The following is a 57,671-nucleotide window of genomic DNA, read 5'->3' on the forward strand; positions in this document are numbered from 1 at the left end:
TGAACATCTGCAAAAACTCCACTGTTCATCGGTTTTCCTGTTTCAGGATCTGTCCACCATGAAAACCGTTTCTCTACTAACAAAGAACCAATGAGACCGTTGATATTAGAAGCTTCTTCTCCGCTTGCTGGATTGCCTAAGTCCGAAAAGATATACGTACCTTCAATAACGGCATGTATTCGATACAAAATAGTATCGCCTGGAGCAACCGTACTATCTTTATTGAATCCCACGTTTGCACCATCTGTTTGGCATACATCGTATTCAGCTTCCTGAAAATGCATGCTCGTATGAAAGTGTATTTTATTTTCAAATAGAATCTCAATTATTTCTCCTTCAGTCGCTCTGATGACGAGAGGTCGTACGAGCTCGACGGGAGAGAAAGGATTTTTTTGCGCTAAATCTTTTACTTTCTGTTCATTTTCTTTCAATACGTACATCATGCCATTTGGGTTGTGGTCACCAAATGTATTCACAACGATTCGGATTGGAATGGCTACAACATGGTACCTTCTAATCATGTGGACGCTTCTTCTTGCGAATTATTTTTTAAATGTGGAATTTTTGCACCGATACCTGTTTCTACATAGAACAAATCAATCGAATCGATATGCACATTCCATACTTTGCCTTCTAGAGCAGGTACGGAAGTTGTTTCCACATCCAAAACAACCATATCTCCGTGTACATCTTTGATTTTACCTATAAACATAAAGGGAAAAGACTCCGTTAGAATAAACACTCTTCGTCCGATATTTTTCCGAAAGTAAGTGACGAGAGCTTCCTCTCTCATCGTATTTATTGATTTTGATTCACTCTGATTGGTCATTCTTGCATCACTCCTTATTAGGCTAATGGAAAGACTTCGTCACTAGGCACTTCAGTTGAGTAAGATACGAGTTGCTCAAACGGAATACTTAGCGGAAAAGGGAAATTATAAAAGGGTGCATTAATCATTTTGATAATGACAGGTGACAAGGTCACATGTCCTTCATGCACTTCGGATATCGTTCCAGTAAAAATGGGCCTGAAAACTTGCCCCAATAAATTAAGTTGAACTGGTTTTGTAATGACCAGTATTTCTTCTCCTAAGAGCTTCTTAAATACCAAAAATAAATCATTTTCTGTGTGATCCACTATGAAAGTCTCCTGTCATTAAGTTTTTTGTAAAGAGCTTTCGAAAGCTGTTTCCATAAAGCAAAAAAACCAATTGTTGAAATCGTGTGAATGTCGTGTAGTGGGATACTTTTTGTTGTTTTGAACAGTTGAAGGAATAGCTCTTTCGTCGTCGTTTTGTCTAGTTTGCCAAGAACTATTTTTTCAGCTGTTTTCACTTCAACCCATAGGCCGCGCCAAGAAAGAAGATTGGTTTGTAGAGATTCCTCAAAAAACTGCCGAATGAGAGCTTCCTTTTTCACTACTGTTTCGCCAAATTGAAGGACGAGCTTTTGCTGCAAATGATTATCATATATAAAATGCTGATGGGTGTTGGAGTAAGTAGGAAATCCAAAGGGGATTGTGGCAGAGTCTATAAATTTGTAAGGAATCCAAATACGTTTTTGTACATCCGTTACCATGACAAAATCTCTTCCAATGGTTGCGACTTTTCCTTCAGTTATTTTACTGCCATCATTGTGGATTGCAGACGTTATCACAACTTGCTGATTTCGTTTCATTTTAAAAAACTGTTTTAACGTAAGGGACTTGCGTCGTGTTTCGTCTTGGCTTGTAATCTTAAATAGGTTTTTTTGGCTGATGTATTCTGTAAGAATTCTGGTTTCTTCCGAGGAAACTGCACTTGTTGGAGATGAAAATGATGTAGCTGCAGCTTCCTCGTATTTGTCATGCAAAATGGACCACCTCCTCAACCTAAATTCATCCTACTCCTCGATTAACTGTATTAAATGGTTTGCTACTTCCTCAATATTTACTCGTTTTTCTCCAATTGCCATATTATGAAGGGCTCTTATTTGATTGGTGGAATCCATTACATACATGGAGGTGGTGTGAGTAAGAAACCCATCTTGATTTTGTTTATAGGTGAAATTGAAATCTTGAGTAAATTGTTTCGTTTCTTTTTCAGTGCCTCTAAAAAATAAAAAGTTGGTACTAGAAATACCAAACGCATCCTTATATTGGTTGATTTTCTCTTTCTTATCGTGGAGCGGATCTAATGTTACCGCTACTATTACGTATTGCTCTTCAGATATGCCTTTGTTACTCAATAACTGCTGCACATCTTTTAAGTCCAACATTGTAGTCGGACAAATATCTGGGCAGTTTGTATAAAAGAAGGCAATGATTTTTGGTTTATTGCGAATCTCCGTGTCATTTCCATTCACTTCAGTGAGCGGCCATTCCTCAACGGCACCGATTTTAGGCAAATCTATTGTAGTCGGCCAAAGAAGTTGGAAAACCAAAAATCCAATAGCTACTAACACAAGTGATATAAATGCTTTCGACATAATCACCGCCTTATGCCTCTTAGAATAGAGGGTTTTACACCTTAAACGAATAGCGGATAAATTGACTGACAAGTGCATGAGAACAAGCTGTGAAAATAGCTAAACTCACGATATTTGATTCAATCATTGCTGCGGAGTCAAGCGGGATATTGCACAAAGCTGGATTTTGAAGAACCGCACCGAACATCATGCCCATCATTCCGCCCATGATGCCGTTGTAAAGACCATTTAGTAAAGCCGGTGATTGGATAAATGAGCCAAATAATAGACCGATACATACCCCAGCTATGATCGGAACAAGATAAAAACCTGGTTGAGTCACAGGAATCAGTAACTTGAGGTAGAGAGCGAAGGCAAAAGCGGAAGTCATGGTGATTGCCATACCCATCGTTGTCGTAAAACGATCATCAAATAATCGGTGTTTCTTTTTGAAAAGCCAGTAAACAGAACTTAAATCAATTAGATTCCAAATGAATAAAAAGATGATAAGTAGCATGGTTACGTCACGACCGTTTAATGGAATGAAAAATAGTGAGTAAACTAAAAATAAAAAAGCCATGAAGGAAAATGATGAACATGGTTGGCCTTTCTATAACTGTTCCGATCATCGGTGACATTAATCCAATGATGATGCCGTTTGTTAAACCAGTTACAAACGTTTGGTAATCGAATAACAATCCAAAAACTGCTCCAACCGTTAACCCTGCTACTGTCGAGATCATGGTTATGACCGTGAAATGAAATGGAAACTGTGTGATGAGTAATACACCGGATAGTAAAGCGGCCATTCCTCCCATCACGATGCTAATATTCATTCCTAATTGAAAGCCGATTCGTTTCTTGATTTTAAGCAAATATCCGTAAAAACAAAGGACGATCCATACATCTACATACATTAAGATTGCACTAGTAGTCATAGCCCCACCTCTACATACAATATGTGGGAAAAGAGAGGGGCGAAACTTGTCCATTGAATAACGAAAAAACTGTACAAGATGAATACAATTACAGTCGTGTGATCTTGTCTTTTGCCTATCTTTCTCCAATCCATATTCATATACTGCTATCAGGTTAACGATAAATTGGTAAACTACAGGTTTTTTTAACTAACACACTGTTCTATGAATCTAAAGTAGCTTACTTAGCTTTAGAGAACCAGCTTAAGCGAATAATTAAAAGGAGGTATTACATGAAAGTCGGACCAATTAATGCGTTTGATGGATTTCCTGTCTGGTACAAGGATGAAAATGGGGTACGATTACAATTAAACGTTGACCCAAATGATCCATTCTCTGGTATAACATCTGCTGATTTACCTGATCCATCACAACCAGTGTCTTTCCCAACGAACTATCCTGGGGAAGCTTTTTATTTGCAGGTCGAAGATGAAATGACCACCGGTACGGGAGAAAGAGCTAGACTCGTGTTGGCTTTAGAAGCAGCTTTTGCAAATGAAGTTCCCGCTGCAGGGGATCAAATTGTCTTTGGGAGAGTTCGAATTCGAATTTTTGGATTACAACCGAATGTAGAGTATACAGTGTCACATCCATATGGAATAGACACGTTTTTTGCTGAGCCAGATGGAGAAGGGGCAGGAGAAATTAATTTTACAGAAGATATCGGAGGATTAAACGGGGGAGAATTTGACCTTGCAGAGAATAGTCGAGTACATCCTTTCCTACAATGGGATCCCACTGTGGAACCATTTGCACCACCAGGATATATGGGCAACCCCGCAGTGTTACATCCAATTGTAGGAAGTCTATTTATTGATGCTTTTGGGGAGCCTCAGAACTTTTTCAGAGTTGAAGGACCAGGAATCGGAATTGGATCTCCAGATCGTACCACCACCACAGGACTAGATCCGGATAACTGTATAGAAACAAGAAACTTTACCGTATTAGGTAAAATTTCAACGATTGCAGGTGTTGATGTAACAAGAGTTACCTACACTCAAAGCGTAAGTTCAAATGGTTTGTTAGATGTATTTGCTACGTCAGACGATACAGCTCAAACGATTAATGTGACAGGTGCAGGAATCGATTCTACGTTACTCGAAGGGACCGAGGGACAATATTTTGCCCGTGTCCGTTATACAGGTGCACGCCCACCTAGTGCGATTACCGTTTCAAATGTCAGCGATAATCCGAACAGTATAAAAGAAGTCGTACCAGTCGATTTTATTACCGCAACTGCCAACTACAACACCGACACTCAAGAACTTACAATTGTCGCATCGTCTAGCGATTCGCTTGGTGCACCCGTTTTATCAATCTCAGACTTTGGTTTAGGTGACATCGCTATTCCTGTGACCGGGATTAGTACAACGAACCTAACGTTTGCACCAGCCCAAGTAACGATTACGTCAGCTGCAGGAGGGGAAAGAACGATTCCAGTGACGGTGACAGGAAATCCTGACGGTCCAATCCCTGCCACAGCCAATGCTGGTGTTGATCAAACTGTCCTCATCAATTCACCCGTTTCACTGAATGGCACTAATTCTACTGGTGCAATCACATCATTTAGTTGGCTCCAACTTGCGGGTACTCCGGTTACATTAGTAGAAGCTAATACAGCCACCCCCTCATTTGGCTCCCCAAGTTCGCCTACTAGTCTTTCATTTGAATTAACAGTTGATGGTGAAGGGGGACCATCTACTGATACGGTGAATGTAGAGGTAATAGAGTCCGCGCCGATACCAATCGCAAATGCTGGGGCTAATCAAAGCGTTCAACAAGGAACAACTGTAATGTTGGTAGGCAGTGCAACTGGTAATGTGACTAGCTATCAATGGGCACAAACTGCAGGAGTTCCTGTCCAATTAACCACTGCCAGTACGGCAAGTGCATCGTTTATCTTTCCTACACAACAAGCCACACTTACTTTTGAATTAACGGTTCAAGGACCAGGGGGCACTTCTTCAGATTCCGTACAAATTTCTTCTATTCCAGAAAACTTAACGATTACACGTGTAGAATTCCGAACTGGCGATGCGGAATGGAGAATTAGCGGAACATCAGATGTGAGTAGCGCTGGAGTCACCATTTCAATCTTTAATGGGAGTTCTCTAGCAGATCCACTTCTTGCACAAGTGCCAGTCGATGCACTTGGAGATTGGGCGTATCGCGTCGAAGACTCTACTACGCAGCCTGGTGAAACCCGAGCTATCTCCATTCAATCCAGCTCGGGTGGAACACTTATTAATGTACCTATTAATCTTCGTGGATAAAAAAATGATTTTGAGAGAGCATCAAGCTTTATTTTAAAGGAGGTGAAGGTATGGATTATTGTCCAAAGTGCAACCAAAAACAATGTAAATGTGAGCGGGGTCCAAGAGGGCCAAGAGGATACCAAGGACCCAAAGGTGAACAAGGACCAACTGGACCAAGCGGAATTCAAGGCGTTCAAGGAACCAGAGGAAAACAAGGACCCGTTGGACGAACAGGACTAACAGGTGAAACAGGACCCCAAGGATTAAGGGGTGAGCAGGGACCCATTGGATTAAGAGGCGAACCTGGAGTTGCAGGTCCACAAGGTGAACAAGGAGTTGTAGGTCCACAAGGTGAACAAGGATCACCAGGAACATTCAATTCAGCTTATGGATTTGCCTACTCACAATCGGAAAATTCCACATCAGGTGATGTGAAATTTATCATCGCTGGTCCTTGCCAGGATATTGAATTAATACGAGAAGGATTAAAGGTTTTAAAAGCGGGAGTCTATCAAATTAGCTATAAAGTGGTAATAGAAACAACAGCCCTCACTTGCATTCCATCCACATTTCAATTGAAAATCAATGATGCAATCAAGATTGTATCATCAGTAACGGAATCCACAACTGCCACCACTCTTACTTCCACGGTATTGAGTTCCTTACTTGAAGGTGATGTTGTAACACTAGTTGGCGAATTACAAGAACGTTTTAGCTACAAGCTAGCTACCTTACAAATCATTCAAGTTGGATAATACGACGAAAGAGACACATCTATTCTGTTTATATCAGATTAGATGTGTCTCTATTTACATGTTATCCACTTATGACATTCGAATTGCTAGATGGTTACTTTCATGATTTCCCCAGTTTCAAGGTAACTCTTTAAATTGCTTAAAATGAAAGGCCATCCGTTATTTAATCCTCTAAAGGTATTGGGTTCATCTACATAATCTGCGTCCATTAAATTCTCATGAATCAATGTAAGTTTCACGATGTCTTCGCTTATTTCTTGTAAATGAAAGGTGACGACAGTCGGCTCTAACCGAATCGTTTCATCGGACACACTCTCCCATGTGTAAGACATTTCCTGGTGAGGTTCGTAGCTCAAAATTTCTCCGAAATCCGTCACTTCACCTCGAGAATATTCTACTCGCGAGCCCACTTGCCAATCAGATTGAATGGCAGTTCCAAAAAAGTATTGTTCCGTATGATTTGTATTTGTCAAAGCATCCCAAACTTTCTCTGCTGTTGACGAAATATAGGTTACATATTGATAAGTAGATGGTTTCATAAAGATCCTCCTAGTAATTTGGATTATTTGTGTTTAGTTCTCGTTCAAACGAAGAAATCCTTTATTTTCAGAGTGAAATCACGAAAAGAGGAGTGTCCCCAACAAAAAAGGCTTTTGGATTTAACCAAAAGCACTAAAAGAGTTTCAGAATCCAGCTAACGTTTTTGCATAGAGAAATGGTGCGGGAAGAATAGTTGGAAGAACAAGTTGTTCAGCATCGGATCTGCTTAGCTTTTTTTCTGCTGCAAAATTGAGTTGAGCCTCAAGAAGCCATATTCTTAATTCTTCATCTATTATTAAATCTATAGCTGTTTCTCCAATTTTGTATCCAGATTTTTCGATCTCGGCTATGGCCTTTTTGCATAGGTCGAAGATGATTGTTTTTAACTGCTCAATTTTTTCAGAATCTAGTTGAAAATATTGATGCAGGGTTTTTTCACCAGGCATCATATTCTCTCTATTGATGAAATTTGAAATGATGCTACCATCTTTAGCTATTTTGGATTCCATACCAGATAAAAACCATTCTTTATTTTGATCTTTGTGTAAATAAATCCTGAAATCGATTTTTTTCCCTGCTATTATACTGGGAATTTCCTGTTGAATTAAATAGGAACCTTTAAGCTTTTTTTTCAGAACCCTATTTAATTGTTTTTTATTTTTAATAAGGATTGTATTGAATGAACCATCCGTTAACTGATAACCTGCTGCATTCTTTTTTAAGTGGAAGATGCCTTTACCTTGAGATTTATTAGATGGCTTTAAATAAATAGAGGTATAGTTTTCTACCATATTCAGCACGGTTTTACTATTTACATATTTAATGGTTTTAGGTATGTGAGATTCTAAATCAGGTTGGTTTATCAGTAATGACCAGAATTTTAGTTTATTAATGGTATTGGGATAATTAAAAATGGGATTAAAGAGTTTAGCTGTTTTTTTTGATAATGAAATTCTATTGTATACAACGTTTGGAAATGGGAAGAGACCTTTGATGAATTCTTTATTTTTTGGCTCGAAATAATACCCTTCGATCGTGTTAGTTATTCTATTGATATTTTTTGGTCTAAACAAAAAAATAAGACCTCTAATTTCTTCATACTTTGCAAAACGTATGAGCATTTGTTGTGGATCATCATAGAACTTTTCCTGAGGAATAAAACCTATAACAGGCCCCATATATAGATTGTTTTCTTGAAAATAACAATCATAAGGCAAGTCAGGAATAATAATAGGGCTAAATGTATTTTGAGGAATCAATAATTGATAGTCTGGTAATTGATTATCAATTATTAAAAAGAGTTCTTTTGACACCTGCCCAAAGTGCAACACGATTCTGTTGGACTTCGTATTGATTTCTTGAAGGGTGAATTGATTTATATGAAGAAAATTCGGATTTGATTGATTTGCTATCTTGATTAAAAACAGTATAAACATCTCCTTTTGAATAGTTAAAAAATAAGTATTTGTAACGTTCTATAGGCATTAGAGACCTTTAGATACAGCAAGCTGTGCCAACATTAGCGTTGGGTCTAATTTGTCAATTTTTTCATTGAGAAAGGGAAATAAAAGAGGTAATTCACTGCAGCCACCTAAAATGTGCATGACACCTTGATTTGCATAGTCATCTAACATTTTATTGAATGCCTTTAGATACGGATTGGTCTTAAGTAATCCTCCTTTTACACTGCTTATGGCTTCATTCACCATAATTTGTTCTGTATGGCTAGGAATGATTAAAGTAACAGCGGTTTCTTGAAATGCCTTTTGATATAACCTTGTATGAATAGTCGTGTGAGTAGCAAGTAGTAGAACCGTCGAATTACTTCCATTGATTTGGTTTAATGTGTGGTCAACCGCATTAGTAATCATGTTATAAAAAGGAATAGTAATGGAGTCACTAATTTCCTGATACCAGATATGCGCCGTATTACACGGCATGATAATAAAGTCCGCTCCTGCTTTTTGAAGAATTTGTGCACCTTTAATAAGCTCTGGTAAAGGAGATTCGCTCCCTGGATTTAAAGCGTTCATGCGAGGTGGGATTTTGGGGTTATTATTAATAATAATGTGGAGATGATCCTGATCCGAAATCGCTGGTGTGTTGGAAATAATTTTATTAAATAAATCAACTGTGGCTGATGGTCCCATCCCTCCGAGAATTCCAATTGTTTTAGACAGATTAATCTCCCTCCTAGTTTTGATTTGTCCTACTCTACTGATTTTGAATACCTTTATAGTCTATTCACGAGAAAACAATAAATATAGACGTAATACATAGACGGTTAACTAGAAAACAACAAGGGAAAATCGTTTAGTTGTAAATTTTCCTTACTTAGTTGTAAAAATAGAGCATTTAGTTGTAATTTTGACCACTTTAGTTGTAAAATTCACGACTTTAGTTGTAATAGTAAAATAACGGAACTTTTAAAGAGGAGTATTACCTACAGAAATGGCTTTTGGCTATAGCCAAAAGCAGTAATAACGCTTCTAAACGATATAGATAGGTTCATGTGGCTAGAAATTGCATTTCGAAGGTGGCAATGTATAGAATATTTCCCAAAACTGACAAAAAGGTTTCTCGATGAGCGGTCGATTTGAGAGCGACAATCCTTTACAATAGGAAGATATGGTTTGGACGGGTTAGGAGTGTGTAACGCAGTGAATGTAGTGAAAAGTTCGGATATAACGCGATGTAATTTGTCCGTGAGTAGCCGGTTTAGGAAGAGTAAACCGAAAATGGCTGAAGAGATGACTAGCTTGTTAAATGCGTCTCCGATCCTCAATGTTCATATGGAACGTCTTTCAGATGGCCAAGTGAATCAAAAACGAGTGTCATTATATATAGAATCAGAAACAGTATCAGGTACCCCAGTAATGGAGTGCGAATGGATTGGTAATGGGCTTGAGGTTGCTCATTTCTATGTCACTAAAAAGCGCTTGCAATTAGGCAATAACAGACATATGCAAGCGAAGATGGCGTTTGATCGAAAAGGTCTTGTATCAACAGAAATGACGCTTTCTCTATACAGAATCATTCAGGCTCTACCCATAGCTTCAGAACAATCGGAGTACGTAAAGAAACGAATTTCTAGCTGGGAATCTTATTTGCGTGTAATGGAACGAAATGCAGATGTAGAGAGACTTGAAATCGGGATTCGTGGCGCTCGCATAAGTTTGGATTTTCGAAAAGTAACATTTGAGCTACAGAAGCTGCCAAATGGTTTTGATAAGTATTACAAAAAATCGGCCGTTAAATTAGTCGAGACAAACCAAAGCCTCGGGAGTGTTGTGCAAGTCCAAATGGGCAAACGAACAATCGATGTGGAACTCGGTAAAGATCTTCAAGAAAAGGCGAGAGAAGGTAAATGGAGAGTTCCAGTTAGCGGAAAGCTCGCTTTCGATAATGTAGCGGAAATGGCACAAATCAATCGTCTGAAGGATGGTTTCAAACGGCTAGAAAACGGTTGGGCTGTCAATCCAAACCTAGAGAAACTGCTTTTTGAGAAACGTCCAACGGTGCGAAAAGGGAAAGTTCCTGAAGATTTAACCTTCAAGCAAAATCTCAACGATTTTCAAAGACAAGCGGTAGAAGGTGCAATTGCCGCACAGGATTTGTATGTCATACAAGGGCCGCCTGGAACAGGGAAGACCACAGTCATCTCTGAAATTTGCTACCAACATTCGAAGATGGGGTTAAAAACGCTTGTTGCGTCACAATCAAATTTGGCGGTAGATAATGCACTTGGAAAACTGATGACGGATCAAGACATTCGAATTTTACGAATCGGCCGTAGCGAAAGTATCGAAGAAGAAGGGCAGCGTTTTGTAGAAGAAAAAGTTGCTCTTTACTGGAAGGAGCAGACGCTATCTTCTATTCAAACACATGTCAATCAATTCGAAATAGAAGGACAGGCCTTACTTTCTTCTATTAAAGAAACAGAAACGACGATTCGAAATTTGAAGTATGAAATAGCGGATTTGGAATCGAAGAAAATCGAAAAGAATCAAGCGAAAGAGAAGCTAATTAAGCTTAAGCTCGATTTAACTACTAGTCACACTTACGTTCAAGAATTGAATCGTAAAAAAGCCCAAGTCGATTTTCATTTTGACATGAGCAAGGATTTATTAGAGGATGCACAAAGTCGTCATGAGAGATTACAAGGTCAAGTAACTCTTTTCTCAGGAACCGGTGAATTCGCAAAGCATCAAACTCGACTTCAAGATGAAATTCAAAAACTTCAGAAACAGTTGAAGTATTTGCAAATTGAAACAGCTCTTCAACAAAGAAGAATTGAGCGACAGGAGTTAGCGGATAAGCTGAAGACCTATTCAGCTATACAAGTGACTTTGGAGAACATAGCTAAGCAAATTCAAAGTGTTAAAAAAATCACCGACCTACAATCGTTGATTGGCAATGAACCATGGACTCGCGCTTCAGAAATCCGTTCAATTATTCATCATATGGACCGATTACGTCTGAACTATCAATCTTCTATCCAAGCTGGAGGCAACCAATCCGAAATAGATGTGACCCTAAATAAAGCCATTGTCTATGCGGAACAGCAGCTGAATGCGCATCAATATAACATGAAGATGCTGGCTAAGAAGATATCGATGCTACCAACTTTAGAAGGATCTAAATTAGAGGCACCTTACGTAAACAAAGTGGTGGATGCTTTTCGAGAATATGCAAAAAAAATGAAAGGGTTCCGTGAGCCTTTAAATCAAAACGATAGACAAAAACTATCTTCCATTTATGAACATATGATGGTTTTAAAAGTGTCTAAATCCAAGACTTTGAAAAATCTCGGTGCACAAGAAAAAGGCAATGAGCAAATAAAGAACGAAATTATCACTACCTTTGAAAAGCTGAAAGAGGTCGTGGGACAAGTACTGGGGAAGCATCAGCAAGAAATTGATACGGAGTTATCTTTAATGAGCCCACAACTTAATGAACTAGACGATTTGATTGTTTCTATTGAAAAGACCCTTGCCGAACTGGGAGTCAATAAAGAGGTATTCGCACCAATCGTCGAAGTGGAAAAGGTTCTGGCAGAAAAAGAACTAGAACTTAAGCAAATGGGAACAGAAGAAAGTTATATAGAAGGTTTAGTCGAAACAACTTCCGCTCAACAAGCGGTGGTACAAAAACGCAAGCAAGAAATGACTCAATTCAACCATACGATGAATGAAATCGATCAAAAGATGGATGATGAACAGATGAAACAAACGGCTTTCGGTAAAGAAGTGACTGATTTAGAAGCAATCGTTCTAATCGACGTAGAAACTGTATTGCTCGAAGTTAAATCGACTCATGAAAAAATTTCTTTGCAATTAAATGAGTTAAAGAGAAAAGAAACCTTCTTGAATGTATCGAATGACATTCGTCTGGAATGGCAAGAGATGCTTGGTGAATCAACAGCTTACGATTTAGATGAAATCAAGAAGTTGTATATCCAGTATGCGAATGTCATTGGCGTTACTTGCTCGATTTCTGCGAGTAAAGATTTTGTAAACCAATACCCCGATTTTGACGTAGTCATTATTGATGAAGTGTCGAAAGCGACGCCACCGGAATTACTATTGCCCATGTTAAAAGGGAAGAAAATCATTTTAGTAGGCGACCATCATCAATTACCTCCTTTAGTCGGGCAGGACACGATGGATGAAGTGTTGGAAGATATAAAAGATCCATCAGAAAAAGCTGAATTAAAATCAATTTTGAAAGAATCCATTTTTGAGCGTTTATTTAAGGATTTGCCTGAAGACAGCAAAACGACTCTTCGTATTCAATATCGAATGCATGAGCACATTATGGAAACCATCAATCCTTTTTACCTCGAAAAGAATTATGGATTGGAGTGTGGGCTGGTCAATTCCAATAAAGAGCGAGATCACTTGCTTGATGGCAAGTTGTTTAAACGGGGACAGCATATTCTTTGGTACGATATGCCGAATGAGAGAGGTTTCTTAGAGGAACGGGAACAACATAGCCGCAGCTTTTTCAATGCAGCGGAGCTGAAGCAAACCCGTGAATTGTTGCTCGATTTGAACCAGGCAACTGCATCAGCGAAAAGAGAAGGTCGTTTAGATGCGCATGTGAAGAAAAAGGTGGGTATCATCAGTTTCTACGGGGAACAAGTGAAGAAAGTGAACCGTTTGCTCAGTCAGGAACTTGACCTTCCACATCTGCATTGCAGAACAGGTACTGTCGATAAGTTCCAAGGGATGGAAATGGACGTTATCATCTTGAGCTTCGTAAGGAATCATCTTCAGCCAGATGGAAACATTGGGTTCCTGAAAGATTACCGACGATTGAACGTTGCGCTTTCGAGAGCACGTGAGCTTCTAATGATTGTCGGCAGCGTGGAGATGTTTACACAAAAAGCACATGGAGAATCACAAAAAGCCATGTTCCAACATGTTTTAAAGGTAGTGGAGCAACACAAAGGGCTGAAAGAATTGGAAACTAGCGTAGGCAGGAAGTGATCGTTTGACTAAAAATCTGCAAGTAGAGGCAGAAATATCAAAAATATCGGCCATGTTGCTAGAGCAATCCCATTTGCGCTTACTGGGTAGTGACAACTGGGCTTTTCCTCTGCAACTAGCAGATATACAGATGAAAACGGTTGTTCGGAGTCAAATGGACGTATTGATGAAAATGATTCTGAAAATCTTAGAGAGATTGGAAGTAAAACAGCCGAACGAAATCAGTGAATTGCTGGCGGTTGAAACCATTTTTATCGATCATATGCTAGAGTTGATGATTCAAAGCAATATGGTTGAGAAAACAGACACCATCTATCGACTAACCCCTAGTGGCTCCATGCATTTAACCAAAGGTACGTTTGCACATGATCCGATGGACGAAGATGTGGAAATCGCCTATAGCCCTTATCATAATGAATCCTTGGAGCGAGATATTGGTCGCAACATATTAGATGAGGACGAAAAGATGCCGGATTTCCGGTTTGAAAATGAAACCGACTTGGTTGATGTAAAGAACCTGAATGAATTACACATCAGACAAATGATAGAGAATTCGGGTTATGAATTTTTAGTTGAAAATGGCCAAAAAGTAATTGAAGAAATATGTTCGATTGACCTGAAGGAGAGCTTGCGAGCAGTATGCCTCGAATTCCATTTACACGACCGCACGGAAGATACAGTTTTTATAAGGGTTTGGAATACATGGACGGGTAAATTTGACCCGCTATTTGAAAATGAACTCAATCAAAAAGAAGCCACTAGATTGCGCAAATTGTATATTGGTTAGATGATATAGTTGCTTAAAAATAAGTAAAAAAATACCCCCAGCAATCGGTGGTAAACCTGATTGCTAGGGGTATTTGCGTATTGGGTTATGTTAATTTTTGTTTTTCAAGTATCGGTCTTAATCTAAAGCCGAACAAACCTGCAAGTATTGCGAGTATGAGATCTTTAGGCAAGGGAACGGCCATCCATGCCCAAGCCATTTTGTATGAAAAGCCTTCTGGTGCTGAAAACCAAAGCTTATAAGCTGCGTACATCCAGTTAGTACCGAACAGATAGTTAAATGCAGTTCCTGCTAATGCGGCTACTACAAAGCCAACTTTTGTCGGGAACTTTTCAACAATGAGACCAGCAATGTATGCGATGCCTATAAAGGAAAGAATAAAGCCGAAAGTCGGACTGATGATTGTGTCGAGGCCACCAGAAAAGCCAGCGAAGACAGGTAATCCAGCTAAACCGATTAATGCATATACAAGCATCGCGATTGCACCAGTTCGTTTTCCTAGTAAAAGACCGGCAAGTATGGCGAAGAATGTTTGAAGTGTAATTGGAACACCGCCGATGATTAAAAATGCAGAAATATTGGCACCAATCATCATTAACGCCGCAAACATCGCCGTTTGTACCAATAGTAACGTGCGTGAATGGTTGGTTGTTCTTGTTGTTGTGGAACTAGTCATATGAACCCTCCAGAAACTTAATATAGCAACAGTATAAAAGAAAATGAGTTTATATGTCAACGTGTTTTTGTTTTTGGTTAACGTAAAATTAGATAATCTTCCATATGGAGGATAGTGACCTAAGAAACTAACTCTTTATAGAATGGAAGCAAAATAATATCCAAGCTATGTTCATTTTTTGCTGTTATTTCGTGTACTCGTAGGTAATTGTCCCATTCCCATTTAACTCATAGGCAATATTCTCAGCTTGGAATATCATAATCATTTTTAGTTGTCTTTGTGATGAATTTTGGTTGAAATGTGAGCTTAATAGAGTAAGTTCATCATGTGTAGTTTGTGATTTTTGTCTCTTAAGAGTATCTGTCATTTTATGAACCAGTTTAAATTGGTCGTCGTAATAAGATTTCAATGGTTGGAGACGGCTATCGAGTGTAGCTGTTTGTGCTTGCAGAAGATATAAGTGTTGAACAATTTCATCGACTTTAGTGATGGTTAATACGTTTTGATTATAGTGATTCATAAGTGTGTTTATGTCATCATTCAGTTTCGTATCGATTTCACTAGTTCGTAAAATATAGTCGTGTATGGCATCGCCTGACTGAGCTGAAGCAGCGGTGTTTCTAGGAAGCGATAGTGATATTGGGGGTTGTGGATTAACCCAAGTAGATAAGGCATAGACGTTCCATAGCAAAACTAACAAACCAACTATTCCCCCGATTTGCAGAAATGGCTTTTTGTACGTAGTTATTCTTCTAGGTTTTTCACTTTCATATCGATCTTCACGATAGCTGTATACATCGCGTCTGCGACTTTTAGATTGCTGTTTTTCTTTTTCGGCCATAGCCTTTCTGAATTCGCGTTGCTGCTTATTTAACATTAGTTCCTCCGTGAGTGAATCGTTTTACCTATTGTATCAAGAAGTGTCGAATTTTGGTATATGTTGGGCAATTATTCCGAAAAATGTTTCATTAAATCTTGTGTGAAGCAGAATAAAGAAAGTGAATGAATTCGTTTCTACATTTCTCATAATTCTTAAAGCAGGTAGAATAAAAAACGAGCCGCGATAAGTCGCAGCTCATTTCTTTCATTATTAAAGTAATATTCACATTAGCCCTTTTTAACAAATTCGGATTTTAATTGCATGGCGCCAAAGCCTTCAATCTTACAATCAATATCATGATCCCCATCAACTAAACGGATACTTTTTACTTTAGTCCCTATTTTTAAGGTAGACGAACTTCCTTTTACTTTGAGATCTTTGATGATCGTTACAGAATCACCATCGTTTAAGACATTGCCATTTGCATCTCTAACAACTTTTATCTCTTCAGTCGCTTCAGTTTCCCCTACTAACGTCCACTCATGGGCACATTCTGGGCAAATTAACAGAGTTCCATCTTCGTACGTGTATGCTGAATTACATTTTGGGCAATGTGGTAAATCAACCATAATTTCATTTCCTCCATTCGATATTGCTAATTCTGTTTTAAAAGAATGAACTTTATTTCCTTTTTACAACCCCTCAATAACAACCATTTAGAAGTCGATAGTAAAAAGTGAAATAGTTTCTTCTATTATATATGTAAACTTGTTAGGGTTCTTGGTTATTTAAAAAGATGTCCTAATAATCGAGAAGGAATTATAGGGAGTTCACTTGAAAAGAAATTATTATCTCTATATCGTCTAAAGTGAACTGACTTTAGGATGTTGATTAATGCTGAGAGGAGAAACCCTTCATCATAAGAAAGAATTATTTAGAACGGAGCTGTCCAAAAAGTCCTTTTCTGTAATTGATTTCGTTGCAACTATTCAATAATCATCTAAAATATCAGTCTCATTGCAAAAAAAGGTTTCTATATCTCCGTATAGTCGAGATATGGAGTAAAACAGCGTAGACTCCAGCGGGAAAAGCGCAGTGTCGAAATCCACTCGAACGATCAGTTCGAGTTAGTTCGGCGCAAGCCCGCAGAAAGCGTAGCAGTTTTGCGGAATATCAACCTCATATTGTTTTGAATATAGATTAACAACAATTTCTAATGAGTATCTATAATTTAACCACCCAAAAGTAATCACCTAGATTCTCTTTATTGAGAGCAGTGGTTACTTTTTTATTTTATGAATATACGATACTACCAACGGTATGAGATTCACCATGAATAAAACATACGAGATGCGCATAGTTTAGAGAATTGAGAGTTGCTGTTGATTTAGCAATCTTAAAAAAGTAGTCGAGAGTGATTTTTCAGTCCCCGTAACAAGCCATTCGTTTCAGATGGACAAACATATGATAGATGCTAATCATGATTAATTCTATTCCTCGAAACGCACGCTTTCGTAATTCAATATAAATTGGATTTGCGAAATAGGGATGCAGAAGAAACGAATATAGATTTAAAAATAAAAGGGGGAATTGAAATGAAGAAGAAAGTAGTTTTTATTATCATCAGTTTTTTTCTAATTAGTTTGATTGCAGGTTGTAACTTTGGAGGGAAAGAAAAAAGTAGTGAAGGAAAAGAAAATGATAAGAGTGTATTGAATCGCATGGAAAAATCCAACGTACTGAATGTTGCTTTTGAAGGCACATATCCTCCATTTAATTTCCTAGATGATAATGATGAATTCCAAGGTTTTGATGTAGATATTTCCAATGAAATTGCAGAAAGATTAGGTGTTAAAGCCAACTTTATTGCGACAAAATGGGATGGATTAATTGGCGGATTAAAGGCTGATAAATTCGATATCATCATTGGACAAATGACTGTTACGGAAGAACGGAAAAAAAGTGTCGATTTCACTGATCCCTATGTTATTACTGGTTCTGTTTTAGTTACTCGAGAGGATACGAACGACATTACGAAACTCGAAGACATTAAAGGCAAGAAAGTTGGCGTAGGTGGCGGTACCACTTTTGAAGAAGTTGCCAATAGTGTGGAAGGTGCAGATGTTAAGTTGTATAAAGCAGTCAGTGATTACATTCAAGACCTTACGAATGAACGATTAGATGTCATTATTAACGACCAGCTATTAATAAGCTACAACATTAAAGAAAATAAGCTTCCTATTAAAATTGCCAGCGGTATTGTTAATAAAGACGAAATTGGAATGGCGGTAAATAAGGGCAATGAAGATTTTATTAAAAAGGTAAATACAGCATTAAAAGAAATGAAAGATGATGGGACCTATAACGAAATTTATAAAAAATGGTTCGGGACGGATCCAATACAAAACTAGTAATAGGTTTATTTTTTAAGCATAGAGAATTCAAATGGTATTTCTCTATGCTTGATTTTTTTACCCCATATGTTCATTGATAGGGAGGCTAGTTCATTTGCATATTGTTATTTTAGGGACAGGGATGATTGGGACAACCGTTGTTTGTGAAATTGCGAAATTTGATGGGATTGATTCAGTCACTGCTGTGGACGTGAGACAAGAAAGTATTGATAAGTGTCTGGAGATCGCAAATAATCCAAAAGTGGTAGGCAAAGTAGCCACACTTGAAAGTGAAGAAGATATTGCGAAAGTGTTAATAGATGCTGATGTAGCGGTGGCATGCCTTCCGCATTCATTAAGTCTTCTCGCCATCAAAGCAGCAATCGCATCAAAATGCCATTTAGTAGACTTAGTCGGATCTAGGTTTAATGAAAAAAGGGCATTGCATAAAGAAGCACAAGCGGCAGGTGTAATTATTGTACCTGGGTGTGGGGTGGCTCCTGGAATCACGAACTTTCTAGCTGCGCAAGGGATTGAGATGCTTGATGAAGCTGATGAAGCAGTGATGATTTGCGGTGGTATTCCTAGACATCCGATTCCACCATTATGGTATCAAGTTGTATTTCGCCTTGAAAGTGTGTTGGGACTGTATACAAAACCTGCTCTGGCAGTTGAAAACGGGGAACTTGTACAATTACTTCCTCTTACAGGACTAGAAAAAATTACGTTTCCAGAGCCTGTGGGGGTCTGTGAAAGTGTTATAACAGATGCCCATAGTACAGCCTATGTTCTTAAGGATAAAGTGAAAAATCTATATGAACGAACAGTTCGTTATCCAGGACATTGGGGAAAAATGAATGTCTTGAGTGAATTGGGATTCTTCGATAATGATGCTATTTCAGTCGGTGGATTATCGATAACGCCACGAGCATTTTCAGAAAAAATTCTTGCGCCAAAAATGGTAGGAAACACAAATGAAGATATTACGGTATTGCGCGTTGAAGTACGTGGCATAAAAGACGGGAAATCAACAAAGTATACGTGGCAAATGGTGGACTTTTATGATCATGGACGGAGAATCACTTCTATGGCTAAAACGACTGCTATTCCTGCTGCGTTAGTGGCTAAATGGATTGCTCTGAAAAAAATTACCGAAACTGGAGTTATTCCTATAGAGACCATCATAGTTAGAGAGAGATTCGAGCCTTTTATAAATGAAATGAGTCGTTTAGGAATCAACATTGACTTCAATGAGGAAGTATATATATATGGTCAATCTAACTGGTAGCTAGTCTGAGAGGAGGAGGATTTATGGACCCCACAATCATTATTGATTCATTGCCATCCTTACTTAAAGCTACGTTAATGACAATTTTTTTGGCAGGAATTTCTATCGTAATTGCACTTGTGATTGGATTTTTCACCGCAATCATAAGAATAGTAAAAGTAAGAATCCTAAATGGAATTGCGAATGTCTATGTTTCCATTATTCGCGGAACTCCACTTCTGGTTCAAATTTTTGTTATTTACTATGGATTGCCCCAAATAGGAATTGCTCTTGATCCAATATCTTCAGGGATTTTAGCGTTAAGTTTAAATGCAGGTGCGTATCTCTCTGAATCGTTTCGTTCATCTATATTAGCAGTGGATAATGGACAGATGGAAGCTTCAATGGCAATGGGGATGACTTATTCGCAAGCATTAAGGAGAATTATTCTTCCACAAAGTCTACGAATAGCGATTCCTACATTGTCCAATTCGTTTATCGTGTTGATCAAAGATACATCGCTCGTTTCGGTAATTACTGTAACCGAATTATTGCAAATGTCGAGTTTGATTATCGCAAAAACCTTTGAACCTCTTACCATTTATTTAGTGGCTGCTGCGATTTATTGGGTATTAATATCATTCTTCACTACCTTACTAGATAAACTTGAAATTAAATCATCCAGATACTTGGTACGATAAGCACCTGATTTGAACATACGAATGTTAGGAGATTGCCATGAGTATTATTCAAATTCACCAATTAAAAAAGAGCTTTGGAGCGAATGAAGTTTTGCAGGGAATTGACTTAACGGTAAATAAAAGCGAAGTGGTCGTTATTATGGGTCCAAGTGGTTCAGGAAAATCTACTTTGTTGCGTTGTTTAAACTTTTTAGAAGAACCATCGGAAGGAATTATTCAAATTGGCGACTTTCAAGTAACTACAGGTGGAAAAATAGACAGCAAAAGAAAAAAAGCGATAAGAGAGCTGAGAAAAAGAACAGGTTTTGTTTTTCAATCGTTCAATCTATTTCCCCACAAAACAGCGATTCAAAATGTCATGGAAGGTCCAATCGTTATTCACGGAGCTAAGAAAGAAGAAGCAAGAAAGTTAGGGGAAGCTCTTCTTATCAAAGTAGGACTTGGTGATCGATGTGATTACTATCCTGCTCAATTGTCCGGTGGTCAACAGCAACGAGTAGCTATAGCTAGGTCACTAGCCTTGAATCCGATGGTGATGCTCTATGATGAACCGACTTCTGCTTTGGATCCTGAACTTGTAAGAGAAGTGCTACAAGTTATTAAAGATTTGGCTCAAGAAGGAATGACGATGATCATTGTTACACACGAAATGAGCTTTGCGAAAGATGTAGCCGACAGGGTCGTTTTTATGGATAACGGAGTAATAGTGGAACAAGGAACATCAGAAGAAATCTTCGGAAATCCTAAAGAAGAAAGAACAAAACAATTTTTGTCATCAGTAGAATAGTAAGTTAACAAGCGGCTGAGATTGAATATTTAGCTGCTTTTTTGTGCGCAAAAATGGTGATTCTTTCTTTTAAAGAAATCTTCGACAATACATTGAGCGTGGACCTCCTCGAATTGACCAAAGAGGAGATTTTTTGTGGAAAAATATGGGCGAAACGGAATAAATCATGGTTGAAGCCGATTAAATGATTCGTGAAGCCGAATAAATGGTGATTGAATCCGAATAAAACACCATTGAAGCCGAATATCAGCTAGTTGAAGCGGAATAAATATCATATAGGCGAGCTGAGAACATCAATTTAACAAGATGTTGTTGTTCAAGAGATATAAAATACCGGAATCTGGGTTATTTTGGTGTAATTGCAGGATTTGTTGGGGTCTTAGCGAAATAATTAAGTAATGAGGGTCTTTTGAGAGGATGAAGGAATAGTGGAATTTGTATCTAGGCATTTGAAGAGGGATCAGGAGTTACCTATTTTTCGTGAACAACTTTTGAATCGTGCATTAGAGGATTTGACGAGCGACCACAATGTGTTAGCAATTTATCTTGGAGGGTCTTTAGGACGCGGGAATTATGATGGCTTTTCAGACATTGATATACATACGATTGTAACGCCAGAAAGCAAATCCGCTTTCATTAAGAATAAGCAAGCACGTTCAGCGAAGTGGGGAAAGGTGTTATTTCACGAGCAGTCTTCAGCTAGCTCACCAGTCGTGGTGACTCACTACGATTGCTTTATTAAAATAGATAGTTGGTATGAAACGCTGGATGAGGTTGTTCCTTCGATATGGATAAAAGGGTTGAAACCTAAATATGACCCATCGAACCTACTTGCGCCGTTATTGGAAGAAGCGTCTGAGCATTCATTCCAAGTGGAAGTGGAGGATATTGCTTTTTGGAAGAACAAAGTCCAGGCCTTTCTCCATGAAACGTACCGAGCGGCTATGAGAAATGAACTGTATTATGCACTTGCCAATATGGATCGGGTTCGCTGGCTGATTACGGATGGTTGGTATATGGAAATGGATAAACACTTGGATAGTTCCTACGGTGTATGGTCAAAAGTAGAAGGGAATCGCAGCCTGTTACATGCGTGGCAGCTGTCACTTTTGGCATCTTGGTCGTGCGGTCGTGATTCGAGTGAAATCTTAAAAACGATGGCTAGTATGTATCCAGAGTTACTGAGATTGAATAAGTCCTTATGCCAGAAAATAGATATCGATGATGAAGAAGAGAAGTTCAAGGGGATTCTGAATTTAGTTTTGTAGATACAGATTGCACATTGTTGGTAAGGGGAGAATGGCATGTCGAAAATACCAATACTTGTGCAGAACGTTCTAGAAGAGGACATTACTTCAGTGAATGACCGCCCTTACCAAATATAATTAAAAGGATGAATTAAATGGATTTTCAGCTATCATTAGAATCAATTAATTATTTGGCAGTAATTGTAGCAGCATTATCAGCATTTATCATTGGAGGTTTGTGGTACTCAGTGTTATTTGCAAAGCCATGGATGGTGGAAAACGGGTTTGATGATGAACAATTGAAGAAAGGTAATATGGGGCTGATTTTTGGCGGTTCTTTTATTTTTTCCTTAATCATTTCCTTTGTACTAGTCCTGTTTCTAGGTCCTGAAAGGGACGCACTGTTTGGTGCAATGGCAGGATTTTTGGTAGGACTATTTTGGGTTGCCACAGCAATGGGGATTATCTATTTATTTGAACGAAAGTCACTCAAGTTATATTTGATTAATGCGAGTTATCACGTACTAACATTTACTGTCATGGGGTTCATTTTGGGTGTTTGGAAATAATTTTGTGAATGATGAACTTAAATATATTATTGGACGTGAAATGATTGAAAAAATTTTTATTGAGGTATTATCATTGGATATTCGTTGTTTTTATAGCAATAAGTTTGATAATAAATTTGATTAGTTCAAAGTATTCCATGCAAGACGGATTATCAATCATTTTTGGAGTAATTGGATTAGTAGGAGTCACCTTTTTAGCTTTTTATATTGAAGTTCAGCAGGATTTAAAATAAATAATTGGTTGCTATAATTGCATCAATAATGGCAAACGACGACTGAAAGTTCATCTTCAGCAGCTAATTTACTGAGAAAAGGGGATGGTCAGATGTTGGTGATTCAATGCACGAAGAAACTAGGAGATTATTTGAAGAAAAATCTTACGAGCAAGCCAAACGAAACGCAGGATTTGTTTTACTCTTGGCATGCCCATCTATTCTTAATTAAACGTAAGAAGTACGTGATGGTCATGAATAGTCAAACTCGCTATGTTTTTGTACTAGGTCCGGTAGTGGCAAAAGATATAAAAAATGTAGATGAGATGATCTATTCAGGAATTCAAGAGAATCTAGAGGCTGATGGGATCAAAATCAAATTTTATAGAACAATATATACAACAGTTGGATGGGATTGAATATATGAAAACAAGTGAACGCACCATTATAGGTCAAATGAATGACTCCATCTATTATATTGAATGCATGCAACAAGGTGATGGGATGCTTAATGTCCCTATAATAAATCGGTCATTGAATAAGGTTCCAATGTTAAAACTTCCATTGTTTTATTCGACTAGGATGATGATTCAAGAGATGGAGAATCGATTTTCGAAAAGTTAAAGGATCTATGCTTAACATTCCTAGTGCGTATATGTATACCTCATTCTTTTTTTTCGCATACTGTTGAGCGGAAGGAGTGAGTATCGTGAATTTTGATAAAGGGACAAAACTTCATATTTCTTTACTTGTCGTTGTTATCTTTGTTTTGATATGGTCTGTTATTAAGCCTGCAGTATTTTGGACTTGGGCGGCTGAGGCTGGCCCGTCAGTGGTGGCTTTAATTATTATCATATTAACTTATAAAAAATTCCGACTCACTTCTCTTTCATATTGGGTAATCGCCATATTATCCATTCTTACGTTTATAGGTGGCCACTACACGTATGCTGAAGTTCCACTATTTAATTGGATCAAAGATGAATTTAATTTGCAGCGAAATCATTATGATCGCTTTGGGCATTTTCTAAAAGGCTTGTCTGTCATTGTGGTGAGAGAAATCTTAATTAGGAATACCCCACTAACAAAAGGCACTTGGTTGTTTGCGATTTCCACAAGTATCGTTTTGGCCATTGCGGCTTTGTATGAAATCGTCGAATGGTTGAGTACAAAATTACCTTACGCTAAAAAAGCGACAGAAGATTTTTTGGGTATGCAAGGTGACGAATGGGACGCTCAATGGGATATGTCATTTGCCTTAATTGGTTCAGTTCTGACATTAATCATTTTTTCAAAACTACATAATCTGCAGTTAAAAAAGCTAAAAGACCGGCAGTTAACTAGTAAACAGTAAAAAATATTCGAACCATATGAAAAACACCTCCATTTGCCGTTGGTAACTAGATACAACGAGGAGGTGTTTTCATTTTGTTTGATTTTACGTCAAGTACATTGAACAGGTGTAAGGCTTTTTCAGGCGTTTTCAAATAAACTTACTTAAACCGTCTGTGAGCTAATTTATTCGTGTACAAAATCGCGCCTACATAGCCAACCAAATAAGCAACTAGCAATACAAGTAGTGCATAACCGCTAATAGTACTATTGCCAACATACAATTGACTTAGAACGATGAAGAGAGCTGCGGAAATCCCACCAATATGCGGCCAGTTCTTGATGTAAAAGTGACTGGCGACTATCCCTCCAACAAGCGCAACAATGAAGAAAATAATTTTAATAATTAACGCCACTGACATGGAGTGATCGATTGAAGCTTCAACAAATAGCAACAATTGTTGGGTGATGTATTGAGCAATTAATGAAAACAAGATGACAGGCAGCCAATCAAATTTTCTATTTATGATAATAACCTCCTCTTATTACTATTATTATTGTATGCATAGCAAGTAGTAGATAATTAGTGTCAGTACCCGTGGATGAAAAAAATACTATTAATTTGCTACAATTATTATAGAAAGACGTTGTTTTTAAGTTATTTAAAGAAGGAGTGAGCTAGCATGATACATAAATTAGAACTCGAAACGAAAAACTTACATGGATCTTTTAATAACGAGTATGAACCAATCTTAACCATTGATTCTGGCGATACGATTCAGTTAAAAACACTTGATATTCAATGGGGATATTCTGGCTCTAAACAAGAGGAAAGAACTACCTTTGTATCAAGGGAGAAGGAAGAAAAGCCAGGACATCCGATGATAGGACCTGTCTCCATTCGTAATGCAAAACCGGGAATGGTGTTAGAAGTGAGAGTAAATGAACTTATACCTGGTTGGTATGGACGTAATTGGGCAGGAGGCATTCCAAGTTGGCAAAACGAAAAACTTGGACTGATTGATACAGAAAGGTTACAAGTTGACTGGGAATTAGATGCAACGACCATGACGGGTAGTGGGAAAATAGGCGGTCAGACATTTCATGTAGGATTGTCTCCATTTATGGGGGTAATGGGCGTTGCCCCAGTTGATCCTGGTATTCATTCCACGTCTCCACCTCGCTATTGTGGAGGGAATATTGACTGTAAAGAATTGGTGAGAGGGAGCAGCATCTTCTTGCCTATAACGGTGGAGGGAGCTTTATTCTCCATTGGGGACGGTCATGCATTGCAAGGGGATGGCGAAAGTTCTGGAACTGCCATTGAATGTCCGATGGATGTAGTGGATATCACATTGCGAGTTAGAGATGATATGGAACTGACAATGCCGAGAGCCAATACGCCAGCAGGATGGATTACGTTTGGATTCAATGAGGATTTAAATGAAGCAGCGGCTGTAGCACTTGATGAAATGGTCATGCTGATGCAACAATTTTATGGGATTCAAAAGGTAGAGGCAACAGCTCTAGCAAGTGTTGCTGTAGATCTGCGAATTACTCAAGTGGTAAATGGAGTAAAAGGTGTCCATGCCATCTTGCCTCATGGGGCCATACGGAAATAGGGATTGGCTGGATGCGCATCAAAGGGGGGAATCATATACCAGAAGCAACATCCACCAATTGTTATGGTTTTGTCATGATCTTTTCTCCCAATATTTCAGTATAAGATGACAGTTTATCTTTTTTAAGGTTGCGATAATCAAGTATGTGTTTTAGTTTTCCGACCATTAGGGTGGTGTTTCCAACCAACTTAGCTATGTTTTCGACCAGCTCTGATTGGTTTCCACATATTTGTTTAGTGTTTCCGACCAACTATGACTACTTTCCAACCAAATGAGTGTTTTTTGCCAATTTTATTCTTCGGCTAATCGCCGTAGTTTGAATTTTGTTGTCATCGGAACCTACCCTTTCATTTGTGAAATCCAACATCTCTCTACTCAAGGTAGAATTTTATTTTTAGTAATTGTATAACTTTCTCAAGGCATCCATTAGAAGGCTATATGGTTATCAAATCATGTCGAAAAAGGATTTATTTCCTGGGAAATGTTTGTCGAATCAATGCTTAAACTAGAAAATAAGAAAGAAAAGAATATAGGCATAACTGATCTGAGGAGGTAGGACAAAATGCATTATGATGTAATTATTGTGGGTGCAGGTTCGATGGGGATGGCAGCGGGGTATTTTTTTGCTAAAAGTGGAAAGACAACATTATTAGTAGATTCTTTCAATCCGCCACATGACAAAGGGAGTCATCACGGGGATACAAGGATTATTCGATATGCATATGGTGAAGGGGAAGAGTATGTTCCATTAGCGTTGAAGGCTAAAGAGTTATGGAATGATTTAGCGAAAGAGACAGGTAAGGAAATTTTTCTCCAAACAGGCGTGCTCAATGTAGGAGTGGCAGAATCGGAGTTCATCAAGAGTGTATTGTCTAGTGCAGAGAAATTCGCTTTACCCGTTCATGTGATGGAATCGGCTGAAGTGAATCGGAAATGGCCTGGAATGTCTTTATCGAGCGATATGATTGGGTGTTTTGAGACTACTTCGGGTGTATTGAAATGTGGAGAATGTATTGAAGGATATAGGGAACTAGCGGAGTTACATGGAGCTACGATTGTAACGAATAGTAGAGTTTTAGATATTGAGATTCATGAAAACAGTGTAACAATTAAGACAGAGGGAAATAAGTATGAAGGAGATGCTTTAGTCGTTTCGGCCGGTGCTTGGGCAGGGAATCTCCTTTCTATGGTGGGTCTAAAACTCCCTCTTGAACCCATAAGAAAGACCTTTGCTTGGTTTGATGTTGATGAGACGCTTTACGGTCAACAGGATTTTCCTGCCTTTAGTTTTGAAACACCAGAAGGATTTTATTATGGTTTCCCTAGTATAGATAACGTTGGTTTAAAAGTAGGTCGACATGATGGTGGAGAGAAAATAAATCCGGACGATCCAAGAAGAACATTCGATGAAGACGACGAAGGAGATTTACGTCGCTTTCTGCAGCAGTACATGCCTCATCACGGACCATTGAAGTATGGGGAGCCTTGCATGTATACGTTGACACCAGATGAAGATTTTATTATCGACTTACATCCAAATCATTCACATGTTGCCATTGCAGCTGGTTTTTCTGGGCACGGTTTTAAATTCAGCAGTGTAGTGGGGAAAATTTTAAGCGAACTGATTATCGAAGGGAAAAGTGAACACGATATTTCACCATTTAAAATGGGGAGATTCATTAAGAATTGAAGAGGCTAAGTAATGTAAATGGAGCGAAGTTTAGCAAATTAGAAAAAAGGATGTGGACTTGTTAAGTTCGCACATCCTTTTCATAACCAAAAAGTCTCTTTTATTCAAATCTCGTTTCGTATCAATACATACAACGGGGAAATGACTAACGAATGCGTTATCACGTATAAACGGAATAAAAATTTTGATTGTAATGCTTTGTAAAAAACATTGCAAGTCTCTTAATTTCATTTTGCAAAATGAATCATTCGGTTTATTATGATAATCTACATTTCGTTATGAAGGTGACACTCGGAGTCGAACCTAGGAAAAAGGGAGTGCAGACCTTTTCCTTGAAGCTTGGCTATGCCACCGACGCTGGACAACGATAAAGCTTATCCACCCTGGTAATATTGAATGCCCTTTTCTTCAAGGATATCTAACATTTGAAAATATCCGGGTGTGTTTTCAACTTCATAATTTCTAATACAATCCAACAGTTTAATTTTTAATTCTTGGGATAAATCTTCTCTGTATTGCCATTTTGTTTGTTGCAATGATCGGTCGATTTTCGGTGAAAATAATTCAATAACGATTTCGAGAGAGTTGTTATCCGTTTTGGATTGCTTTACGAGTGTATATAAACTTTCACTCATTTCTACCCCTTCCTTCTCTACTCGTTTTCAATGAGTTCTTTTAGCTTTTTTAATGCTTTTCTATGACTTCTAGATACTGCTTGTTGGGACTTATTTAGATAAACAGCGATTTCCGAATCATTTAAACCATAGATATAAGCTAAATTTAGCAGTTGACGCTGATTTTCTGTTAAAAGTTGAATTGCTTTAAATAAGGAATAACTTGTTAAATGATCAGCAATATTGGACGAATCGATACATACTTCTTGTCCTTCTTGCCATTCTTTTGAAGCTAAATAGTCAAGTAACGTTACATCACCGTCTTTTAGCTGACAATCCAGTATCGACTTATTCCTTTCTAAAAATAAGTTTACTTTCTTATCATAATTTATTGCATTAAAGTAAATGGCTTGAGACAAATAGTTGGTAAATCTAATTTTGAAGTAAAATTCTCTGAACGTATCATCTAGTTTTTTCTTTGACAAGTTCGTTGGATGGTTAATTACTTCTACTAATAGATCCATATTTTCCGAGATTTCTAAAAATGATTTTATCACTGGATTTTGAAGATGTTTTTCAAATTTATTAAGGTAGTTTTCAACACTTTGATTGGTACTAGAACTACTGAATAACTCATTCAAATTATAACCCCCCCGCAAAGAACATTAGTTCGGTTAAGCGGTAAAAAAAAGATAAAGTCTTCTTGTTTATCATTCCTCCAATTCTTCAACTAAATTTGTGGTAACTATCTTTTATTACTTCATTTAGCTCAAATATGACAACTTCTAAGTTTTCGATTTTTTTCTCAAAGCGATAAAAAAGATAAACAGTAATCGCAATCGGAAAGCCAAAATTCCCTAAAATTGCTGTCCATACTGGAACATCTAATGCATTCATGAACTATCCACTCCTTCTTTTTATTGGTTGTTATTTATTAAAGAAGAACGATTGAAATTTTTCACAACGTTTAGAAGGGACTTTATAAAAAATTTTTAGTGGACTAAAGAGTTCTAAATAAAAGAGTTAAATCATATTACCGGTAAATGTGTGATAGACGCTTTAATTAAATATATGAAAAAACAGATGCCTTAATTGAAAGTACGGGGCATCTGTTTATTCTTTATATACTTATCAGCGCTCTTACTGTCGGTTGATCAAACACTTTTTTCACATAATCCAACAGTGTTAAATAAACAAGACCGTTTCCTTCAATATTTGGCGAGTTCCCAAGTGGTACTGTTCTTTTTATGAGTTGAGAATACAATTCAGGAACAGTTAGGTCTCTTTCAAATGCTGCGTTAGATATCACTTTTAATAATGCCAATGCCCCAGATACATGTGGAGTAGCCATTGATGTACCGCTTAAAGTGGCATATGTTCCATTGAGATAGGTTGAAATTATTTTCTCTCCAGGCGCTACTAAATCAACTTGGTTATTCGAATTGGTAAATCCAGATGATTTCCGCTCTAGATTAACTGCACCTACGCTAATCACTTCGTTGTAGAATCCAGGATATCCAAATTCATCGGTCGAATCTTTACCATCGCCATCATTGCCTGCTGCACATACTACTAAAATGTTTTGATTTACGGCTTCAATTATTACATCATGAAGTGCCTTTACATCATTCGGTCCACCAAGTGACATCGAGATAATGTCTACTTTTTGATCGATTGCGTATTGGATGGCTTTTATAATCCAAGCATATTGCCCTGAACCATTTTTCCCAAGTACCTTCAAGATTAATAAGTTTGCTTCTGGCGCGACTCCAACAACACCACTGTTATTAAGTGTGGCGGCAATTGTTCCCGCAACATGTGTGCCATGCCCATTATAATCTTCGAATTTTAAGGAATCTCCACCATCATCTTTTGTGAAATTGTAACCACCAATGATTCGATCCATTAAATCTGGATGATCCGTATCACAGCCTGTATCCAAAACTGCTACAGTGATTCCTTTTCCTTTTGTTTCCGGCCAAATCTCAGGGGCTTGAATAATTTCAACCCCTTTGGGTATCTCATTTACCGTTTCCAACTGCTCTACTAATTCGTATGGGAATAATCGTACATAGTTTTCCATGTTCTCCCTCCTCAGTTTTTTGGTTAAGCCGCTTCTTGATGTCCTTTAATTGTATTAATTTTGAAAAAAAATTAATAGATTACAATGTAGGATTTTAGAGGGTGTTAAAATAGGCTTATTTTCTTGAAATTTACTAAAATAATGTATAAAATTTTACTTTTTGATAAGTCTCGACAGGATTTGATAATTAAAAATAGTAGATTGTAATAACAAAAAAAGCACATGCTAATCGATTTATTTATGGGTAAGAAGCCTTCAAGAGGGACAGTAAATAGAAAAAATGGCGACTGAAATGAAAATTTCAGTCGCCATTTTTTTATGGGAGTATAAGGAAAAATTCTTTAATGAGTTGTCATGGTTTCTTGAACCATCTGCTTCACGATCTCTTTATTGCGGTTCTTGAAGACGTCATTATGTGAAGACACCATTGCGAAGCTATCTGCGCTAGGTTCAATATACTGCTTAGCTTTATTCACTGCATTAGCAGCATCTTGGAAGGTACCTGCAATCAAGTTTAGTTTAGCGTCATGTTTTAAAATATCGCCAGCTGCAAATATACCGGGAATAGATGCTTCGCTATTAATACTGCCCGCGATATACGAACCATCCGCTAATTCCAATTGGATCGGACTGTTTTCAAGCAGAGCGATATCACGTTCATAGCCGTGGTTAATGACAATTTCATCGACTGACAAGTACTGTATTTCCCCTGAGTTGGCGTGTGTTACTTCAACGGTTTCAATTGTTGAATTGTCTCCAGAAGCAATTAATTTCGAAATCGACGAGTGGAACATGCAGATTGCATTGCTTTCAAAAAGCTTGGTGACTTGTGCTTCATGTCCAGTGAAATCGCCTTTTCTGTAAATCACAATTACTTGTTTGGCAATAGGGGAGAGTTCGTTAGCCCAGTCAATTGCTGAATTTCCGCCACCAGAAATCACGACGGTTTTATCTTTAAAGTGCATCAAGGATTTAATGGTGTAGTTCAAGTTACTCACTTCAAATCGATCGGCCCCTTCAATTTGTAGTTTTTGAGGGGTAAGGATACCGCTGCCGATTGCAACGATGATCGTTTTGGAATAATGTTGTTCATTTGAATCAGTGACCAATTCGAAAATTCGATCGTCACCCTGATGAATCGCTTCTACTTTCGTGTTCAGTACAACGGTGGGTTGAAAAGTTAATCCTTGTTCAACAAGTTTTTCGATTAGCATCGCACCTGGGAGGGGAGGGTGTCCGCCAACATCCCAAATCATTTTCTCGGGATAGACATGAATTTTACCGCCAAGTTGAGGTTGGAACTCAATGATTTTCGTTTTTAATCCACGCAACCCGCTATAAAAACTGGCATATAAGCCGGCAGGACCTCCACCAATGATGGTTACATCAAATACATCTAAGTGATTCATATATTTTCAATCCTTCCTCAACTGGCCAATATTCATGATTTTGATTTTTTTATATAGTGCTATTGACAGGTTTAGCTTACAACATTATAGTTAGTTTGTAAATGATATTGATAATCGTTATCAGTTAATATACATAACTTGTTGAAAGGAGGTTGAAAATGGTTCGGCTTGAAGCGAAGGACTTGCAAATCAAATATGGTGATCGAACAATTGTTGATAATTTGTCTGTTTCCATTCCAGATGAAAAAATCACCGTCATTATCGGTCCCAATGGCTGTGGGAAATCCACCTTATTAAAAGCAATGACGCGTATTATTCCCCATCAAAAGGGTTCCATCGTTCTGGATGGTGAAAGTATTGTCAAAGAACCTACAAAACTCTTGGCACAAAAAATTGCGGTTCTGCCTCAAACTCCTGAAAGTGCAGGGGCACTCACTGTTGGTGAACTAGTTTCATATGGACGGTTTCCACATCAGAATCGGTTCGGTCGCTTAACCCAAAAGGATTTAGATATGATTGACTGGGCACTCGAGGTAACCGGTACTAAATTCTTTAAGTCACATCCTGTCGATTCACTGTCGGGTGGTCAGCGTCAACGTGTGTGGATAGCCTTGGCCCTTGCTCAGGAAACAGATATGATTTTCCTGGACGAACCAACAACCTATCTGGATATGGCGCATCAGCTCGAAATATTGGAATTACTTCAGCAATTGAACGCCACGGAAAAACGGACAATTGTCATGGTGCTACATGATTTAAACCACGCAGCTCGTTTCGCAGATTACATTATCGGCATGAAGTTTGGAAAGATCGTAAAGTCGGGATCAAGTGAAGAAATCATCACTAAACCTGTATTGCGTGAACTGTTTCAAATAGATGCTGAAATTGGCGAAGATCCACGTACTGGGAAACCGATTTGCATTACCTATAATTTAGTAAGAGGAGAATGACAGAAAATGAAAAAATTATCATTACTATTCATAGCTTTACTTGCAATGTTTGCTTTAGCTGCATGCGGAGGTACTAAAGAAGAAGGCACATCAACAGACAAAGAAGAAAAAAATTCAGAACCAACAACGATTACATATGAATCTGAAAATGGACCAGTAGAAGTACCGGCTGATCCACAACGAGTATTAGTTCTATCTTCATTTGCCGGTAACGTCATGGCGCTTGATGTTCCTCTAGTAGGAGTAGACTCATGGTCGAAAATGAATCCACGCTTTGTAGAAAAATTAGAAGGCGTTGATGAAGTAACAGACGATAATCTAGAAAAAATCATTGAATTAGAACCAGATTTAATTGTCGGTCTGTCAAACATTAAAAATATAGATAAACTGAACGAAATTGCTCCTACCGTAACATTTACATATGGTGCAGTAGATTACTTGACGCAGCATGTTGAAATTGGGAAATTACTGAATAAAGAAGAAGAAGCACAAGCTTGGGTAGATGATTTTAAAACACGTACTCAAGAAGCAGGCGATGAAATCAAAGCGAAAATCGGAGAAGATGCGACGGTTACTGTTATTGAAAGCTTCGATAAAGAATTGTATGTATTCGGCGACAACTGGGGCCGCGGTACAGAAATCCTTTATCAAGAAATGGGTCTAAAAATGCCTGAGAAAGTAATAGAAATGGCATTGAAGGATGGTTATTATGCTTTATCTGCAGAAGTATTACCGGAGTATGTCGGTGATTATTTAATCTTCAGCAAACATAAAGATGCTGACAATTCATTTGAAGGTACAGAAACATTTAAGAATATCCCAGCAGTGAAAAACAATCAGTTGTTTACTGTTGATGCAATGGAGTTTTACTTCAATGATCCGTTAACACTGGATTATCAATTGGAATTCTTCAAAGAATCGTTCTTGGCGAATTAAAGCATGTTCAATTATCGGATTCAACGCATACCTTATTCAATAAAACTTGGGATGAGCTTGATTCTGATGATAGTACTTTTCGGCATGGCGTTAGTTTTCGGAGCGGCCGATACGACTTTAAAAGATGTCTTGTCTGCCTTACTATCAACTGCCCCGAATGACCAAGCCATTATGTTACGGGAAATTCGTTTTCCGCGAGAAGTAGCCGCTGCCTTAATTGGGGCGGCTCTTGCCGTTTCAGGCGCTATTATTCAGGGGATGACTCGTAACCCTCTTGCCGATCCAGGTTTGCTCGGTCTAACTGCCGGTGCTAATGCTGCGTTGGCTATTACGTTAGCATTTTGGCCAACGGTTAGTTATTTTGGCGTGATGCTTGCGTGTTTTGCAGGAGCTGCAGTAGGAGCTATTCTCGTTTTCGGCTTCAGTTCATTTCATCCAGAAGGATTCACGACACTACGCATCGTGCTTGCGGGAGCAACCATTTCGGCTTTTCTCTATGCTATTGCTGAAGGAATCGGATTATATTTTAAAATATCGCAACAAGTTTCTATGTGGACTGCTGGTGGCATGATCGGAACGACGTGGAATCAAGTGCTGTTAATTGCACCAATTGTTCTGGTAGGTGTATTGATCTCAATGATGTGTGCACGGCAACTAACCATTCTATCGTTAAGTGAAGAGATGGCAGTTGGGCTCGGCCAACGTGTACGTTTAATCAAATCGATATTGTTTGTTCTTGTCATTATATTAACGGGTGCCTCTGTTGCACTTGTTGGGAATCTTGCTTTTTTCGGTCTGATGGTACCACATATTGTGCGGGCAATCGTCGGCACGGACTATCGCTTTGTTCTTCCGATGTCTGCCATACTTGGAGCGGCTTTCATGTTGCTCGCGGATACCGTAGCACGTACTATTAATGCTCCCTATGAAACACCCGTGGCGGCTGTAGTAGCTATTATGGGCTTACCATTCTTCTTGTACATTGTACGCAAAGGAGGGCAAAGTTTCTCATGATAGATGCATCTATTATTCGAAAACAACGTATACTGCTCATCGTCTTTTCTTTATTGATTACTGCTACTGCCGTAATTGGGCTTGGTCTCGGGTATTCTTCCGTTTCATACGATCGAATTATACCGACCATCCTTGGACAAGGGGAATTTAAAGAAGAATTCGTACTATTCTCGGTGCGTTTGCCACGTATCGTCATCACCCTTCTAGCAGGAATGGCCCTTGCATTATCAGGTGCTTTGTTACAGGGAATTACCCGTAATGAATTAGCTGATCCCGGAATTATTGGCATCAATTCAGGTGCTGGTGTTGCTGTTGCGATTTTCTTTTTATACTTTCCTGCAGAGGCAGGTTCATTCATTTACATGTTGCCATTTGTAGCCTTTCTTGGTGCATTGCTAACGGCAGTCATTATTTATGTCTTTTCTTACAGCCGAACGACCGGCATGCAGCCAGTGCGCCTTGTATTAGTTGGCGTTGGATTATCAATGGCTTTGTCAGGCGTAATGATTGTGATGATTTCTTCTGCTGATCGTATCAAAGTAGATTTCATCGCACGGTGGCTTGCTGGTGATATTTGGGGAACAGATTGGCCATTTGTCTTAGCAATCTTGCCATGGCTAATTGTACTCGTGCCTTTTTCTTTGATGAAAGCGAACCGCTTAAACATTCTTGGCTTAGGTGAACCGGTAGCAATTGGCGTTGGCTTATCAGTACAAAAAGAACGAATTGTGCTGACATTAGCGGCAGTTGCATTAGCTGCTTCAGCCGTGTCAGTAACTGGTGGGATTTCATTCATCGGCTTGATGGCACCCCATATTGCTCGAACGTTAGTTGGACCACGTCACCAGTTGTTTTTACCCCTTAGTTTATTGATTGGTGGTTGGCTTCTACTTATTGCGGACACCATCGGTCGTAATATCGTAGAACCGACTGGCCTTCCTGCTGGGGTTATGGTGGCATTAATCGGTGCACCTTACTTTATCTATTTACTAACGAAGAAATAAATATCACTAGAAAATGCTCTGTTCATTCGCAACTTGCGATTGAATGGGGCATTTTTTATTTAAGCCTAATTTAATATATTGCTGATGATTTTCCGAAAAACAACAACGCTTTCCTAGGGTGAGTATGGACTGCCCGCGGAAAGCATCTTCTGCATCGCTACTCTAGCTTCAACATGAAAGCGTTGTAACGGAAATCAACAGTAAAGTCAGTATTTATAATAAAAGCGTTTATTTTCAGTAGAGAAATAACGTTATGAATAATCTAGCTGCTAGCCCCATATTATTTAGCAAGGTGATCGTGGAAAAGGGCAAGGTTTTGTAAGGCATGGTCATAACACCTCATATCGATTCAGGATATGAGGTGTTTGATTTTATATGTCTTCACTCGTATAAGGGAGGAAAGCGCATGATTTTACACAATGAACGTTTTACTGAACGGGATGATGCATTCGTAGATATTGAGGATCGCGGCTACCAGTTCGGAGATGGAGTATATGAGTTTATTCGCGTATATGATGGTATTTGTTTTGAAATGGATAGTCATATGCAACGACTTAAACTTAGCGCGTTAAAAATCGAATTGCCCTTGCCGTATGCGTTGGAGAAAATCACTCGTAATTTGACAAGACTTGTTGAAAAAAATGGGCTCATGAATGGATTCATTTATGTACAAATTACACGTGGTGTATCACAAAGAATGCACCATTTCCCTGGAAACACTACTTCAGTGTTGGTTGCTTATACTCAACTGGGAGAGCGTCCTTTGGAAAAAACAACCCATGGTATTCAGGCGATTCTAACAGAGGATATTCGCTGGAAGCGTTGTGACATTAAAAGTTTAAACTTACTGGCAAATGTTCTAGCGAAACAGCAGGCAAAAAAACATGGCTGTGATGAAGCCATCATGCATCGAGGCTCGACGGTGTCAGAAGGAAGTTCAACAAATGTCTATATCGTTGAAAGAAATGTAATCTATACTCATCCAATAAACAATCTGATTTTGAACGGGATTACGAGAATTGGAGTCCTACAAATGGCAAGAGAGAATGGTCTTCGAGTTGTTGAAGAGGCATTTACCGTTAATGAATTGCTAGAAGCGGACGAAGTTTTTGTCACGAGCACCGCGATTGAAATATGTCCGGTTATTCGAATTGATCAAACTCTAATAGGCACAGGTCAACCTGGCCTCGTCACGCGAGCATTACAACAAGCATTTGAACATCGTATCGTCTTTAATAGTGGCACCAATTGATTTAGACATAAAATCAAATGAGAATATGAAAGAAGCGACTAAAATTGACTCCTCAATTTTAGTCGCTTCTTTCTATATAAATGAGTTTCAACTTCTATTTGAAAATTGGTAATTAAAGCGTAATTTATGCCAATATGTTACCATTAATAGACAAGTGTGAATAGGTGAAATGGTTGATTTGTTTTACTTTGAATTAGTGATTAAGGATCATATAAAGTGATTTAGTGCCATAAATGAACTGATTAATAATGGGGGTTATGATATGAAAAAAAGATTAATGGGCGCATTGTTCATTCTATTAACCATCCTCTTAGCAGGGTGTCAGGAAAAAGTGACACCAGAGGACCGACTAGCGGAATATGTAGGTCACTGGAATAAGGGTGAATTTGCTACCATGTACAAAGACTATCTGAACAAAGGGACGAAAGAAGTTTTTAGTACTGAAAATTTTGTGGAGAGGCAAGAAGGTCTGCAAAAGGATTTGGGCATTAAAAACGTCAAAGTAACTTATACAAAACCAGCGAAGGATAAGGAATGGGATATAGAGAAACCTGCAGATTTTCCGATAAAAGTGTCTATGGATACAGTTGCTGGACCAGTGGAATTTGAGAAAACAATCACGTTGGTGAACGAATCGCGTGATGAGGATGAAAATTGGTTTGTGAAGTGGGATACATCATTTATTTTCCCAGAACTTGGAGAAAAGGATACGGTAGGGATTGCTACTAGCAAGCCCGCACGAGGAGAAATTCTTGACCGAAACGGACTATCCATAGCGATAAACGGTGAAGGGGAAGAAATAGGTGTTGTACCAGAAAAGTTCACGGATGAAACAAGTAAGACCAAGCTTGCAGAGCTGTTGGGTACATCCGTTGAGTATATTGATCGCCAGTTAAATCAGAGTTGGGTTAGGCCAATTGATTTTGTGCCGATTGAAAAAGTAGCAAAACATGAAACTTCATTATTAGACGAGGCCATTAAAATTAAAGGAGTCACGTACCAGAAAACACCTATGCGTGAGTATCCTTATAGAGAAGCATTATCTCACTTGACGGGTTATATAGGAGTCATTACAGCTGAACAATTAGAGAAACGAAAAGTCAAAGGCTATACAGAAGCTGACCTCATCGGTCGTCAAGGGATGGAGTTGTTATTGGAAGATAGGCTTCGTGGTTCGAGTGGAGTACGTATCTATATCAAGCCGCCTGAAAAAGGCGCTGAGACGATTACGGTTGCTGAAATACCTGCTGTAAATGGCGAAACGGTTTCATTGACGATTGACGCTGAGTTGCAGAAAAAAACGTATCAAGCCATGAAAGGTGAAGCGGGTACAAGTGCTGCTGTCAATCCGAAAACCGGTGAAACACTTGCTCTTGTGAGTTCGCCAGGCTTTGATCCGAGCGAATTTATGCTCGGCATGAGTGGTGAAAAGCTCGAGGAACTAAAGGGAAGACCTTTGAATCCACTATTAACACGGTTTGCGTATTCTTATGCGCCAGGTTCAACAATAAAGCCCATCACTGCTGCTATTGGGATGGAAGCTGGAACTCTTGACCCGACTGAAGGTTTAACGATTAAAGGGCCAACCTGGAGCGATCCATCTTGGGGAGGGGATTACAAAGTAACTCGTGTCCATGCAGAAGCACCGAATCCAATTGATTTGAATAAAGCACTTGTCTATTCTGACAATATTTATTTTGCTCGGGAAGCGCTTGATATGGGATATGAATCTTTCATTGAGGGGCTAAAGGGCTTTGGTTTTGGAGAAGAAATGCCGTACGTTAATAATTTGGAGGCTTCGCAAATTTCAAATGACGGCAAAATTGGTTCTCTAGGACGTCTTGCGGATACATCATTTGGGCAAGGGGAGATGTTGACGAATATTTTGCATCTTGCTTCGATGTATGAAGTCTTTATAACGGATGGTGTTATGTACAAGCCGACATTGTTAATGGATGAAGAAAAGAGTCAAGTGTGGAAAGAAGGACTTGTCAGTGCTGAAAATGCGGCGATTCTTCGCAAGAGCTTACGCAATGTTGTCGTAGATGGCTTTGCTCCAGCAGCCAATCTTCCGTCAGTTCCACTCGCAGGAAAGACCGGTACAGCTGAACTAAAAGCAGGGGGAGAAGAAAGAGGTAAGGAAAATGGGTTTTTTGTTACTTATAACTCCGAAAATCCTACGTTCATACTTGCTATGATGATCGAGGGTGTAGAAGATAATGATGGCAGTGCTTATGTCGCTGAACTCGCTTCCACTATATTTGCACCAGGTAGTGGAGAATAAAACGAATTTCATATCAATTTGTAAAGACTCTATTAGCCAACTTAGGCTATAGAGTCTTTTTAAAGTTTAAGTTTGTAAGGCTACACCTTTGAAGTTTGAGATTATTTTTCATCCACTCACAGACGTTTTCTGTCCATTCGCTTGGAGAGAGACAGCATTCCACTGGAGAAAGACACCAGTTCCTCATTTTTGAAGTCGGTTTGCGCTGCCCCATTAATTTACCAGAATGTACTTTCTATAGCCCAATATAACTTTGAACCAGAAGTATTTTCGATTCGTTATACCTAAAGGTCAATGTGAGTAATTAACTAATTAACAGAATATTGAGAAATAACATTAAGTTTCATGTTAAACTGTTGTTGAAACGTTTCGACAACAACAATTTTTGAAATCTGAGAGGAGCAAATCATGAATAAAGTGAAATTTGTAAGCTTCCTGATCGTATTTAGCTTTTTTATCAACTTAATACTCACACCCAATGCTTCAGCAAGTAATTTTGGAAAAGAGGCTGCTTTACAAGCTGAATTGAAAGCGGTTGCAAAGAAAACGTATAAATATTTTCAAGATCATACAGACCCAAAAACAGGGATGACTTACGATGAGGTGCGTTTTACTAATGAACAAAAGACAGTAGCAGCTCATACATCTCCAACAAATATTGCGATGTATATGATGAGTACAGTATCAGCGGAACAGATGGGTATTATTACGAGAAAGGATGCTGTTAAACGACTTCAAGTATCAATAAACACTTTAGAAAAGCTAGATAAATGGAATGGTCTTTATTACAACTGGTACTACACGAAAGATGGGTCCCTTAAAAAAGACTGGGGACAATTTATCTCTCAAGTGGATAATGGTTGGCTTTCTGCAGGATTAATGGTCGTTGGACAAGCGTATACAGAATTGAACGAACAAACAAGTGATCTAGTTAAAAACATGGATTATTCAACACTTTATGACGCAGAAGTTGGTCAGTTCCGTGGTGGTTATGACGTGGCCGCAGGAAAACTAACAGACCATCATTATGGAATGTTTTACACGGAGCCCCGTGTTGGAAGTTATATTTCGATAGGTAAAGGGGACGTACCAAAAGAACACTGGTGGAAGATGTACCGAACTCTGCCTCAAGAATGGGATTGGCAAGCACAGATTCCAAATGGATATACCACACAATATGATGGGGTTTCTGTATTTGAAGGTCACTATGAATATAGTGGAATTAAGTATGTTCCAAGCTGGGGAGGCAGTATGTTCGAAGGCCTTATGCCAGGTATTGTATTAAAGGAAAAAGACCTTGGAACAAAAGCATTAGGATTAAATAATCAGCGTCATGTAGATGTTCAAATTGCTTATGCAAAGGAAAAAGGATATAAAGCATGGGGATTCTCACCGGCTGCAACGCCTGACGGGTACAGTGAATTCGCCGCTACTCCTCTTGGTACAGCCGGCTATAAAGATGGAGCAACCGTTACGGCGCATGCTACATTTTTAGCTTTAGATTATGCACCACGAGAAGTTCAGAAAAACATTAAGGCACTGAAAGAATTTAATATGTATAGCAAATATGGTTTCTATGATTCTGTTAATGTGGAGACTGGAGAAATTGCAAAAGCGTATCTCGCACTCGATCAAGGGATGATTATGGTGTCTATTGCTAATTATCTTGAGGACGGTGTGATTCGTGAGTACTTCCATCAAGATCCGATTGGGAAGAGACCAGAAGAATTATTAAAACAAGAAGTGTTCTCTATTCACTAAAATATTTTCGAGCACTAGAATCATTGGATTCTAGTGCTCGTTTTCTAGAACTTAATTTTTATTTTCTGTGATTCGATGATTTTCTCTTCGTCTTTATCAAACACATCACTTGTCGTTATTTCAATCCATTCAAGATCATCTGAAGACTCTACAATAAACCCTATATTCCCTTTTTTTGTTTCATTGCCTTTTATTTCTCCGTTTAAATCTTCAAGATAGATATCATTTTCCCAATTTAATTTTTCGCCTGTGCTGGTTTCAATAAGAGCTATTGGTGCAAAATTCACTTTTTCTGGATACTTATTCTCAATCTCTATAAATACTTTAACAAAATCAAATTCCTCTTTTTGTGTTAACGCATGGAAATAATCAATTAAACTGTAGTCTGGTCTTAGATGAATCAATTTCATGTCTTTGACTGTGAGTTTTATTGGACCATCTGAATACGTCTTATTCACTTGTTTAATGGCCTTTAACGTAGCTTCACCTTTTTCATCTGACACGGTTTGATCAACTTCTATTAGTGTTCGGTCGTCTGGGACCTGTGGATTTGAATAGTAGTCATTCAAATAATCGATATTTGCTGGTTTCTCTTTTACAGAGGCCACGGTATTATTGGAACAACCTGATATGACTAGAGTTAATAACCCCAATAGGGCAATATGTTTTTTCAAAAGTAACCCTCCTACAATGCATTCATTTTAAAAAAGAAGGCCTGACTTTTTATGTAACAGTCAGACCCTTCTATCTATATTGGTCAAGTTGTAAGTAGAGACTTATTTGTCTTCAATAACTGTTTTGTTCTTCCCTTTTTGTAAAATATCAAAAATAATTTTTGCGTTGTCTGTATTGTCAATTTGTCCTGCAAAACGCGCCGCGCCAGGTCCAAAGGCATATACAGGAACGTCCTCGCCGGTATGACCACTAGTAGTCCAACCTGTATTAGATCGATCGTCAAAGATTTTTTCAATCGCATTATCAATATCTACTTCTTTCTTAGTAGATGCATCCTTCACAGATTGAATTTCACTAGTCGTTAACTCAAGTTCAATATATTTTGCCAGTGTTTCTTCTACGTCTGCACCATTCACGATTTCTTTCGCCATGAAATCAGGTGTGCGTTTGGCTGCTTTAATAGGCTCACCAAACCAGTTATAAATGCCATCTGAACCGATAGAATAACCACCAGTGGAGTGATCAGCAGTTGCGACAACTAATGTATGCTTGTCCTTTTTCGCAAATTCAATTGCTGCTTTAAATGCTTTATCAAAGTCTTCCATTTCACTCATCGCAGAAACGATGTCATTGTCATGCCCAGCCCAGTCAATTTGGCTTCCTTCAACCATTAAGAAGAAACCATCCTTGTCTTGATTTAAACGGTCAATAGCCGAAGTGGTCATGTCACCTAAAGAAGGCGTTTCCTCTGAACGGTCAATCATTTTTGGCATTCCACGGTCAGAGAATAGGCCAAGAACTTGTTTGTTTGTATCATTTAATAATTCGTCTTTACTTGTTATATGACTATAGCCATCCTTTTTAAATTCTTCAATAAGGTTACGATCTTTTCGGTCAAATAAATCAGTGCCTCCACCAAGAAGAACATCTACTTTATGTTTACCATTCACTAAATCATCATAATAATCATCAGCAATCGCATTCATGTTTTGACGACTTTCATCATGTGCTCCAAATGAAGCTGGAGTTGCATGAGTAATTTCAGATGTGGCAACAAGTCCAGTTGCTTTTCCTTGTGCTTTCGCAGCTTCCAATACAGTTTTCACTTGTGAACCATCATTATCTACAGCAATGGCGCTATTGTATGTTTTAATTCCTGCAGACATTGCGGTTGCAGCCGAAGCAGAGTCAGTTATGTTTTGTAATGGGTCTTCTGGATAGGTCATTTGCAGACCTACAAGATATTTATCAAGCTCCGTGCGATCTGCGAATTTCGTTTTAGGACTGTCTTGTAGATAACGGTATGCAGTTGTATAAGAAACTCCCATACCATCTCCAATTAAAAAGATGACATTTTTAATTTCAGGATCGTTGCCCTTCTTTTCTTTTGCTTCTGCAGAAGGGATAGACCCTCCTAAGCTAGCAAATGCAACAGATGTCATAACTGCTAAAGGGATAAGTTTCTTTTTGAAGTTGTTATTAAACATTCATCATTCCTCCTAATCCTTTGATATACCGAGTATAGACTAGTAGTTTTAATACTCTATGAAGGTGATGTTATGGTTTTGTAAATGCAGTAGTTATTAAATATTGGTTGATTTAAGTCGTTTTTACTATCTTGAAGTAATTGTTTTGCCGAAATGAGTTATGTAATTAAAAATTAGCTTTCCTAAGAGATGCACAATAAATCATTAAGAACATTAGATATTTCTCCAATCTTTATTCCAAATATAAGAAAAAATAAAATGTTATTAAAATAATATTGCAAGATCGGTGAGGAATAGGTAATACTTTAATTGGAAAATTCAAATAATTTATATTAATACATGGTATTATCTTATAGAGAATCTCTGAGTAAAAAGGTCAGGTGACGAAATGGGAATTATCACAAAAGATTTGCTTATAAATTTTCTATTCATCCTTCTTCCTTTATTTTTACTGCAAATGATTTATTTACTGAAGATTGTATATAGAATTGATAAGTTGAAAGATATCCTTGTTACCATTCTTTCCGTCGTATCAATCATACTTTGTATGCTTTTTCCTTTTTCAGTGGGGGATGGGCTATTCTGGGATTTGCGGAGAATTCCTTTCATCATCGGCATTCTATATGGAAGAAAAAATACTGCTTTTATTCTATTGTTATCCATGCTTTTGATTCGTTATTTGTTGTGGGGAGCAAATACAGGATTTTACATATCAATCATCACGTATACCCTCCTGGCTATTATCGTGAACTATGTATCCCGCTATTATTTAAAAATGGCATTAGTGAAAAAGGTATGGATGAGTGTATTATTGGTCATTTTATCGACTCAAGTCACTTATTTTACGACATTCCTACTATTTAATATTAATTTGAGTGCTAATATGTGGGTTCAATATTTTGTCATCACAATTGTGGGAACGCTTTTGGCGACCCTTTTGATTGAAGTGATTCGAATGAATTCAGATATGTTGGAGAAACTTATAAAAGCGGAGAAATTAGAAGTGGTCAGCCATCTTGCTGCGAGTATTTCGCATGAAGTGAGAAACCCGTTGACGACGTGCAAAGGGTTTTTGCAACTTTCCTATGAACAAGAAAAATCACCTGAGGTCAAACAATACTTAGGTACGGCAATACAGGAGCTAGACCGGGCTTCAGATATCATCAATGATTATTTGACGTTTGCGAAACCCGCTCCAGAGAAGGTAGAAAAAGTCTCCGTTTTCCAAGAAGTCCACAATGTCGTAAACGTTCTGACACCGTTGGCAAATATGCAGGATGTTCAAATCTTCACCAATTTGGATGAGAGTAATCAGAACTATATTTCAGGAGATCGAAAAAAACTTGAGCAATCATTGATTAATATCGTGAAAAATGGAATTGAATCGATGCCGAAGGGTGGGAAATTAATCATCAACTCAGTTGTGGATTACCCAGTAGTGCGTATTAAAATACGAGACGAAGGAAAGGGTATGACTCAACAACAAATCAATCGTTTAGGTGAACCTTATTTTACGATGAAGAACAACGGAACCGGCCTTGGCATGATGGTGTCGTTTAGCCTAATCAAAGGTATGGATGGTCATATCAGCGTGGACAGTGAAGTTGGGAAATGGACATCTTTTACAATAGAATTCCCTATGGCTTATTAATCTAAGGACAGTGGGCGGCTGAATTAACATCTTCAGCCGCCTTTTCATATGGAAAAGAGTGTCTAGTCTTTTATTTCCCATACCAATGTCTCAAGGAGTCCGCTATCTGAGGTGACATAAAAGCGTTTACAATTTCGGATATGTGTACTATCATACTTGTATACAAGTATGCAGACTTTAATTTGAGGATGTGGTGTCATGACTAAATCAAATACATTTATATATCCTGCGAAATGGAATGCAAACGCTTCCACCGGAGTACGTTTGGCGTGTGAGCTTAGAATTCGGATTATTTCAGGCGTGATTCAACAGGGTAGCGTTTTATCAGAGAATAAATTAGCCGCAGAATTTGAAGTTAGCCGATCCCCAATCAGGGAAGCTCTAAAGATATTGGCTTCTGAAAATATTATCCGCTTGGAACGAATGGGTGCGGTTGTAGTTGGCTTATCTGATCAGGATATAAAAGAAATTTACGATGTCCGTTTACTGATTGAAACATTTGTTTACGAACGGATTTTGAAAATAGATACCAGCGAGCTAGTAAGAGAGCTTAGTAAAATACGCGAGATGATGGAAGTCGCTATTAAATATAAAGATGCAGATGAGTTTTCTTATCAAGATGTGTTGTTTCATGAAACGATCATTCGATCAATTGATCATTCCTATATCCTGCTGATTTGGAATAACACGAAACCAGTAATGGAGAGTTTGATTCTGTTATCAATGCGGATGCGTATAGAGGAAAAGTCGGATGATTTTTTACGCATCTTGAAAAATCATGAAATTTATATTAATGCAATTGAAACAAAGGATAGAGAGATTATGATTCAAGCTTTACATCAAAACTTTGAAGATGTGCAAGGGACAGTTGATGACCTTTGGATGTCCCAACAAATGCTCACTACAGAAAGGGAGCAATAAAATGACGAACTATATGTTAGGTGTAGATATAGGAACGACCAGCACGAAAGCTGTGTTATTTACCGAAAAAGGTGAAATTATTCAACAAGAGAATATTGGTTATCCCCTTCATACACCAGATATTTCGACGGCAGAACAGAATCCGGAAGAAATCTATCAGGGTGTCTTACAAGCAATTAAAAATATAATGGCACACTCTCATATATCCCCGGAAAAATTATTGTTTATTTCTTTTAGTAGTGCCATGCATAGCGTGATTGTGATCGATGAACATGATCAACCGCTAACGCAGTGTATTACGTGGGCGGATAATCGAAGTGAAGCTTGGACTCGTAAAATAAAAGAAGAGTTAAATGGTCATGAAGTATATAAACGAACGGGGACACCTATTCACCCGATGTCACCGTTAAGTAAAATAACGTGGATTGTGAATGATCGACCTGAAATAGCTACCAAAGCGAAGAAATATATTGGCATTAAAGAATTCATTTTTAAAAAGTTCTTTGATCGATATGTGGTAGATCATTCTTTGGCTTCAGCTATGGGTATGATGAATCTTAAAAATTTAGATTGGGACGAAGAAGCATTGCAAATTGCAGGTGTTACGCCTGAGCAGCTATCTGAACTTGTGCCGACGACCGAGATTTTCACGAATTGCAACCCCGACATTGCACGGAAGATTGGGATAAGTGCACAAACTGCATTTGTTATTGGCGCTAGTGACGGTGTCCTTTCGAATATTGGTGTAAACGCCATTGGCAAGGGTGAGGTAGCGGTAACGATTGGTACGAGTGGCGCGATTCGAACGATTATTGACCGTCCTCAAACGGACGAAAAAGGTCGGATATTCTGTTATGCATTGACTGAGAAACACTGGGTCATTGGTGGTCCTGTCAATAATGGTGGTATGGTTCTTCGCTGGATTCGGGATGAATTTGCATCGTCAGAAGTAGAGACTGCGAAGAGACTAGGCATTGACCCATATGAAGTGTTAACCAAGATTGCTGAACGTGTACGACCAGGTTCGGATGGGTTGTTATTCCATCCATACTTAGCGGGTGAACGTGCTCCATTATGGAATCCCGATGTTCGAGGTTCATTTTTTGGTTTGACGATGTCGCATAAAAAAGAACATATGATTCGAGCTGCGTTAGAAGGTGTCATTTACAATTTATACACCGTATTTTTAGCGTTACTAGAAGTAATGGATGAGCCTGTTGTCCGTATTCAAGCAACTGGCGGCTTCGCAAGATCGGATGTTTGGCGCCAAATGATGGCTGATATTTTTGATCTGGAAGTAGTTGTTCCGGAAAGTTATGAAAGCTCATGTCTAGGTGCTTGTATTTTAGGGCTATATGCAACGGGCAAAGTCGATTCATTTGATGTAGTTTCTGACATGATTGGCAGCACATTTAAACACACGCCGATAGAATCAGATGTAAAGGAATACCGTGAATTGTTGCCGATATTCATTAATTTATCGAGAGTTTTGGAAAAAGAATACACAAGTATTGCAAAATATCAAAGAAGTTTAATCAATAAATAGAAATTAATTTTGGGGGAATTGTCATGCCGTTAGTTATTGTCGCGATTGGAATTGTCGCGTTACTTGTTTTAATCATGGGGTTCAAATTAAATACGTTTGTTTCATTAATTATTGTCTCTTTTATTGTTGCTTTAGCTTTAGGTATGCCACTAGATAGCATTGTTGGTTCAATTGAAGCTGGATTAGGCGGAACACTGGGCCATTTAGCATTAATATTTGGTCTAGGTGCAATGTTAGGTAGTTTAATTGCTGATTCTGGAGGCGCGCAGCGTATTGCGATGACCCTAATCGACAAGTTCGGTGAAAAAAATATTCAATGGGCTGTTGTCGTTGCATCATTTATTATTGGTGTTGCGTTGTTCTTTGAAGTAGGATTAGTATTATTAATTCCGATTGTATTTTCGATTTCAAAACAATTACGAGTGTCTATTTTATACTTAGGAATTCCGATGGCCGCTGCGCTATCAGTGACACATGGTTTCTTACCACCTCACCCGGGTCCTACAGTAATCGCTGGAGAGTACGGAGCTAATATTGGGGAAGTTTTACTTTACGGATTTATTATTGCTATTCCAATCGTAATCATAGCGGGTCCTTTATTTACGAAACTTGCTAAAAAACTTGTACCTGATTCATTCACTCGTACAGGAGACATTGCTTCTTTAGGAGAACAAAAAACGTTTAAAATTGAAGATACACCTGGTTTTGGTATCAGTGTATTTACAGCTATGTTCCCAGTTATTTTAATGGCAATAGCAACGATTATTACAATGATTCAAAAAACAAATGCTATTGATGATAATGTGATTTTCGAAGTTGTTCGTTTTGTAGGTAATGCTTCAACGGCTATGTTGTTGTCTTTATTACTTGCTGTATATACAATGGGATTAGCAAGAAATATCCCGATGAAAACAGTTATGAATACGTGTACGAAAGCAATTGCAAGTATTGGTATGATGCTACTGATTATCGGTGGTGGTGGAGCTTTCAAACAAGTACTTATTGATGGTGGAGTTGGTGACTACGTTGCCGAATTATTTAGCGACACGACACTCTCACCGATCATCCTTGCTTGGACGATCGCCGCTATCTTACGTATCGCTTTAGGTTCAGCTACAGTGGCTGCTTTAACTACAGCTGGTTTGGTTATTCCTTTATTAGGTGCAGCAACAGACGTTAACTTGGCTTTAGTCGTACTGGCAACTGGAGCAGGAAGTTTGATTGCTTCACATGTGAATGATGCAGGCTTCTGGATGTTTAAAGAGTTTTTCGGCTTAACAATGAAAGAAACATTTGCAACTTGGACATTGCTTGAAACGATTATTTCTGTTGCTGGTCTTGGGTTTATACTATTATTAAGTTTAGTCGTTTAAAAAGGAGTTTGAAGTTATATGAGTAACACGATAGGTGTTTTAGGCTTAGGTGTAATGGGAAGCAGTATCGCATTAAACATGGCGAGTAAAGGTGAAAAAGTTTCTGTTTATAATTACACGAGAGATTTAACAGACTTACTTATGCAAAAAAATGATCATGAAGAAATGTATCCTTACTATACTCTTGAGGATTTCGTGCAGTCTTTACAATCTCCAAGAAAAATCTTTGTCATGGTCACAGCTGGTCCAGTGGTCGATGCAGTTATTCAATCGCTAGTTCCTCATCTTGAGTCAGGCGACATTATCATGGACGGTGGGAATTCAAATTACCAAGACACTGCCCGTAGATATGATGAACTGAAGATGCAAGGAATTGATTATTTAGGTATTGGTGTTTCTGGTGGAGAAGAAGGAGCTTTGAAAGGTCCTTCGATCATGATCGGTGGAGAACAAGAAGTGTATAACAAGGTGGCACCTATTTTCACGAAGATTGCTGCTCAAGTAGAAGGAACCCCTTGCTGTGCGTACATGGGTCCTAAAGGTGCAGGACATTTTGTGAAAATGGTGCATAACGGAATTGAGTATGCTGATATGCAACTCATTGCAGAAGCCTATACTTTCTTGAAAGAAAGACTGCATCTTCCGTTACATGAAATTGCTGATATTTTTGAAGAGTGGAATCAAGGGGAACTGAAAAGTTATCTGATTGAAATCACAGCAGATATCTTAAGAAAAATGGACGACAAAACAGGCCAACCACTTGTGGACGTAATCCTTGATAAAACTGGTCAAAACGGTACAGGTAAATGGACAAGCATTCAAGCAATCGATAATGGAATTCCGGTATCAATTATTACCGAATCGTTGTTTGCTCGTTATCTATCGCATGTAAAAGGCGAGCGGGTTCATGCAGCTGAAATATTGGCTGGACCAAAAGCTCATCTTGAGGATTTGGATCGCTCATCTTGGATTGAGTATGTGCGACAAGGATTATATATGGGAAAAATCTGTGCTTATGCACAAGGGTTTACTCAATATAAAATAACCTCTGAACTTAATGGTTGGAACTTGCCATTACAAGAAATCGCTCTTATTTTCCGTGGTGGGTGTATTATTCGCGCGGAGTTCTTAAACACGATTAGCGAAGCGTATCAAGCACAGGAGACATTAGCTAATTTATTGATTGCTCCAACCTTTGTTGAAAAAACGAAGGAATATCAAGTAGGAATGAGAAAAGTAGTAGCAGAAAGTATGATGTCTGGTTTGTCATCTCCTGCGTTAAGTGCTGCACTTACTTACTATGATAGTTATCGTACAGGTCAATCAAGTGCCAACCTATTACAAGCACAACGTGATTATTTTGGTGCACATACGTATGAGCGTACTGATATTGAAGGTTCTTTCCATACGAATTGGAAATAAGCTAATATAAAATCAGATAAGACCTTTCGAGAGTTCATGTGAACTTTTGGAGGGTCTTTTTTATAAAGATAAGAAATTATTTCTTTGAGATCATGCGGCACGGAGATATATCGTGACTAGTGAGACGTATATCGTGACTACACTGCATTATATCGTGACTATGACATATACATATCTCGCCCTAGGTAACTTATTGAAATATTAAGCCTTCGCCACAGAGATTAGGGCAACTAGTATACCCATGACAGTTTCTTTGTATATTCTTTTTCGTGATGGGCATATTAATCTTAAAAGGAAGGATGTTTGATATGATAGATGAAAATAAACTGGCACAACTCGACAGTGAACAGTTACAAGAAATTAGCGAACTTGAAGCAAGGATTGGAGTTACGCTAGTTGCTTATGATAATATGGCAGGCCTAGACGAGACACCACCACCACCTTCACCTTCATAAAGTAGTGCCTACTATTAAATATGGGCACTCTAGAGGCTAATGGGTGTTTAAAAGTTCATTTAATAAAATAAGGGTTATCAATTCGTATACGAATTGATAACCCTTATTTTATTAGTTTTCTAGATTAAAGGTTAAAATGGAAGATAATTGAAACTTTTAGAATATTCAAACGTATCACATATATAAACTTTTCTTAATACATATGAACATCGAAAGAATGTGAGGCTAATTAATGGGAATCCGTGTGATGGGAATTAATGAATCCCATTAAATTAACGGACAGGAGGACTCTTTTGAAAATATTCACAACCACATTGTTAAAATATATATCTGGAATAATTGGGATTGTTTTAATAAGCTGTACACCTATTCTCTTTACACTTAACGGCTCCTTCGATCTCCAGTTGTTTTTCACAACTTTCTTGGGGGTTGTAAAAGTTTTCTTTAACCCCTCTGAATGGCATTTACGCTTCATAGTATTCACTACTCAAAAAACAATAAATGTGTCTTTTCTTGATTATTTAAAAGGGCCTTATGTATACTCAATGATGATTTTGGTTACTTCTCTACTTTTATCTCTTATCATTTCATTCGTTCTGTCATTTATTACACTTTTATCTAAGGGGTTTATTAAGAAAATTCTTCTGCAACTAGCAAAAATTCTTGAGTCATTTCCAGATTTCTCATTTATATTTCTTATTCAAATTGTAGTTGTCCAAGTTTATTTAAAAACCGATATTCTTATTTTACAATTTTATAGTTTGGGAGATAACTTGGTATATATCGCTCCTATTCTTTGTTTATCAATTCTACCTACTCTGTTACTTTTCAAGCTCTTTATCTTGTTATTTGAAGAGGAGTGGGGAAAATCCTATGTTGAGTTGGCAAGGTCTAAGGGATTAAGTAATTTCGAAGTTTTACTGAACCATTGTACTTCTAATGTGTTGAAAAGTTTATTTTACCAATCTAAGTCAATTGTTTGGCTCAGTTTATCTTCCCTGTTAATCATTGAATACCTTTTTGGCATCAATGGAATTCTTTATTATTTAATGGCTGATTTCAGTCCAAGGGGTACAACTTTTATTCTTTTATCAATATTTACTCCGTTCTTCCTCTTCTATACAGTAGTAGAACGTATCGTGAATAGAGAGCAAATAGAAAGAAATGTGATTTTCAATAATTTCAATTTATCCATGTTGAACATTCAGCAAATGAAATCTATAAATATCTTTAGAAATAATCAATCTAGAAGTGGAATATCAGAACCCTTGAAAAGGGTAAGGGCAAATTTTTTTAAACACTTAACTATTAAGATTCCAATTTTGATTCTATTGGGGCTTTTATTAACTAGTTTTTTGTATTTCATTATATTCGACGACAAAATAGATCAAATCAATTACATTTACAATGATGAAGGAAAAATGGTAAGTATATCTCCGCATCCTCCTTCTTCTGACATTCTATTTGGAACAGATGCATTTGGTTATTCAATACTTCAACAATTAATAGTAGGTATCAAATATACAATCCTAATCACGTTAATCATTGCAACAATAAGAATTGTAACGGGTTATTTATTTGCAATATTTTATGTGTTTTTTATAAATAATAAATTAAGATTAGCCATTAATTCCATTGCGGATGGTATGCATTTTTTACCATTAACACTACTAACTTATATTTTACTAGTTCCAATACTTAGGAACATTACTGGCGTATGGGAAACGACACTAAGTGAGCGATTGATTTTACAAATTATGATTATGTCCTTAGTCGTTCTACCAGTAACAACAAGTTCCATTGGGAATGAAATGAATGAAACATTAAAAAAAGAATATGTTCAAAGTTCCGTAGTAATGGGAGGATCGTTAATTTGGATTTTGATCAAACACATTAATCCTCAATTATGGCCAAAGATTCTTTTACTCTGGACACAACATATTGTACAAGTTCTTCAAATGTTTGTACATTTAGGGATTTTATCCATTTTAGTTGGAGGTTCAATTTATGGAATACCGGAAATCTATGAGCTTTCAGGAATGATTGCTATCTCAAGAGAAGTTTTTATGACAAAACAATTTTGGATGATTATTCCTCCATTACTTACCTTTATGCTATTAATCTATTGTTTCAATACAATTGCGCATGGAATTTCAAAAAAACCAATACAATTTTTTAAAAAATAACGATTAGAAGAGTGTCTATAAAAGCCTATCTCACCATTAATAAGAAAATGGTGAGATAGGCTTTTGTTTTGATTGAATATCGTTTAAAACTTCCAGATTGACTAAGTAGGAAAAAAGATGTATTTTTAATAGACTTAATAAGGACTGTTCGTTTTGGAACTGTTCGAATAGGAAAGAACGGTGACGTGCAATTGGACAATGAAAACATGATGAAATCAACACAATTATTACATTCATTTTGGAATGTGCAGAAGAATTTGATGAGGCTTGTCCAAAAGTCTGCGGTCGAAAATGGATTATCAGTTCCACAATATTCTATTTTGATGGTAATGAAACAAACAAAGAAAATGACCCAAAAGAACTTAGGTGAAAGGACATTTATTCCCAAGAGTACCCTTAGTCAAGCGGTCGATGGGCTCGTTCGAGAAGGCATGCTTAATCGTCAACAAGTTGAAGGCAATCGACGGGAGATCATGTTGTCAGTTACTGAAAAAGGACTAGAACTTATTAAAATGATTCATTTGCAAGATGGTGGTATTCATCAAGTATTACAATCGGCAGTTGAAGTACTGAGTGGAAGCCAATTTGAGGAACTGCTTGGAACACATCACCAAATTACAACGTATTTGGAGACTGAAGTTCCAGATCTAGGGGAGTGCACGAAATGATTAAATTACTGAAAAATTTATCGGTCTATAAATGGTTTGTTTTAGCCGTTATTGGTCTTGTTTTTATTCAATCAATGGCGGACCTTTTTCTGCCCACCCTAATGGCCGATATCATTGACAATGGTGTGGTAACTGGAGATATTCCATACATTTGGAAACTTGGCGGGTTTATGTTGTTGATTTCTATAATTGGCGCGATAGCTTCCATTATTGCAAGCTATTATTCTTCTAAAGCTGCTATGGGACTTGGACGCGATATCCGTAAGAAAGTCTTTAATCATGTGGGTAAATTCTCATTACAAGAATTTGACGAAGTGGGAACTGCTTCACTTATTACACGAACTACTAATGACATTACTCAAGTTCAACAAGTAGTTATTATGATGCTACGTATGGTTGTCAGCGCACCAATTATGTTAGCCGGCGGACTCATCATGGCAGTATCGAAAGATGCAAAACTATCACTGGTGATTCTATTCACAATGCCTGTATTGATAGGTACCATACTCCTTATCCTGAAGAAAGGGGTGCCTCTTTTTCAAACAGTACAAAAACGTTTGGATCGTTTGAATCTTGTTTTACGAGAGAATCTCACAGGCATTCGAGTTGTTCGTGCATTTAACCGTGAAGATGAAGAGAAAATACGACTTAAGCAAGCAAATAGAGAATTAACGGATGTCTCAATCAAAGTAAATAAAATTATGGCATTTCTAATGCCTGTTATGATGCTCGTCATGAACTTGACGGTTGTTGGTATTATTTGGTTTGGAGGCATACGAATTGATAACGGTGGTATGCAGATTGGGGATTTAATGGCATTTATCCAATATGTTATGCAAATTATGTTTGCACTCGTTATGGCGTCCATGATGTTCGTGATGGTTCCCCGTGCAGCAGTTTCTGCAAAACGGATAAATGAAGTGCTTGATATGAAACCATCATTTCAAGACGAAGGGACAGAAAAGGCGAATCTTGAAAAAGGTACGCTTGAATTTGAACATGTTTCCTTCAGTTATCCAGGAGCAGAAAAACCTGCATTATCCGATATTAGTTTTACTGCACGTGCTGGAGAAATCACGGCAATCATTGGTGGAACAGGGTCAGGGAAATCAACACTAGTCAATTTGATACCTCGCTTTTATGAAATTTCAAGTGGTATCATTCGTGTGAATGGTGTTGATATTCGTAAGGTCTCACAAGATGAGGTCCGTTCAAAGCTTGGCTTCGTGCCACAAAAATCCATACTATTTACTGGAACTATTGCTGATAATATTCTCTTTGGAAAGCAAGACGCTTCACACAATGAAATTGAGCATGCGGCTCGTATTGCGCAGGCAGAAGACTTTATTACTAGAATGGACGACGGCTACAATTCAGAGATCGAACAAGGCGGTTCGAACTTGTCTGGAGGACAAAAGCAGCGACTTTCGATAGCTAGAGCACTCATTCGAAAGCCGGATGTGTATATATTCGATGATAGTTTTTCAGCACTTGATTTCAAGACAGATGCCAAACTTCGTGCTGCACTAAAAGATGAAACAAAAAATGCGACTGTATTACTCGTTGCACAGCGTGTCAGTACGGTCGTCGACGCTGACCGAATTATTGTATTGGATGAAGGCAATATAGTAGGTATGGGTACGCATCAAGAGTTGCTTAACTCAAATGATGTGTACCGTGAAATCGCCCTATCACAGCTTTCAGAGGAGGAAATAGCATGAGCAAGCTGAAAAAACCACCTCAAAGCGCTGGACCGATGGGGGGGCCTGGTGGCGGTAACATGATGATGATGGGACAAAAAGCTAAAGATTTCAAAGGGACTTTGAGACGTCTTTTGTCCTACTTAAAGCCGCGTCAGAACCAATTGATCGCTGTATTTTTTGCTGCAATCTTAAGTACCTTATTTATGATAGCTGGACCGAAAATTATGGGAACGGCCATTACAGAATTATTTGAAGGAGCTTACGGGAAATTTCAGGGAACACCTGGAGCCGCCATTAATTTTGATAAAATTGGACAGATTCTTCTAATACTTGCTGGATTGTATGTCTTAAGCAGTCTTTTCAATTACGTTCAACAATATATTATGTCTAGTGTTGCACAAGATACGGTGTTTGATCTTCGAGAAGATGTAAATCAAAAACTGGAGAAACTGCCTTTGCAATTTTTTGATGGCCGCTCAAATGGAGATACACTAAGCCGGATGACCAATGACATCGATACAATTGGTAGTACATTGCAGCAAAGCTTAACGCAGTTCATCACATCCATCATCACCATTGTAGGAATCATCATTATGATGTTATCCATAAGCCCTTTATTGACGCTAATCTCAATTGTCAGTTTACCGGTATCCATTTTTGCCATTAAACCTATATTGAAAAGGTCCCAAAAACATTTTGCTGATCAACAACGCACACTGGGTGAGTTAAACGGGCATATTGAAGAAATGTATACGGGCCATCAAATTGTGAAAGTATTTGGACATGAGAAAAAGTCTGGTGCCCAGTTTGATGAGGTCAATGAAGAATTGTATAAAGCGGGTAGCAAAGCTCAGTTTATTTCGGGAATTATCATGCCTATGATGTTTTTTATCGGGAACTTGAGCTATGTTCTAATTAGCGTCGTTGGAGGAATATTAGTCACGCAACGCGCTATCTCAATAGGTGATATTCAAGCATTTATTACGTATTCAAAACAGTTCACTCAACCAATTACACAAACTGCGAACATCGCAAATATTATTCAATCAACAGTTGCTGCAGCTGAACGTGTCTTTGAATTGCTCGATGAACAAGAAGAAATAAAAGAATCGACATCGGTTAGATTAAATCGAGCAGAAGGTTCCGTTACATTCGAGCATGTAGACTTTGGCTATGGAGATGACCTGTTAATTCAAGATATGAACGTTGAAGTATTACCTGGACAGACGGTCGCAATTGTTGGACCAACTGGTGCAGGGAAAACAACGATGATCAACCTCTTGATGCGATTTTATGAACTAAAAGGTGGGAGAATTAAGATTGATGGGCTTGATACAAGGGGTATGTCCCGAAGCGATCTTCGAAAGAATTTCGGGATGGTCCTTCAAGATACTTGGCTCTTTAATGGAACGATTAAAGACAATATCGCTTATGGGAAAAATGGTGCAACAGACGAAGAAATTTTCGAAGCTGCACGCACAGCTCATGCTGATCACTTCATTCGAACACTACCAGATAGCTATGACACAGTCTTAAACGAAGAAGCATCAAATATTTCTCAAGGACAAAAGCAGCTTCTGACCATCGCGCGAGCAGTTCTAGCTGATCCGCCAATTATGATTTTGGATGAAGCAACGTCGAGCGTGGATACGCGGACCGAAGTCTTTATACAGAAGGCAATGAACCGCTTAATGGAAGGGCGAACTAGTTTTGTTATTGCCCATCGTTTATCGACCATTAAAGACGCTGATTTGATTCTCGTGATGGATCAAGGTCAATTGATTGAGCAGGGTACACATTCAGAACTTATAGAGAAAGATGGTTTTTACGCGGATCTTTATAATAGCCAATTCACTGAAAAAGTAGCGGGATAAATGTCTATGTGGAATAACGAGAATCTAGCAACGAAACAGTTGCTAGATTCTTTTTTATCTAAGTATGAACGTGTAACTAATTTGGATAAGTGATTATTATGCGAATCTTTCTGTAGTTCGAGCCAATAGCAGTAATAAGGTTTGAATCTTATAAGAATAGACGTAAACTTCTAATTGACTAAAAAACTTGAATGGCCCCAGCCGCTGCCGATTGGTGGGTTTTACTGATGGGATTATTGATGAGTGCATGCTCAGTTGGAAAATATGAGCGCGAATTAGGGAAATAAGGTAGCCAACTTGGAATCGAGATATTCTTAGTGACTGAACGAAGTATGAGCCTAATAGATAAATTCAAAAAAGACGCTCCATTTCCAAAAGGAAATAGAACGTCTTTTTATTTGATTTTATGGAATTTCTATCATGTCCTGAGATTCGATTGGACTAAAGTACTTAATGCTAGGCACTTCTACAACCCAACCGAATGGATCTTCTAGTGCTCCTGTTTGAATCCCTGTTAATGTGTCGTACAATTTTTGGGAGACTTCGCCCGTTTGTCCATTATTAATGGTCATTTTTTCATTGTTCCAGAATAATTCGCCAACGGGTGCAATCACAGCTGCTGTACCTGTACCGAATGCTTCTTCGAGTTTCCCATCTACGTAGGCTTGCTTAATTTCATCAATTGAAATACGACGTTCTGTTACCGGTACGCCCCAATAGCGGAGTAATTGAAGAATAGATTTACGTGTAATTCCTTCTAAAATACTGCCGTTTATCATAGGAGTCACTACTTCTCCGTCAATTTTAAAGAAGATATTCATACTGCCGACTTCTTCAA

Annotated in this window: 54 protein-coding genes (2 of these 54 only partly in view); 32 read left to right on the forward strand and 22 right to left on the reverse strand. The window is 38.1% G+C overall.

The window, feature by feature from the left end; all coding sequences use genetic code 11:
- The 7 genes in view from ACFPYN_RS15080 to ACFPYN_RS15110 are tightly spaced (at most 34 nt apart) and all read right to left on the reverse strand, a layout consistent with a single transcriptional unit that may run on beyond the window.
- Positions 1-521, reverse strand: the beginning of a protein-coding gene (locus tag ACFPYN_RS15080) for a copper oxidase (RefSeq protein WP_377735303.1). 3,118 nt of this gene lie to the left of the window's left edge; the window shows 521 of its 3,639 coding nt (coding positions 1-521); the start codon lies at positions 519-521; the stop codon falls past the left edge of the window.
- Complete coding sequence (locus ACFPYN_RS15085) at positions 518-829, reverse strand: hypothetical protein (RefSeq protein ID WP_377735305.1); 312 nt, start codon at positions 827-829, stop codon at positions 518-520. Before ACFPYN_RS15085 ends, ACFPYN_RS15080 begins: the two co-directional genes overlap by 4 nt.
- A 17-nt stretch (positions 830-846) precedes the next feature.
- The gene (locus ACFPYN_RS15090; RefSeq protein WP_377735306.1) at positions 847-1,137 is read right to left on the reverse strand and encodes a hypothetical protein; all 291 of its coding nucleotides are present in this window, start codon (positions 1,135-1,137) and stop codon (positions 847-849) included.
- On the reverse strand, positions 1,137-1,850 hold the full coding sequence (locus tag ACFPYN_RS15095) for a hypothetical protein (protein ID WP_377735308.1): 714 nt from the start codon (positions 1,848-1,850) through the stop codon (positions 1,137-1,139). The genes ACFPYN_RS15090 and ACFPYN_RS15095 overlap by 1 nt, the downstream gene beginning before the upstream one ends.
- A gap of 30 nt (positions 1,851-1,880) precedes the next feature.
- On the reverse strand, positions 1,881-2,465 hold the full coding sequence (locus tag ACFPYN_RS15100; protein ID WP_377735309.1) for an SCO family protein: 585 nt from the start codon (positions 2,463-2,465) through the stop codon (positions 1,881-1,883).
- 34 nt (positions 2,466-2,499) lie between these two features.
- The gene (locus ACFPYN_RS15105) at positions 2,500-3,024 is read right to left on the reverse strand and encodes a hypothetical protein (RefSeq protein ID WP_377735311.1); all 525 of its coding nucleotides are present in this window, start codon (positions 3,022-3,024) and stop codon (positions 2,500-2,502) included.
- A complete protein-coding gene (locus tag ACFPYN_RS15110) occupies positions 2,969-3,382 on the reverse strand; it encodes a hypothetical protein (RefSeq protein WP_377735312.1) in 414 nt (137 codons plus the stop codon). Before ACFPYN_RS15110 ends, ACFPYN_RS15105 begins: the two co-directional genes overlap by 56 nt.
- Before the next feature lie 272 nt (positions 3,383-3,654).
- Here ACFPYN_RS15110 and ACFPYN_RS15115 point away from each other — a divergent pair, with 272 nt between their 5' ends.
- On the forward strand, positions 3,655-5,694 hold the full coding sequence (locus ACFPYN_RS15115; protein ID WP_377735314.1) for a PKD domain-containing protein: 2,040 nt from the start codon (positions 3,655-3,657) through the stop codon (positions 5,692-5,694).
- Between the two features lie 50 nt (positions 5,695-5,744).
- Positions 5,745-6,431: a collagen-like protein gene (locus ACFPYN_RS15120; RefSeq protein WP_377735316.1), complete on the forward strand. Its 687-nt coding sequence runs from the start codon at positions 5,745-5,747 to the stop codon at positions 6,429-6,431.
- 86 nt (positions 6,432-6,517) lie between these two features.
- Here ACFPYN_RS15120 and ACFPYN_RS15125 read toward each other — a convergent pair whose 3' ends face one another.
- From ACFPYN_RS15125 to ACFPYN_RS15135, 3 genes are all read right to left on the reverse strand, one after another.
- Complete coding sequence (locus ACFPYN_RS15125) at positions 6,518-6,970, reverse strand: SRPBCC family protein (protein ID WP_377735318.1); 453 nt, start codon at positions 6,968-6,970, stop codon at positions 6,518-6,520.
- Positions 6,971-7,114: 144 nt separating this feature from the next.
- Positions 7,115-8,284, reverse strand: a complete 1,170-nt coding sequence (locus ACFPYN_RS15130; RefSeq protein ID WP_377735319.1) for a YheC/YheD family endospore coat-associated protein — start codon at positions 8,282-8,284, stop codon at positions 7,115-7,117.
- 171 nt (positions 8,285-8,455) lie between these two features.
- Positions 8,456-9,208: an aspartate/glutamate racemase family protein gene (locus ACFPYN_RS15135; RefSeq protein ID WP_377735863.1), complete on the reverse strand. Its 753-nt coding sequence runs from the start codon at positions 9,206-9,208 to the stop codon at positions 8,456-8,458.
- 501 nt (positions 9,209-9,709) lie between these two features.
- Between ACFPYN_RS15135 and ACFPYN_RS15140 the strand changes: the two genes are divergently transcribed.
- On the forward strand, positions 9,710-13,462 hold the full coding sequence (locus ACFPYN_RS15140) for an AAA domain-containing protein (protein ID WP_377735320.1): 3,753 nt from the start codon (positions 9,710-9,712) through the stop codon (positions 13,460-13,462).
- A gap of 4 nt (positions 13,463-13,466) precedes the next feature.
- Positions 13,467-14,249, forward strand: a complete 783-nt coding sequence (locus ACFPYN_RS15145) for a hypothetical protein (protein WP_377735322.1) — start codon at positions 13,467-13,469, stop codon at positions 14,247-14,249.
- Positions 14,250-14,334: 85 nt separating this feature from the next.
- Here ACFPYN_RS15145 and ACFPYN_RS15150 read toward each other — a convergent pair whose 3' ends face one another.
- The 3 genes from ACFPYN_RS15150 to ACFPYN_RS15160 form a co-directional block, all read right to left on the reverse strand.
- Complete coding sequence (locus ACFPYN_RS15150; RefSeq protein ID WP_377735323.1) at positions 14,335-14,925, reverse strand: biotin transporter BioY; 591 nt, start codon at positions 14,923-14,925, stop codon at positions 14,335-14,337.
- A gap of 184 nt (positions 14,926-15,109) precedes the next feature.
- Positions 15,110-15,802, reverse strand: coding sequence for a hypothetical protein (locus ACFPYN_RS15155; RefSeq protein ID WP_377735324.1), 693 nt, complete (start codon positions 15,800-15,802; stop codon positions 15,110-15,112).
- Between the two features lie 230 nt (positions 15,803-16,032).
- A complete protein-coding gene (locus tag ACFPYN_RS15160; RefSeq protein ID WP_377735326.1) occupies positions 16,033-16,374 on the reverse strand; it encodes a zinc ribbon domain-containing protein YjdM in 342 nt (113 codons plus the stop codon).
- 966 nt (positions 16,375-17,340) lie between these two features.
- On the opposite strand from ACFPYN_RS15160, the gene ACFPYN_RS15165 reads away from it, so the two are divergent.
- The 9 genes from ACFPYN_RS15165 to ACFPYN_RS15205 all read left to right on the forward strand — a co-directional run bounded on the left by ACFPYN_RS15165 (position 17,341) and on the right by ACFPYN_RS15205 (position 24,275).
- On the forward strand, positions 17,341-18,156 hold the full coding sequence (locus ACFPYN_RS15165) for a transporter substrate-binding domain-containing protein (RefSeq protein WP_377735327.1): 816 nt from the start codon (positions 17,341-17,343) through the stop codon (positions 18,154-18,156).
- A gap of 97 nt (positions 18,157-18,253) precedes the next feature.
- Positions 18,254-19,426 (forward strand): saccharopine dehydrogenase family protein, encoded by a 1,173-nt coding sequence (locus tag ACFPYN_RS15170; protein ID WP_377735328.1) that lies wholly within the window; start codon positions 18,254-18,256, stop codon positions 19,424-19,426.
- A gap of 23 nt (positions 19,427-19,449) precedes the next feature.
- On the forward strand, positions 19,450-20,106 hold the full coding sequence (locus ACFPYN_RS15175; RefSeq protein ID WP_377735330.1) for an amino acid ABC transporter permease: 657 nt from the start codon (positions 19,450-19,452) through the stop codon (positions 20,104-20,106).
- A gap of 37 nt (positions 20,107-20,143) precedes the next feature.
- A complete protein-coding gene (locus ACFPYN_RS15180; protein WP_377735332.1) occupies positions 20,144-20,893 on the forward strand; it encodes an amino acid ABC transporter ATP-binding protein in 750 nt (249 codons plus the stop codon).
- 428 nt (positions 20,894-21,321) lie between these two features.
- A complete protein-coding gene (locus ACFPYN_RS15185) occupies positions 21,322-22,161 on the forward strand; it encodes a nucleotidyltransferase domain-containing protein (RefSeq protein WP_377735333.1) in 840 nt (279 codons plus the stop codon).
- A gap of 134 nt (positions 22,162-22,295) precedes the next feature.
- On the forward strand, positions 22,296-22,709 hold the full coding sequence (locus tag ACFPYN_RS15190) for a DUF1761 domain-containing protein (RefSeq protein ID WP_377735334.1): 414 nt from the start codon (positions 22,296-22,298) through the stop codon (positions 22,707-22,709).
- A gap of 325 nt (positions 22,710-23,034) precedes the next feature.
- Positions 23,035-23,340 carry a DUF6933 domain-containing protein gene (locus ACFPYN_RS15195; protein WP_377735335.1) on the forward strand — a complete coding sequence of 102 codons (306 nt, stop codon included), beginning with the start codon at positions 23,035-23,037 and terminating at the stop codon, positions 23,338-23,340.
- 4 nt (positions 23,341-23,344) lie between these two features.
- A complete protein-coding gene (locus ACFPYN_RS15200; RefSeq protein ID WP_377735336.1) occupies positions 23,345-23,545 on the forward strand; it encodes a hypothetical protein in 201 nt (66 codons plus the stop codon).
- 85 nt (positions 23,546-23,630) lie between these two features.
- Positions 23,631-24,275 carry a DUF2238 domain-containing protein gene (locus tag ACFPYN_RS15205; RefSeq protein ID WP_377735337.1) on the forward strand — a complete coding sequence of 215 codons (645 nt, stop codon included), beginning with the start codon at positions 23,631-23,633 and terminating at the stop codon, positions 24,273-24,275.
- Between the two features lie 139 nt (positions 24,276-24,414).
- Here ACFPYN_RS15205 and ACFPYN_RS15210 read toward each other — a convergent pair whose 3' ends face one another.
- Positions 24,415-24,747, reverse strand: coding sequence for a hypothetical protein (locus ACFPYN_RS15210; protein WP_377735338.1), 333 nt, complete (start codon positions 24,745-24,747; stop codon positions 24,415-24,417).
- A 189-nt stretch (positions 24,748-24,936) separates the two neighbouring features.
- Between ACFPYN_RS15210 and ACFPYN_RS15215 the strand changes: the two genes are divergently transcribed.
- Positions 24,937-25,875, forward strand: a complete 939-nt coding sequence (locus ACFPYN_RS15215) for an acetamidase/formamidase family protein (RefSeq protein WP_377735340.1) — start codon at positions 24,937-24,939, stop codon at positions 25,873-25,875.
- Between the two features lie 562 nt (positions 25,876-26,437).
- Complete coding sequence (solA, locus tag ACFPYN_RS15220) at positions 26,438-27,565, forward strand: N-methyl-L-tryptophan oxidase (RefSeq protein ID WP_377735341.1); 1,128 nt, start codon at positions 26,438-26,440, stop codon at positions 27,563-27,565.
- Positions 27,566-27,939: 374 nt separating this feature from the next.
- Here solA and ACFPYN_RS15225 read toward each other — a convergent pair whose 3' ends face one another.
- From ACFPYN_RS15225 to ACFPYN_RS15245, 5 genes are all read right to left on the reverse strand, one after another.
- A complete protein-coding gene (locus ACFPYN_RS15225) occupies positions 27,940-28,200 on the reverse strand; it encodes a helix-turn-helix domain-containing protein (protein WP_377735342.1) in 261 nt (86 codons plus the stop codon).
- A 17-nt stretch (positions 28,201-28,217) separates the two neighbouring features.
- Positions 28,218-28,820, reverse strand: a complete 603-nt coding sequence (locus ACFPYN_RS15230) for a sigma-70 family RNA polymerase sigma factor (RefSeq protein WP_377735343.1) — start codon at positions 28,818-28,820, stop codon at positions 28,218-28,220.
- An 85-nt stretch (positions 28,821-28,905) separates the two neighbouring features.
- Positions 28,906-29,076, reverse strand: a complete 171-nt coding sequence (locus tag ACFPYN_RS15235) for a YvrJ family protein (protein ID WP_377735344.1) — start codon at positions 29,074-29,076, stop codon at positions 28,906-28,908.
- 223 nt (positions 29,077-29,299) lie between these two features.
- Entirely contained in the window at positions 29,300-30,262 is a 963-nt protein-coding gene (locus ACFPYN_RS15240) for a S8 family peptidase (RefSeq protein ID WP_377735345.1), read from the reverse strand.
- Positions 30,263-30,603: 341 nt separating this feature from the next.
- Positions 30,604-31,671 (reverse strand): NAD(P)/FAD-dependent oxidoreductase, encoded by a 1,068-nt coding sequence (locus tag ACFPYN_RS15245; RefSeq protein ID WP_377735347.1) that lies wholly within the window; start codon positions 31,669-31,671, stop codon positions 30,604-30,606.
- A 158-nt stretch (positions 31,672-31,829) separates the two neighbouring features.
- Between ACFPYN_RS15245 and ACFPYN_RS15250 the strand changes: the two genes are divergently transcribed.
- The 7 genes from ACFPYN_RS15250 (at position 31,830) to ACFPYN_RS15280 (ending at position 40,872) form a co-directional block, all read left to right on the forward strand.
- Entirely contained in the window at positions 31,830-32,621 is a 792-nt protein-coding gene (locus ACFPYN_RS15250; protein WP_377735348.1) for an ABC transporter ATP-binding protein, read from the forward strand.
- A 6-nt stretch (positions 32,622-32,627) separates the two neighbouring features.
- Positions 32,628-33,557 carry an iron-hydroxamate ABC transporter substrate-binding protein gene (locus tag ACFPYN_RS15255; protein ID WP_377735349.1) on the forward strand — a complete coding sequence of 310 codons (930 nt, stop codon included), beginning with the start codon at positions 32,628-32,630 and terminating at the stop codon, positions 33,555-33,557.
- A gap of 3 nt (positions 33,558-33,560) precedes the next feature.
- Positions 33,561-34,571: a FecCD family ABC transporter permease gene (locus ACFPYN_RS15260; RefSeq protein ID WP_377735351.1), complete on the forward strand. Its 1,011-nt coding sequence runs from the start codon at positions 33,561-33,563 to the stop codon at positions 34,569-34,571.
- Positions 34,568-35,575 carry a FecCD family ABC transporter permease gene (locus ACFPYN_RS15265; RefSeq protein WP_377735352.1) on the forward strand — a complete coding sequence of 336 codons (1,008 nt, stop codon included), beginning with the start codon at positions 34,568-34,570 and terminating at the stop codon, positions 35,573-35,575. The genes ACFPYN_RS15260 and ACFPYN_RS15265 overlap by 4 nt, the downstream gene beginning before the upstream one ends.
- 406 nt (positions 35,576-35,981) lie before the next feature.
- Positions 35,982-36,827, forward strand: coding sequence for a D-amino-acid transaminase (dat, locus tag ACFPYN_RS15270; RefSeq protein WP_377735353.1), 846 nt, complete (start codon positions 35,982-35,984; stop codon positions 36,825-36,827).
- A gap of 262 nt (positions 36,828-37,089) precedes the next feature.
- The gene (locus ACFPYN_RS15275) at positions 37,090-39,111 is read left to right on the forward strand and encodes a penicillin-binding transpeptidase domain-containing protein (protein WP_377735354.1); all 2,022 of its coding nucleotides are present in this window, start codon (positions 37,090-37,092) and stop codon (positions 39,109-39,111) included.
- Positions 39,112-39,519: 408 nt separating this feature from the next.
- On the forward strand, positions 39,520-40,872 hold the full coding sequence (locus ACFPYN_RS15280; protein ID WP_377735356.1) for a glucoamylase family protein: 1,353 nt from the start codon (positions 39,520-39,522) through the stop codon (positions 40,870-40,872).
- 44 nt (positions 40,873-40,916) lie between these two features.
- Here the strand turns inward: ACFPYN_RS15280 and ACFPYN_RS15285 are convergent, their stop codons facing one another.
- Both ACFPYN_RS15285 and ACFPYN_RS15290 read right to left on the reverse strand, forming a co-directional pair.
- Positions 40,917-41,546, reverse strand: coding sequence for a hypothetical protein (locus ACFPYN_RS15285; RefSeq protein ID WP_377735357.1), 630 nt, complete (start codon positions 41,544-41,546; stop codon positions 40,917-40,919).
- A gap of 102 nt (positions 41,547-41,648) precedes the next feature.
- Positions 41,649-43,034 (reverse strand): alkaline phosphatase, encoded by a 1,386-nt coding sequence (locus tag ACFPYN_RS15290; RefSeq protein WP_377735359.1) that lies wholly within the window; start codon positions 43,032-43,034, stop codon positions 41,649-41,651.
- Between the two features lie 388 nt (positions 43,035-43,422).
- On the opposite strand from ACFPYN_RS15290, the gene ACFPYN_RS15295 reads away from it, so the two are divergent.
- The 10 genes from ACFPYN_RS15295 to ACFPYN_RS15340 all read left to right on the forward strand — a co-directional run bounded on the left by ACFPYN_RS15295 (position 43,423) and on the right by ACFPYN_RS15340 (position 56,833).
- The gene (locus ACFPYN_RS15295; protein ID WP_377735360.1) at positions 43,423-44,685 is read left to right on the forward strand and encodes an ATP-binding protein; all 1,263 of its coding nucleotides are present in this window, start codon (positions 43,423-43,425) and stop codon (positions 44,683-44,685) included.
- A 198-nt stretch (positions 44,686-44,883) separates the two neighbouring features.
- Complete coding sequence (locus ACFPYN_RS15300) at positions 44,884-45,606, forward strand: GntR family transcriptional regulator (RefSeq protein ID WP_377735361.1); 723 nt, start codon at positions 44,884-44,886, stop codon at positions 45,604-45,606.
- Position 45,607: 1 nt separating this feature from the next.
- The gene (gntK, locus tag ACFPYN_RS15305) at positions 45,608-47,152 is read left to right on the forward strand and encodes a gluconokinase (protein ID WP_377735362.1); all 1,545 of its coding nucleotides are present in this window, start codon (positions 45,608-45,610) and stop codon (positions 47,150-47,152) included.
- 23 nt (positions 47,153-47,175) lie between these two features.
- On the forward strand, positions 47,176-48,525 hold the full coding sequence (locus tag ACFPYN_RS15310; RefSeq protein ID WP_377735363.1) for a GntP family permease: 1,350 nt from the start codon (positions 47,176-47,178) through the stop codon (positions 48,523-48,525).
- Positions 48,526-48,543: 18 nt separating this feature from the next.
- The gene (gnd, locus tag ACFPYN_RS15315) at positions 48,544-49,947 is read left to right on the forward strand and encodes a decarboxylating NADP(+)-dependent phosphogluconate dehydrogenase (RefSeq protein WP_377735364.1); all 1,404 of its coding nucleotides are present in this window, start codon (positions 48,544-48,546) and stop codon (positions 49,945-49,947) included.
- A gap of 308 nt (positions 49,948-50,255) precedes the next feature.
- Positions 50,256-50,402 carry a hypothetical protein gene (locus ACFPYN_RS15320; protein ID WP_377735365.1) on the forward strand — a complete coding sequence of 49 codons (147 nt, stop codon included), beginning with the start codon at positions 50,256-50,258 and terminating at the stop codon, positions 50,400-50,402.
- 293 nt (positions 50,403-50,695) lie between these two features.
- The gene (locus ACFPYN_RS15325) at positions 50,696-52,588 is read left to right on the forward strand and encodes a hypothetical protein (RefSeq protein ID WP_377735366.1); all 1,893 of its coding nucleotides are present in this window, start codon (positions 50,696-50,698) and stop codon (positions 52,586-52,588) included.
- A 206-nt stretch (positions 52,589-52,794) separates the two neighbouring features.
- Positions 52,795-53,256, forward strand: coding sequence for a MarR family winged helix-turn-helix transcriptional regulator (locus tag ACFPYN_RS15330; protein WP_377735367.1), 462 nt, complete (start codon positions 52,795-52,797; stop codon positions 53,254-53,256).
- Positions 53,253-54,977 carry an ABC transporter ATP-binding protein gene (locus ACFPYN_RS15335; RefSeq protein WP_377735368.1) on the forward strand — a complete coding sequence of 575 codons (1,725 nt, stop codon included), beginning with the start codon at positions 53,253-53,255 and terminating at the stop codon, positions 54,975-54,977. Before ACFPYN_RS15330 ends, ACFPYN_RS15335 begins: the two co-directional genes overlap by 4 nt.
- Complete coding sequence (locus ACFPYN_RS15340) at positions 54,974-56,833, forward strand: ABC transporter ATP-binding protein (RefSeq protein WP_377735369.1); 1,860 nt, start codon at positions 54,974-54,976, stop codon at positions 56,831-56,833. Before ACFPYN_RS15335 ends, ACFPYN_RS15340 begins: the two co-directional genes overlap by 4 nt.
- A 404-nt stretch (positions 56,834-57,237) precedes the next feature.
- On the opposite strand, the gene ACFPYN_RS15345 is transcribed toward ACFPYN_RS15340, so the two are convergent.
- A protein-coding gene (locus ACFPYN_RS15345) for a branched-chain amino acid aminotransferase (RefSeq protein ID WP_377735370.1) crosses the window boundary here: on the reverse strand, positions 57,238-57,671 show its 3' end. 691 nt of this gene lie beyond the right edge of the window; 434 of the gene's 1,125 nt are visible here — the last part of the coding sequence; its start codon lies off the right edge, out of view — the gene reads right to left on this strand; its stop codon occupies positions 57,238-57,240.

The sequence above is a fragment of the Paenisporosarcina macmurdoensis genome (genome assembly GCF_042658845.1).
Lineage (GTDB): Bacteria > Bacillota > Bacilli > Bacillales_A > Planococcaceae > Paenisporosarcina > Paenisporosarcina macmurdoensis.

What these genes read in the sequence shown, in the direction of transcription:
- ACFPYN_RS15085 (WP_377735305.1), bottom strand. Translation starts at nt 829, where the DNA reads ATGACCAATCAGAGTGAATCAAAATCAATAAATACGATGAGAGAGGAA.
- ACFPYN_RS15100 (WP_377735309.1), bottom strand. Translation starts at nt 2,465, where the DNA reads ATGTCGAAAGCATTTATATCACTTGTGTTAGTAGCTATTGGATTTTTG.
- ACFPYN_RS15105 (WP_377735311.1), bottom strand. Translation starts at nt 3,024, where the DNA reads ATGGCTTTTTTATTTTTAGTTTACTCACTATTTTTCATTCCATTAAAC.
- ACFPYN_RS15110 (WP_377735312.1), bottom strand. Translation starts at nt 3,382, where the DNA reads ATGACTACTAGTGCAATCTTAATGTATGTAGATGTATGGATCGTCCTT.
- ACFPYN_RS15115 (WP_377735314.1), top strand. Translation starts at nt 3,655, where the DNA reads ATGAAAGTCGGACCAATTAATGCGTTTGATGGATTTCCTGTCTGGTAC.
- ACFPYN_RS15120 (WP_377735316.1), top strand. Translation starts at nt 5,745, where the DNA reads ATGGATTATTGTCCAAAGTGCAACCAAAAACAATGTAAATGTGAGCGG.
- ACFPYN_RS15125 (WP_377735318.1), bottom strand. Translation starts at nt 6,970, where the DNA reads ATGAAACCATCTACTTATCAATATGTAACCTATATTTCGTCAACAGCA.
- ACFPYN_RS15140 (WP_377735320.1), top strand. Translation starts at nt 9,710, where the DNA reads ATGGCTGAAGAGATGACTAGCTTGTTAAATGCGTCTCCGATCCTCAAT.
- ACFPYN_RS15150 (WP_377735323.1), bottom strand. Translation starts at nt 14,925, where the DNA reads ATGACTAGTTCCACAACAACAAGAACAACCAACCATTCACGCACGTTA.
- ACFPYN_RS15155 (WP_377735324.1), bottom strand. Translation starts at nt 15,802, where the DNA reads ATGTTAAATAAGCAGCAACGCGAATTCAGAAAGGCTATGGCCGAAAAA.
- ACFPYN_RS15160 (WP_377735326.1), bottom strand. Translation starts at nt 16,374, where the DNA reads ATGGTTGATTTACCACATTGCCCAAAATGTAATTCAGCATACACGTAC.
- ACFPYN_RS15165 (WP_377735327.1), top strand. Translation starts at nt 17,341, where the DNA reads ATGAAGAAGAAAGTAGTTTTTATTATCATCAGTTTTTTTCTAATTAGT.
- ACFPYN_RS15175 (WP_377735330.1), top strand. Translation starts at nt 19,450, where the DNA reads ATGGACCCCACAATCATTATTGATTCATTGCCATCCTTACTTAAAGCT.
- ACFPYN_RS15180 (WP_377735332.1), top strand. Translation starts at nt 20,144, where the DNA reads ATGAGTATTATTCAAATTCACCAATTAAAAAAGAGCTTTGGAGCGAAT.
- ACFPYN_RS15190 (WP_377735334.1), top strand. Translation starts at nt 22,296, where the DNA reads ATGGATTTTCAGCTATCATTAGAATCAATTAATTATTTGGCAGTAATT.
- ACFPYN_RS15195 (WP_377735335.1), top strand. Translation starts at nt 23,035, where the DNA reads ATGTTGGTGATTCAATGCACGAAGAAACTAGGAGATTATTTGAAGAAA.
- ACFPYN_RS15200 (WP_377735336.1), top strand. Translation starts at nt 23,345, where the DNA reads ATGAAAACAAGTGAACGCACCATTATAGGTCAAATGAATGACTCCATC.
- ACFPYN_RS15215 (WP_377735340.1), top strand. Translation starts at nt 24,937, where the DNA reads ATGATACATAAATTAGAACTCGAAACGAAAAACTTACATGGATCTTTT.
- solA (WP_377735341.1), top strand. Translation starts at nt 26,438, where the DNA reads ATGCATTATGATGTAATTATTGTGGGTGCAGGTTCGATGGGGATGGCA.
- ACFPYN_RS15225 (WP_377735342.1), bottom strand. Translation starts at nt 28,200, where the DNA reads ATGAGTGAAAGTTTATATACACTCGTAAAGCAATCCAAAACGGATAAC.
- ACFPYN_RS15235 (WP_377735344.1), bottom strand. Translation starts at nt 29,076, where the DNA reads ATGAATGCATTAGATGTTCCAGTATGGACAGCAATTTTAGGGAATTTT.
- ACFPYN_RS15240 (WP_377735345.1), bottom strand. Translation starts at nt 30,262, where the DNA reads ATGGAAAACTATGTACGATTATTCCCATACGAATTAGTAGAGCAGTTG.
- ACFPYN_RS15245 (WP_377735347.1), bottom strand. Translation starts at nt 31,671, where the DNA reads ATGAATCACTTAGATGTATTTGATGTAACCATCATTGGTGGAGGTCCT.
- ACFPYN_RS15250 (WP_377735348.1), top strand. Translation starts at nt 31,830, where the DNA reads ATGGTTCGGCTTGAAGCGAAGGACTTGCAAATCAAATATGGTGATCGA.
- ACFPYN_RS15255 (WP_377735349.1), top strand. Translation starts at nt 32,628, where the DNA reads ATGAAAAAATTATCATTACTATTCATAGCTTTACTTGCAATGTTTGCT.
- ACFPYN_RS15260 (WP_377735351.1), top strand. Translation starts at nt 33,561, where the DNA reads ATGTTCAATTATCGGATTCAACGCATACCTTATTCAATAAAACTTGGG.
- ACFPYN_RS15265 (WP_377735352.1), top strand. Translation starts at nt 34,568, where the DNA reads ATGATAGATGCATCTATTATTCGAAAACAACGTATACTGCTCATCGTC.
- dat (WP_377735353.1), top strand. Translation starts at nt 35,982, where the DNA reads ATGATTTTACACAATGAACGTTTTACTGAACGGGATGATGCATTCGTA.
- ACFPYN_RS15275 (WP_377735354.1), top strand. Translation starts at nt 37,090, where the DNA reads ATGAAAAAAAGATTAATGGGCGCATTGTTCATTCTATTAACCATCCTC.
- ACFPYN_RS15280 (WP_377735356.1), top strand. Translation starts at nt 39,520, where the DNA reads ATGAATAAAGTGAAATTTGTAAGCTTCCTGATCGTATTTAGCTTTTTT.
- ACFPYN_RS15290 (WP_377735359.1), bottom strand. Translation starts at nt 43,034, where the DNA reads ATGTTTAATAACAACTTCAAAAAGAAACTTATCCCTTTAGCAGTTATG.
- ACFPYN_RS15295 (WP_377735360.1), top strand. Translation starts at nt 43,423, where the DNA reads ATGGGAATTATCACAAAAGATTTGCTTATAAATTTTCTATTCATCCTT.
- ACFPYN_RS15300 (WP_377735361.1), top strand. Translation starts at nt 44,884, where the DNA reads ATGACTAAATCAAATACATTTATATATCCTGCGAAATGGAATGCAAAC.
- gntK (WP_377735362.1), top strand. Translation starts at nt 45,608, where the DNA reads ATGACGAACTATATGTTAGGTGTAGATATAGGAACGACCAGCACGAAA.
- ACFPYN_RS15310 (WP_377735363.1), top strand. Translation starts at nt 47,176, where the DNA reads ATGCCGTTAGTTATTGTCGCGATTGGAATTGTCGCGTTACTTGTTTTA.
- gnd (WP_377735364.1), top strand. Translation starts at nt 48,544, where the DNA reads ATGAGTAACACGATAGGTGTTTTAGGCTTAGGTGTAATGGGAAGCAGT.
- ACFPYN_RS15320 (WP_377735365.1), top strand. Translation starts at nt 50,256, where the DNA reads ATGATAGATGAAAATAAACTGGCACAACTCGACAGTGAACAGTTACAA.
- ACFPYN_RS15330 (WP_377735367.1), top strand. Translation starts at nt 52,795, where the DNA reads ATGATGAAATCAACACAATTATTACATTCATTTTGGAATGTGCAGAAG.
- ACFPYN_RS15335 (WP_377735368.1), top strand. Translation starts at nt 53,253, where the DNA reads ATGATTAAATTACTGAAAAATTTATCGGTCTATAAATGGTTTGTTTTA.
- ACFPYN_RS15340 (WP_377735369.1), top strand. Translation starts at nt 54,974, where the DNA reads ATGAGCAAGCTGAAAAAACCACCTCAAAGCGCTGGACCGATGGGGGGG.